The sequence below is a fragment of the Novosphingobium sp. HR1a genome, from assembly GCF_015594425.1.
GTDB lineage: Bacteria > Pseudomonadota > Alphaproteobacteria > Sphingomonadales > Sphingomonadaceae > Novosphingobium > Novosphingobium resinovorum_A.
This window is the reverse complement of sequence record NZ_JABXWS010000045.1, coordinates 1-57,080: the sequence shown is the minus strand read 5'-3', so window position 1 is coordinate 57,080 and position 57,080 is coordinate 1. Positions and strand designations below refer to the sequence as shown.

General features: G+C 66.3%; 49 protein-coding genes. 30 read left to right on the top strand and 19 right to left on the bottom strand.

Annotated features, from left to right (window positions below):
* The first annotated feature begins 120 nt into the window (after positions 1-120).
* Positions 121-792: an outer membrane protein gene (locus tag HWN72_RS10855; RefSeq protein ID WP_037520291.1), complete on the top strand. Its 672-nt coding sequence runs from the start codon at positions 121-123 to the stop codon at positions 790-792.
* A gap of 53 nt (positions 793-845) precedes the next feature.
* Here HWN72_RS10855 and HWN72_RS10850 read toward each other — a convergent pair whose 3' ends face one another.
* Genes HWN72_RS10850 through HWN72_RS10830 form a run of 5 tightly spaced genes read right to left on the bottom strand, consistent with a single transcriptional unit; the run spans position 846 to position 4,931 of the window.
* Complete coding sequence (locus tag HWN72_RS10850; RefSeq protein WP_008831271.1) at positions 846-1,340, bottom strand: hypothetical protein; 495 nt, start codon at positions 1,338-1,340, stop codon at positions 846-848.
* Complete coding sequence (locus tag HWN72_RS10845; RefSeq protein WP_248005939.1) at positions 1,341-2,117, bottom strand: TSUP family transporter; 777 nt, start codon at positions 2,115-2,117, stop codon at positions 1,341-1,343.
* Positions 2,114-2,593 carry a transcription elongation factor GreB gene (gene greB, locus HWN72_RS10840; RefSeq protein ID WP_036523799.1) on the bottom strand — a complete coding sequence of 160 codons (480 nt, stop codon included), beginning with the start codon at positions 2,591-2,593 and terminating at the stop codon, positions 2,114-2,116. Before greB ends, HWN72_RS10845 begins: the two co-directional genes overlap by 4 nt.
* Positions 2,594-2,623: 30 nt before the next feature.
* Complete coding sequence (locus HWN72_RS10835) at positions 2,624-2,920, bottom strand: hypothetical protein (protein WP_008831274.1); 297 nt, start codon at positions 2,918-2,920, stop codon at positions 2,624-2,626.
* 19 nt (positions 2,921-2,939) lie between these two features.
* Entirely contained in the window at positions 2,940-4,931 is a 1,992-nt protein-coding gene (locus HWN72_RS10830) for a lytic transglycosylase domain-containing protein (RefSeq protein ID WP_008831275.1), read from the bottom strand.
* Between the two features lie 100 nt (positions 4,932-5,031).
* Here HWN72_RS10830 and dapA point away from each other — a divergent pair, with 100 nt between their 5' ends.
* Positions 5,032-5,913 carry a 4-hydroxy-tetrahydrodipicolinate synthase gene (dapA, locus tag HWN72_RS10825; protein WP_008831276.1) on the top strand — a complete coding sequence of 294 codons (882 nt, stop codon included), beginning with the start codon at positions 5,032-5,034 and terminating at the stop codon, positions 5,911-5,913.
* Positions 5,914-5,962: 49 nt separating this feature from the next.
* Here the strand turns inward: dapA and HWN72_RS10820 are convergent, their stop codons facing one another.
* Positions 5,963-7,915 (bottom strand): S9 family peptidase, encoded by a 1,953-nt coding sequence (locus tag HWN72_RS10820; RefSeq protein ID WP_211150286.1) that lies wholly within the window; start codon positions 7,913-7,915, stop codon positions 5,963-5,965.
* A 225-nt stretch (positions 7,916-8,140) separates the two neighbouring features.
* Here HWN72_RS10820 and smpB point away from each other — a divergent pair, with 225 nt between their 5' ends.
* The 7 genes from smpB (at position 8,141) to HWN72_RS10785 (ending at position 17,720) form a co-directional block, all read left to right on the top strand.
* The gene (gene smpB / locus HWN72_RS10815; protein WP_008831278.1) at positions 8,141-8,623 is read left to right on the top strand and encodes an SsrA-binding protein SmpB; all 483 of its coding nucleotides are present in this window, start codon (positions 8,141-8,143) and stop codon (positions 8,621-8,623) included.
* Positions 8,624-8,629: 6 nt separating this feature from the next.
* The gene (locus HWN72_RS10810; RefSeq protein ID WP_008831279.1) at positions 8,630-9,217 is read left to right on the top strand and encodes a DUF2062 domain-containing protein; all 588 of its coding nucleotides are present in this window, start codon (positions 8,630-8,632) and stop codon (positions 9,215-9,217) included.
* 13 nt (positions 9,218-9,230) lie between these two features.
* A complete protein-coding gene (locus tag HWN72_RS10805; protein WP_008831280.1) occupies positions 9,231-11,666 on the top strand; it encodes an ATP-binding protein in 2,436 nt (811 codons plus the stop codon).
* A gap of 122 nt (positions 11,667-11,788) precedes the next feature.
* Entirely contained in the window at positions 11,789-12,859 is a 1,071-nt protein-coding gene (recA, locus tag HWN72_RS10800; protein WP_008831281.1) for a recombinase RecA, read from the top strand.
* A gap of 682 nt (positions 12,860-13,541) precedes the next feature.
* Positions 13,542-16,190, top strand: coding sequence for an alanine--tRNA ligase (alaS, locus tag HWN72_RS10795; RefSeq protein WP_211150285.1), 2,649 nt, complete (start codon positions 13,542-13,544; stop codon positions 16,188-16,190).
* The gene (locus tag HWN72_RS10790) at positions 16,187-16,681 is read left to right on the top strand and encodes a hypothetical protein (RefSeq protein ID WP_008831284.1); all 495 of its coding nucleotides are present in this window, start codon (positions 16,187-16,189) and stop codon (positions 16,679-16,681) included. The genes alaS and HWN72_RS10790 overlap by 4 nt, the downstream gene beginning before the upstream one ends.
* Before the next feature lie 106 nt (positions 16,682-16,787).
* Complete coding sequence (locus HWN72_RS10785) at positions 16,788-17,720, top strand: glutaminase (protein WP_008831285.1); 933 nt, start codon at positions 16,788-16,790, stop codon at positions 17,718-17,720.
* A gap of 33 nt (positions 17,721-17,753) precedes the next feature.
* Here the strand turns inward: HWN72_RS10785 and HWN72_RS10780 are convergent, their stop codons facing one another.
* Entirely contained in the window at positions 17,754-18,692 is a 939-nt protein-coding gene (locus HWN72_RS10780) for a DMT family transporter (RefSeq protein WP_008831286.1), read from the bottom strand.
* A 113-nt stretch (positions 18,693-18,805) separates the two neighbouring features.
* On the opposite strand from HWN72_RS10780, the gene HWN72_RS10775 reads away from it, so the two are divergent.
* Positions 18,806-19,282 (top strand): Lrp/AsnC family transcriptional regulator, encoded by a 477-nt coding sequence (locus HWN72_RS10775; protein ID WP_008831287.1) that lies wholly within the window; start codon positions 18,806-18,808, stop codon positions 19,280-19,282.
* On the opposite strand, the gene HWN72_RS10770 is transcribed toward HWN72_RS10775, so the two are convergent.
* Positions 19,279-21,057 carry a cation:proton antiporter gene (locus HWN72_RS10770; RefSeq protein ID WP_211150284.1) on the bottom strand — a complete coding sequence of 593 codons (1,779 nt, stop codon included), beginning with the start codon at positions 21,055-21,057 and terminating at the stop codon, positions 19,279-19,281. The genes HWN72_RS10775 and HWN72_RS10770 overlap by 4 nt on opposite strands.
* A gap of 100 nt (positions 21,058-21,157) precedes the next feature.
* Between HWN72_RS10770 and HWN72_RS10765 the strand changes: the two genes are divergently transcribed.
* The 4 genes from HWN72_RS10765 (at position 21,158) to ligA (ending at position 29,266) form a co-directional block, all read left to right on the top strand.
* Complete coding sequence (locus tag HWN72_RS10765) at positions 21,158-21,952, top strand: outer membrane protein assembly factor BamD (RefSeq protein ID WP_008831289.1); 795 nt, start codon at positions 21,158-21,160, stop codon at positions 21,950-21,952.
* Between the two features lie 444 nt (positions 21,953-22,396).
* Positions 22,397-24,934 (top strand): TonB-dependent receptor, encoded by a 2,538-nt coding sequence (locus HWN72_RS10760; protein WP_008831290.1) that lies wholly within the window; start codon positions 22,397-22,399, stop codon positions 24,932-24,934.
* A gap of 486 nt (positions 24,935-25,420) precedes the next feature.
* The gene (recN, locus tag HWN72_RS10755) at positions 25,421-27,085 is read left to right on the top strand and encodes a DNA repair protein RecN (protein ID WP_211150283.1); all 1,665 of its coding nucleotides are present in this window, start codon (positions 25,421-25,423) and stop codon (positions 27,083-27,085) included.
* A gap of 45 nt (positions 27,086-27,130) precedes the next feature.
* A complete protein-coding gene (ligA, locus tag HWN72_RS10750; protein WP_211150282.1) occupies positions 27,131-29,266 on the top strand; it encodes an NAD-dependent DNA ligase LigA in 2,136 nt (711 codons plus the stop codon).
* A gap of 114 nt (positions 29,267-29,380) precedes the next feature.
* Here the strand turns inward: ligA and HWN72_RS10745 are convergent, their stop codons facing one another.
* Entirely contained in the window at positions 29,381-29,683 is a 303-nt protein-coding gene (locus HWN72_RS10745) for a DUF1153 domain-containing protein (protein ID WP_008831293.1), read from the bottom strand.
* A gap of 231 nt (positions 29,684-29,914) precedes the next feature.
* On the opposite strand from HWN72_RS10745, the gene HWN72_RS10740 reads away from it, so the two are divergent.
* A complete protein-coding gene (locus HWN72_RS10740; RefSeq protein WP_008831294.1) occupies positions 29,915-30,190 on the top strand; it encodes a hypothetical protein in 276 nt (91 codons plus the stop codon).
* Between the two features lie 19 nt (positions 30,191-30,209).
* On the opposite strand, the gene HWN72_RS10735 is transcribed toward HWN72_RS10740, so the two are convergent.
* Positions 30,210-31,112 carry a 50S ribosomal protein L11 methyltransferase gene (locus tag HWN72_RS10735; RefSeq protein WP_211150281.1) on the bottom strand — a complete coding sequence of 301 codons (903 nt, stop codon included), beginning with the start codon at positions 31,110-31,112 and terminating at the stop codon, positions 30,210-30,212.
* Positions 31,109-32,005: a subclass B3 metallo-beta-lactamase gene (gene bla / locus HWN72_RS10730; protein ID WP_211150280.1), complete on the bottom strand. Its 897-nt coding sequence runs from the start codon at positions 32,003-32,005 to the stop codon at positions 31,109-31,111. Before bla ends, HWN72_RS10735 begins: the two co-directional genes overlap by 4 nt.
* Positions 32,006-32,155: 150 nt before the next feature.
* Here bla and sdhC point away from each other — a divergent pair, with 150 nt between their 5' ends.
* The 6 genes from sdhC to HWN72_RS10700 all read left to right on the top strand — a co-directional run bounded on the left by sdhC (position 32,156) and on the right by HWN72_RS10700 (position 37,838).
* Complete coding sequence (gene sdhC, locus HWN72_RS10725) at positions 32,156-32,551, top strand: succinate dehydrogenase, cytochrome b556 subunit (RefSeq protein ID WP_008831297.1); 396 nt, start codon at positions 32,156-32,158, stop codon at positions 32,549-32,551.
* Between the two features lie 12 nt (positions 32,552-32,563).
* Positions 32,564-32,950: a succinate dehydrogenase, hydrophobic membrane anchor protein gene (sdhD, locus tag HWN72_RS10720; protein WP_008831298.1), complete on the top strand. Its 387-nt coding sequence runs from the start codon at positions 32,564-32,566 to the stop codon at positions 32,948-32,950.
* Positions 32,950-34,758 (top strand): succinate dehydrogenase flavoprotein subunit, encoded by a 1,809-nt coding sequence (gene sdhA / locus HWN72_RS10715; RefSeq protein WP_036523815.1) that lies wholly within the window; start codon positions 32,950-32,952, stop codon positions 34,756-34,758. Before sdhD ends, sdhA begins: the two co-directional genes overlap by 1 nt.
* A gap of 235 nt (positions 34,759-34,993) precedes the next feature.
* Positions 34,994-35,581 carry an HdeD family acid-resistance protein gene (locus HWN72_RS10710; protein ID WP_008831300.1) on the top strand — a complete coding sequence of 196 codons (588 nt, stop codon included), beginning with the start codon at positions 34,994-34,996 and terminating at the stop codon, positions 35,579-35,581.
* Between the two features lie 56 nt (positions 35,582-35,637).
* Entirely contained in the window at positions 35,638-36,036 is a 399-nt protein-coding gene (locus HWN72_RS10705) for a BlaI/MecI/CopY family transcriptional regulator (protein ID WP_008831301.1), read from the top strand.
* On the top strand, positions 36,033-37,838 hold the full coding sequence (locus HWN72_RS10700) for a M56 family metallopeptidase (RefSeq protein ID WP_211150279.1): 1,806 nt from the start codon (positions 36,033-36,035) through the stop codon (positions 37,836-37,838). Before HWN72_RS10705 ends, HWN72_RS10700 begins: the two co-directional genes overlap by 4 nt.
* 49 nt (positions 37,839-37,887) lie before the next feature.
* Here HWN72_RS10700 and HWN72_RS10695 read toward each other — a convergent pair whose 3' ends face one another.
* The 3 genes from HWN72_RS10695 to HWN72_RS10685 are packed head-to-tail and all read right to left on the bottom strand — an operon-like array spanning position 37,888 to position 40,250.
* Positions 37,888-38,625 (bottom strand): hypothetical protein, encoded by a 738-nt coding sequence (locus HWN72_RS10695; RefSeq protein ID WP_211150278.1) that lies wholly within the window; start codon positions 38,623-38,625, stop codon positions 37,888-37,890.
* Between the two features lie 10 nt (positions 38,626-38,635).
* Positions 38,636-39,364, bottom strand: coding sequence for a hypothetical protein (locus HWN72_RS10690; protein WP_309141564.1), 729 nt, complete (start codon positions 39,362-39,364; stop codon positions 38,636-38,638).
* Between the two features lie 10 nt (positions 39,365-39,374).
* On the bottom strand, positions 39,375-40,250 hold the full coding sequence (locus tag HWN72_RS10685) for a neutral zinc metallopeptidase (protein ID WP_211150277.1): 876 nt from the start codon (positions 40,248-40,250) through the stop codon (positions 39,375-39,377).
* Between the two features lie 203 nt (positions 40,251-40,453).
* On the opposite strand from HWN72_RS10685, the gene HWN72_RS10680 reads away from it, so the two are divergent.
* The 4 genes from HWN72_RS10680 to HWN72_RS10665 all read left to right on the top strand — a co-directional run bounded on the left by HWN72_RS10680 (position 40,454) and on the right by HWN72_RS10665 (position 45,440).
* Entirely contained in the window at positions 40,454-42,004 is a 1,551-nt protein-coding gene (locus HWN72_RS10680; RefSeq protein ID WP_211150276.1) for a M28 family peptidase, read from the top strand.
* Between the two features lie 115 nt (positions 42,005-42,119).
* A complete protein-coding gene (gene guaB, locus HWN72_RS10675) occupies positions 42,120-43,577 on the top strand; it encodes an IMP dehydrogenase (protein ID WP_008831307.1) in 1,458 nt (485 codons plus the stop codon).
* 141 nt (positions 43,578-43,718) lie between these two features.
* Positions 43,719-44,885 (top strand): RsmB/NOP family class I SAM-dependent RNA methyltransferase, encoded by a 1,167-nt coding sequence (locus tag HWN72_RS10670; protein ID WP_211150275.1) that lies wholly within the window; start codon positions 43,719-43,721, stop codon positions 44,883-44,885.
* Positions 44,886-44,897: 12 nt separating this feature from the next.
* On the top strand, positions 44,898-45,440 hold the full coding sequence (locus tag HWN72_RS10665; protein ID WP_008831309.1) for a tetratricopeptide repeat protein: 543 nt from the start codon (positions 44,898-44,900) through the stop codon (positions 45,438-45,440).
* Between the two features lie 180 nt (positions 45,441-45,620).
* Here the strand turns inward: HWN72_RS10665 and HWN72_RS10660 are convergent, their stop codons facing one another.
* Positions 45,621-46,103 carry an RNA pyrophosphohydrolase gene (locus HWN72_RS10660; RefSeq protein WP_008831310.1) on the bottom strand — a complete coding sequence of 161 codons (483 nt, stop codon included), beginning with the start codon at positions 46,101-46,103 and terminating at the stop codon, positions 45,621-45,623.
* A gap of 252 nt (positions 46,104-46,355) precedes the next feature.
* On the opposite strand from HWN72_RS10660, the gene HWN72_RS10655 reads away from it, so the two are divergent.
* From HWN72_RS10655 to HWN72_RS10645, 3 genes are read left to right on the top strand one after another with little or no spacing between them, the layout of a single operon-like run.
* A complete protein-coding gene (locus HWN72_RS10655) occupies positions 46,356-48,314 on the top strand; it encodes a 2-oxoacid:acceptor oxidoreductase subunit alpha (RefSeq protein WP_211150274.1) in 1,959 nt (652 codons plus the stop codon).
* 35 nt (positions 48,315-48,349) lie between these two features.
* Positions 48,350-49,363, top strand: a complete 1,014-nt coding sequence (locus HWN72_RS10650) for a 2-oxoacid:ferredoxin oxidoreductase subunit beta (protein ID WP_211150273.1) — start codon at positions 48,350-48,352, stop codon at positions 49,361-49,363.
* A 58-nt stretch (positions 49,364-49,421) separates the two neighbouring features.
* A complete protein-coding gene (locus HWN72_RS10645) occupies positions 49,422-50,372 on the top strand; it encodes a metal-dependent hydrolase (RefSeq protein WP_211150272.1) in 951 nt (316 codons plus the stop codon).
* Here HWN72_RS10645 and HWN72_RS10640 read toward each other — a convergent pair.
* Positions 50,329-51,018 (bottom strand): phosphatase PAP2 family protein, encoded by a 690-nt coding sequence (locus tag HWN72_RS10640; RefSeq protein ID WP_248005938.1) that lies wholly within the window; start codon positions 51,016-51,018, stop codon positions 50,329-50,331. The genes HWN72_RS10645 and HWN72_RS10640 overlap by 44 nt on opposite strands.
* 66 nt (positions 51,019-51,084) lie before the next feature.
* On the opposite strand from HWN72_RS10640, the gene HWN72_RS10635 reads away from it, so the two are divergent.
* Together HWN72_RS10635 and HWN72_RS10630 are read left to right on the top strand one after the other, a co-directional pair.
* The gene (locus HWN72_RS10635; RefSeq protein WP_211150271.1) at positions 51,085-52,452 is read left to right on the top strand and encodes a deoxyribodipyrimidine photo-lyase; all 1,368 of its coding nucleotides are present in this window, start codon (positions 51,085-51,087) and stop codon (positions 52,450-52,452) included.
* A gap of 254 nt (positions 52,453-52,706) precedes the next feature.
* Positions 52,707-54,014 (top strand): cyclopropane-fatty-acyl-phospholipid synthase family protein, encoded by a 1,308-nt coding sequence (locus tag HWN72_RS10630; RefSeq protein ID WP_211150270.1) that lies wholly within the window; start codon positions 52,707-52,709, stop codon positions 54,012-54,014.
* A 158-nt stretch (positions 54,015-54,172) separates the two neighbouring features.
* Here the strand turns inward: HWN72_RS10630 and HWN72_RS10625 are convergent, their stop codons facing one another.
* The 3 genes from HWN72_RS10625 to purF all read right to left on the bottom strand — a co-directional run bounded on the left by HWN72_RS10625 (position 54,173) and on the right by purF (position 56,741).
* A complete protein-coding gene (locus HWN72_RS10625; RefSeq protein ID WP_008829728.1) occupies positions 54,173-54,511 on the bottom strand; it encodes a PilZ domain-containing protein in 339 nt (112 codons plus the stop codon).
* A 77-nt stretch (positions 54,512-54,588) separates the two neighbouring features.
* Complete coding sequence (locus HWN72_RS10620; protein ID WP_211150269.1) at positions 54,589-55,299, bottom strand: SDR family oxidoreductase; 711 nt, start codon at positions 55,297-55,299, stop codon at positions 54,589-54,591.
* Entirely contained in the window at positions 55,296-56,741 is a 1,446-nt protein-coding gene (gene purF / locus HWN72_RS10615; RefSeq protein WP_008829730.1) for an amidophosphoribosyltransferase, read from the bottom strand. Before purF ends, HWN72_RS10620 begins: the two co-directional genes overlap by 4 nt.
* Positions 56,742-57,080 lie beyond the last annotated feature (339 nt).

Genomic DNA, 57,080 nt, shown 5'->3' with positions numbered 1-57,080 from the left:
GGAAACTCCGGGCGGTCCATCCGCTTTTGACCAGTCCAAGGCGGGGCGACCCGCTTGCTGGAAGCCCGATGGGCAAGCGGGAACAGCCCGCCTCACGGGATCGTTTTTGGAGTACCGTTTATGAAGAAGATCCTTGTTTGTCTCGCCGCAGGAACCGCCATGGCCTCGGCCGCTCCGGCTTTCGCGCAGAACGTCGCACCGGTCGATCCGTTTTCGCAGTTCCACGTCGAGGCGCTGGGCGGCTACGACGCCACCAAGGCGGGGAGCAGCGTTGACGACGACGTCAACGAGGACAACAACAAGACGGTCGACGGGTTCACCTACGGCGTCGGCGCGGGCTACGACTTCCGCGCGGGCAACCTTGTGGTCGGCCCCGAGGCGGAAGTGACTTGGTCCACCGCCAAAACCCGCTTCAACGACGGCGAGTTCGAGGGCTTCGGCCTCGGCAACGTCAAGGCGAACCGTGATCTCTACGTCGGCGCGCGCGTCGGTTACGTGATCAGCCCGAAGACGATGCTCTATGCCAAGGGTGGCTACACGAACGCCAAGTTCGACGTTCGCAGCACCTTCGGCACGGTCGACACCAATCGCGACATCGATGCCGACGGCTGGCGCATCGGTGCGGGCGTCGAGCAGGCGGTGACGAACAACGTCTTCGCCAAGATCGAGTACCGCTACTCGAACTACAGCAAGGGCGAGATCGACTACACGAACGAGATCCCCGACAGCCAGCGCTTCAACCTCGACCTCGACCGTCACCAGGTCATGGCGGGCGTGGGCGTGCGCTTCTAAGGTTTCACGACCTCATGGCGAGGGAAGGGCGGGGCCGTGGCTCCGCCCTTCTTCTATCTGAGCCGGGCGCAGCCGATCAGCGCGGCGTCCATGGCTGAAGCCGCGCCGGGCAGGACATACGTATCGCCGAAAGGCAGCCCCCGGTCGTCGCGCGAACCGATGGTCATCGAGCGGGCCGAGCGCATGGCGGCGGTGATCGCGGCGTTGTCGGCATCGCTGCGCGGCCATGCGTCGCCGCCGCCGCCGGTCAGTTGCAGGCGCCTGTCACCGACGCGAAGGGTGATCACCGCATTCTGCGCGAGCTTGCGCGACAGCCGGAAATGCACCTGCCCCCGCGCTCCGCGACTCGGCCATGTGCCGATCGCCGCGTAGGGCTGGTAGTCACGCCGCTTTGCGCTCGGCTCGGCCTTGGCGATGGCGTAGCAGCGCGGGACGAGCGGATCGCGAAAGGCGCCCCATGTGCCGTAGAGGCCGAGGCTCTCGCGGGCGTGTGCCGAGGGGGCGAGCGCAAGGCATGACAGGGACAGGAGAGCCGCGAAGCGAAGCATTCAGAACAAGCTCCACAGCGGGTTCTTCGGGTCGGAGAGCAGCTTCACCGTTAGCGCGAAGGACATGACGACGAGCAGCGGCCGCACGCCCTTGCCGCCGTAGCGGATCGCGAGGCGCGCACCGACCTGGTTGCCCGCGACGTTCGCCGCCGCCATGCCCGCGCCCAGTAGCCACAGCACCTTGCCGCCCGCGATCATCGCCAGCAGCCCGGCGACGTTGGTGGACAGGTTCAGGAACTTGGTATTGGCGATCGCGCGCACGAGGCCAAGTCCGCCCAGCGCCACCAGCGCCGTCGTCAGGAACGAGCCGGTGCCGGGGCCGAAGAAGCCGTCGTAGAAACCGATGCCGGTGGTGATCAGCGTCAGCCCTAAGCGGCCGACGCGGGCGTGGCGATCGACCTCGCTCATCGGCGGGGCGAGCAGGAAGTAGAGGCCCATCGCGATCAGCAGCACCGGCACGAAGGCGGCGAGGAACTTGGGATCGACGAACTGCACCGCGGTTCCGCCCGCCACCGAGCCGACGAAGGCGCCGAGCGCCGGAAAGGCGAAGGCCTTGAGGTCGACATGCCCGGCGCGGTGGAAGGTCAGGAAGGCGGAGGACGTGCCGATGGTGCTCTGCAGCTTGTTGGTCGCCAGCGCAGAGACGGGCGGTATGCCCGCTGCCATCAGCGCTGGGATCGTCAGCAGCCCGCCGCCGCCCGCCAGCGCGTCGACCCCGCCCGCAAGAAAGGCGATGGCGATGAGGAAGCCGATCGCTTCGACGCTCAACTCCATCATGGGTAGCTCACCGCCATGATCTCCCACTCCTTCTCGCCGGACGGCAGGCGCACGATGCGCAAGTCGCCCACGCCTGCGCCGCGCAGGGCGCGGGCGATCGGGGCGCTCCAGCCGATGCGGCCGGTGGAGGCGTCCTGTTCGTCGTCGCCGACGATGGTGATGGTCAGGCGCTCGTCGTCCTCGTCGGCGAGTTCGACGGTGGCGCCGAAGAAGACCTTGCCGCGCTCGGTCTGGTCGGCGGGATCGACGACCCGCAGCGCCTTCATGCGGCGGGCGAGGAAGGCCAGTTCGCGGTCGATCTCGCGCATGCGCTTGCGGCCGTAGAGATAGTCGCCGTTCTCGGAGCGGTCGCCGTTGCCCGCCGCCCACGAGACGATCTCCACGATCTCGGGGCGCTCCTTGCCGAGCAGGTGGTCGTAGCGGGCGCGCAAGGCGGCCATGCCAGTGGGAGAGATGGGAGGACCGGCGGGTTTCATGTCGCCGCTGATAGGGCGAGTGCGGCTCGATTAGAAGCGGCGTTTGCGCGTCATCAACCATGCCAGCGCGCAGGTGCCGACGAGCGGGCCGATCCAGTCGATCCACTGGTCCAGCTTGGGCCAGACGCGTAAATCGAACGGTCCCCACCACGGCATGTTCGCGCGCAGGCCGTGGCCGAACTGCTCGATCCAGCGATACTCCGCCTGCGCTGCCTCGCGCCCGATGAAATAGGCGCTTGCGAGCGCCGCGCCGGTCCACCAGTTGCCGGTCAGGCGGGCGACGAGGACCTGCACCGCCAGCGCCAGCAGCAGATGTTCGAGGTACATCACCGGGCGGGCGTGGCGATCAGCCCGGCGCGCGCTTGCCCGGCATCAGCCGCGAGAGCTTGTTGGCGCCGTTGTAGTCCGACTTCTCCGGATACATCGTCTCGTAGACCACGGCGTTTTCCAGCACGCGCTGGACGTAGTTCTTGGTCTCGTAGATCGGGATCTGCTCCAGCCAGTCGAGCCACTCGACGGAGCCGGTGCGCGGATCGCCGTTGGCGCGCAGCCACTTGTTCACGTTGCCGGGACCGGCGTTGTAGGCGGCAATGGCCAGCGGCAGGGCACCGCCGAAGTAGTCCTTCACGCGGCGGAAGTAGGCGTCGCCCAGCAGGATGTTGTAGCTGGGATCGCTGATCAGCGCGCCTTCGTCATAGGCGAGGCCCATCTTGCCCGCCTGCTCGCGCGCGGTGCCGGGCATCAGCTGCATCAACCCGCGCGCGCCCGCGTGGCTGAGCGCGTTCTGGGCGAACTGGCTCTCCTGCCGGGCGAGGGCGTGCACCATCGTCCAGTCGGTGCCCTGCGGGGTCGGGACCAGCGGGAACGAGATCTTGCCGAACTGGTCGAACCCGCCCGCATGCGCGCTCTGGCCCATGATGACGGCGAGGTCGCGGCGGCCGATCTCACGCGCCAGATCGGCGACGAGCACGTAGTCCTCGGCGGTCTGCGCCTGGTTGGAGATCTCGCGGTAGAACTGCACGCCGGTGCGCCAGTCGGCGTCGCGGGCGACGTCGCGCACCGCCCGCGTGATCGGCAGCGAGGCGAACGAGGTGCGCTGGGCCATGCTCGGCACCGCGCTCGGCCGGGTGTCGAGGTTGGGGATCGGGCGGCTCAGCCGTTCGAGCGAAAGCTGGCCGTAGAAGTACTGCGGATACTGCGCCGCCATCTCGAAGTAGCGGTTGGCGCCCGCCGTGTCGCCGCCCATCGCGGCGGCGCGGCCAGCCCAGTAGAAGCCCTTGGAGCGCGTGCCCGGCGTCTGCGCGGCGGCGCCGTAGCGGTAGAACAGCGGTGCGGCCTGACGCGGGCTGGAGAGGCTCCACAATGCCTTGGTCCCGCCCAGCCACATCAACGTGGTGTAGTCGTCGCGCACCCGGAAGGACTGGCGGCTGACGTCGGTGCCGGGGGCGAAGGCGTCGTCGATCGAGGTGGCGATGCGCACCGCGCTCGATGCGTCGGCGGCTTTCGCGGCGGTGAGCAGTTCGCGCACCCACTGCTCGGGCTGGGCTACCGGGCGCGACAGCGGCGGGCGATTGGCGAGCAGGCTCACCGCACCCGCACTGTTGCCCGAACGGCGCGCCTGCACCGCGCGGTTGTAGATATAGCCGGGGTCGGACGCGATGCCGGAGGGCAGGCTCATCCCCAGCGTGCCCGGGGCGGAGCCTTGCAGCAGCGTCAGGCGCTCCATGAACTCGGCGCGGCGGGCGGCCGAGACGAAGGAAATCTGCCGCTCGGCCTGCGCGGTTTCGCCCTGCCACAGCAGCGCATCCATGCGCGCGTCGTGATCGGCGGCGGTGAACTGGCCTCGATAAAGGCCGAGGAGGGCGGCCTCGTCCGAATCGATCAGCGCCCCCATGCGCCAGGCGGCGACGGCATTGGTCGCGGCATCCGCGCGGCGCATCGTCGAGAGCGCCACGGCATAGCGGCCCGCCGCGCGGCTGCCGATCGGGGCGAAGCGGTCGAAATAGCCGATCACCGCCTGGGCCGAGGGCGATTCGGTCAGCAGCGCCTTTTCGGCATAGCCCCTGATCTTGTCCTGCTGCGGATAGCCCGGATACGTCAGCAGGAACGAGGTATAGGCGGCGAAGCCCATGCGGTCGTTGGCGCTCAGCAGCTTCCACTGGTCGATCGACTGGTGGACGTTCATGTCGTGCGTCTGCATCGACTGCGCCCTTGCCGCATCCCATTCGCGGCCGTCCGGCGTCCCGTAGGGCGACGTTGACTGGGCGAGTGCGGGAACGGCAAAAACGGTGAAAGAAATGCTCAGCAGCAGGTGGGGGGCGCGCAACATGCTGGACATTTTCTCAAGAGGCTCCTTATCAGGCGCTGAACGTGACGTTCGGCAAGCGGGGTTGTTCCCCGGCTGAGCGATCATTGAGCATCGCTAAGAGGTAAAGTCCATGTTCTCCGGCTCGATTCCCGCGCTTGTCACACCGTTTCGCGACGGGGCGTTCGACGAACAGGCTTTCCGCCGCCTCGTCGACTGGCAGATCGAATCGGGCTCCTCGGCGCTCGTCCCCTGCGGCACCACGGGTGAGAACTCGACGCTGTCCAACGCCGAACACCACCGCGTCATCGAAGTCTGCATCGAGCAGGCGGCGGGCCGCGTGCCGATCATCGCCGGATGCGGCAGCAACGACACGATGAACGCGCTGCTGCACATGAACTTCTCGAAGAAGTGCGGCGCGGCCGCCGCGCTGCTGGTCGCGCCTTACTACAACCGCCCGAGCCAGGCGGGCCTGCTGGCGCACTTCAGCTACCTTGCCGAGAACAACGACTTGCCGATCGTGCTCTACAACGTGCCCGGCCGCACCGTCACCGACCTGCTGCCCGAGACGGTCTGCGAACTCGCCCGCCGCTTCCCGGGGCGCTTCATCGCGATCAAGGACGCGAGCGGCGACCTCAGCCGCGTGACCGACCACCGCATGGGCATCGGCAAGGACTTCGTGCAGCTTTGCGGCGATGACGAACTGGCCCTGCCGTTCAATGCGGCGGGCGGCGTCGGCTGCATTTCGGTGACCGCCAACGTCGCGCCCGCGCTCTGCGCCGAGTTCCAGGCCGCCTGCGCCGCCAATGATCTGGAGAAGGCGCGCGAGTTGAACGACCGCCTCTACCCGCTGCACTACGCCATGTTCGAGGACAGCTCGCCGGGGCCGTGCAAGTACGCGCTGGCGCAAGTCCACGACTGGATCGAAAACGAACTGCGCCTGCCGCTCGTCACGTGCGGCGAAGCGGCGATGAAGTCCGTGGACGAGGCCTTGGTCCACGCCGGGCTGGTGTAAGGCTTCCGCGGGGCCCCGGCACAAGTCTGGGGCGCCGCGCCTTTTCGCCTCACTCCGCTGGATTGTGCTGCTGAACGAAGCGCATCGCCGCTGCCAGCATCTGCTTGCGGGTCTCCTCGCGCGAGAGCCAGTGGTCCTCGCCTGCCAGCGTGACCAGTTCGTAGGGCTTACCGGCATCCTTCAGCGCATCGGCCATGACCAGGCTCTGGCGGTAGGGGACGACCGTATCGTCCTTGCCGTGGATCAGCAGCACAGGCGCATCGGCCCGTGCGGCGAAGCGGCGCGGCGATGCGGCGTCGAAGCCCTTGCGGTCGCCGAGTTGCTCGACCAGTGAACGGCCCAGCATCTTGGACCCCCCGCTTTCGCGAAGATCGGTGTCGTACATCAGCTTGATGTCGGCGACGCCCGCCACCGAGACCGCGCACTTGTAGAGCCCATGCTGGATCGTCACCCCGGCCAGTGCGGCATAGCCGCCGTAGCTCGCGCCGACGATACAGGCCCGCTTCGGATCGACGATGCCGCGCCCGGCCAGTTCGGCGAGGCCGTCTGAAATATCGGTCTGCATCTTGCGGCCCCACTCGCCGTCACCGGCATGGCGAAAGGCGTCTCCGCGTCCGGTCGAGCCCCGGAAGTTGGGCTGGAACACGGCATACCCGCGCGAGGCGAAAGCCTGCGCCCACCAGTCGAACGCAGGCTTGTCGTAGGCGGCCGGGCCGCCGTGGGGCAGCACGACGAGCGGCAGTCCCTTGGCCTCGCGTCCCGGTGGCAGCGTGAGGATGCCGTCCATCTCCAGCCCGTCCTGCGCCTTGTAGTCGATGGCCGAGATCGGTCCGACCTGCTCGGGAGCGATGCTTGGCCTTTCGTCGCCGACCGGATCGGCCCGGCGCTGCGCGACGTCGACGAGATACCAGGTGCCGCTGTCCTGGTTGCCGCTGGTGCGCAGCAGGACCTTGGAGAAGCCCGGCGTCCAGTCGATCAGGTCAACCTGCCTGCCCGCGAAGGCTTTGAAGATGCGGGTGATGGCGTGCTGCTGCACAGGATCGTCCATGACCGTGCGCGGCACTTCCTCCATCGTGCGGTAGCCGATGAGGATGCCGGTGGTGCGGTCTACGAAAAGGCGATCGATGGCGATGCCGGGCAGATACTCCTGAGGCGTTCCCCCGGCGAGGGGCACTTCGAACCAATGCTGGACGCCGTCCTTGTCCTCGATCTGGTAGATCACGCTCGCCCCGCCGCGCCCGAAGGCGACGAGGCTGACGTCGCCGGTCGGGTCGACGCCGCGCACCAGTTCCTTTCCGCGCAGCGTGTCGATCGTCCACAGGCCGCTTTCCTCCGCGATGTCGAGCGTGACCGAGACCGTGCCCGAGGCATCGACGAGCCAGTCGCGATAATGGTTTTCCGCGGCAGGAGGAGCGACCACGCGCGGTTTGTTGGTGGCGATGTCGACGGCGTAGAGCGTCGTGCGCCCGTGCTTCCAACTCGGCTCGCCACGGGTGGTGGTGTCGAGTGCGATGCCGCCGAAGAAACCTACCGTGCGCCCGCCGATGGTGCGCAGGCCATAGCGGCCGCGCGTGGCATTCACGATCGCGCGGTTCTTGCCGAAGACCAGCCCGGTCTCGTTGCCCGCCTTGAGCGGGATCAGCACGGTGCCGTTCATCTCCACCTTGTCGGCGGTGAAGCCGAACAGCGGCACGGTGGCGCTGTTGGTGAGGAGCACGGTGTCGGCATCGGCCCAGTCGATCCGCCGTATCTTGTTGGTGCCGCTGGCGGCGTTGAAGCGAACCTTGCCGTCCCGGGTGACCACCAGGATCCGGCGTTCGCCCTGGGACTGGGCGACGCTGGCGATGGAACCGCCGTCAGGCGAGAGGGCGGCATCCTCCACGCGGGGCAGTTCTCCATAGGCATTGAGCGGTGGCGGTTCGACCGTCGCCGCCGAAGCTGCCGGCAGCACTTGCAGGAGGAGAAGGGCGGTCGGAACGGCCGCCCGCAGGACTGTGCGCATATGAGAAATTCCCCCGAATTTGTACGCGATATTCCCGCAATTCCGGGCGTTTGCAACGCAAGGTTGATCCGGAAGGCGATGACAATCCGTTAACCGCGCCGTTCATTCGCGGGCGCGGCTGTCCATCCGGTTCGGCCGCTTCGTGGCGCGTGGAGGATTTCTCGCGCTGAACCGGATCAAAGGGGCGTTTTCTTTTCGCCGTCTTGTCCCTACATGCGGCTGATCATGGCACGCCCTCAAAACTCCGTATTCGACAAGTTCAAGACCGTTGCGGAAAACCGCAAGGCACGGTTCGACTATTATATCGAGGACAAGTTCGAGGCCGGCATCGCACTCACCGGCACCGAAGTGAAGTCGCTCCGTTTCGGCGAGGGTTCGATCGCTGAATCCTTCGCCGAGATTCGCGGCGGCGAATGCTGGCTGGTCAACGCCAACGTGCCTGAATTCAGCCACGGCAACCGTTTCAACCACACGCCCAAGCGCCCCCGCAAGCTGCTGCTGCACGAACGGGAAATCTCCCGTCTGCAGGGCGCGGTGGAGCGCAAGGGCATGACGCTCGTGCCGCTGTCGATCTACTTCAACAGCCGGGGCCGCGCGAAGGTCGAACTGGCGCTCGCCAAGGGCAAGAACGCCGCTGACAAGCGCCAGACGATCAAGGACCGCGACTGGAAGCGCGACCAGGCCCGCATCATGCGCGACCACGGCTGAGCCGGGATGAGCGCAATCCTCCACCGCATGTCCGTGTGGCTGCACCGGCAGATGCCCACTCACGCCCAGCTTGAGGGGAATCGCTTCACCGCGCCTTTCGCAAGGCGGCAGGAACTGTTCCGCTTCACCCGCCGCTCGGTCCCGCGCGGCATGGCGGTGGGCATGTTCATCGGCATCTTCGCGCTGATTCCGGGCGTACAGATCGTCGGCGCGGCGCTGATGTGCGTGCCGTTTCGCGGCAACATCCCGCTCGCGGCGGCGGTGACCTTCATCTCCAATCCGTTCACGACGCTGCTGATCATCCTCCCGCTCGCGGTCTCGATCGGCAACAGCTTCGGCTATCACGCCGACATCGCCACGGTGAACGCGATGGTGCGCGAAGGCGCGGGTTTCCAGCAGTGGTGGCACTGGCTGCTTTCCGATACCGCGCCCGCCGTGGTGATCGGCCTGTTCATCCAGTCGGTCATCGCCGCTTTCGTCAGCTATTTCCTGACCTTGTGGTTCTGGCGCTGGTGGATCGGCCACAAGCACCGCGCTCGTCGCCTGCGGCCGAAACGGGATCGCATCGAAACCCCCACGGAAACCCCCGCATGAATGAAGTCTCTGCATGAACTCTGGCATACAGCGCCCCGGACTGCGCACTGACGTCCTCGTCGTCGTCGGAGCCCTGCTTCTGAGCGCCGTGCTGATCTGGGTCGTCTCGGGCGACGTGCTGCTGATGGCGACGTTCCTCGCCGCAATCCTCGTGTTCGGTGCAGGCGCATGGGCGCTCGCCCGCCGCCGCGCGCCCGCCGCCGAGGTCGAGTTCGCCCAGCCCGACTGGTCGGTCACCGTCGCCGGGATCGAGCGCGCCGACATGGCGATCGCCGTCACCGACCGTGCCGGGCGCCTGACTTGCGCCAATTCCTGTTTCGAGAACTGGTTCGGCCCCGCTGCCGCGCCGCCCAGCCTGCCGGTTCTGCCGATCTCGCTCGAACGCCTCGCCGAAGCCACTCGTCGCGCCTGGCGCGACGGTCACGGCACGGCCGAGATCGCCAACGAGGACGGCGTCCACTGGCGCGCAGACGTGCGCCGCACCGGCAGGGGCGACGACTTCCTCGTCTGGCGCATCGGCGCCATCGGCTCCAGCGACCCGGTCGGCGAACTCGTCGCGCAGCTTGATGGCAAGCTGGGACGCGGCCTTTCCAAGGCGGGCATCGCCGCCGCGCTGGTCGATCCCGACGGCACTATCCGCGCCGCGAGCGCCGGTTTCGCCCTGCGCGCCACCGGTGATGCCCATGCCGACATGACCGGCGCCGACTTCGTCGCGCTGCTCGGCCAGGAGGAGGGCGAGCGGATCGGCTGGGCGCGCGATGGCGGACGCGGCGGCGCGCTGGTGCTCTATCACGTCCCCGTCACCGACCCTGACCGTACCGACGAGGCCGACCCCAACACGACCCCGTCGCTGATGCTCGTGGTCGAGGCCTCGCAGGGCATCGGCACCGGAGGCGGCGGCACCGGCTCCGCGCCGCATCTGGAGGCACTTCTCAGCCAGCTCCCGCTTGGCCTCGCCATGGCCGACCGCGACGGACGCCTCCTCTTCGCCAACCCGGCCTTCATGCGCGCGGCCGGCCACGAAGGGCAGGAACCGCCGACCTACCCGACCGACCTCGTCGTCAAGGATGACAAGCGCGCGCTGTCCGAAGCGATCCGTCGCTTCGCGCAAGGCCCGGCTGCGGCGGGAGACCTCGCGATCCGCCTGACCAGTCAGCCGGATGATCCCGTCTCGCTCAGCCTCGCGGGCGTGCGCGGCCTTGGCGATGCCGCCGTGTTGCTCGGGCTTACCGATACCTCTGAGGAAATGCGCCTCAAGCGTCAGGTAGCACAGGCCACCAAGATGCAGGCGGTGGGCCAGCTTGCGGGCGGCGTCGCGCACGATTTCAACAACGTGCTCACCGCCATTCTCGGCACCTGCGACCTCATGCTGATGCGCCATACGCCGGGCGATTCGGACTATGACGACATCCAGCAGATCCGCGCCAACTCCAACCGCGCCGCCTCGCTGACCCGCCAGTTGCTCGCCTTCTCGCGCCAGCAGACGCTCCGGCCCGAGGTAATCCAGGTGCCCGACGTCGTCGCCGACGTCTCGCAGATGCTGCGCCGCCTGATCGGCGAGAAAATCCAGCTTGCCGTCACCCACGACCGCGATCTCGGCCCCGTCCGCGCCGACCCGACGCAGCTCGAGCAGGTCATCGTCAACTTGTGCGTCAACGCCCGCGACGCCATGCAATCGCGCGGCGACGGTGCGGGCAAGCTGACGCTCGCGACCCGCCGCATCACCACCACCGACGTGCGCGCGATGCGGTCCGAGATCATCCCGGCGGGCGAGTACACCGCGCTCATCGTCGAGGATACCGGCGGCGGCATCCCGCCCGAAATCCTCGGCAAGATCTTCGAGCCGTTCTTCACCACCAAGGAGCAGGGCAAGGGCACCGGCCTCGGCCTCTCGACCGTCTACGGCATCGTCAAGCAGTCGGGCGGCTTCATCTTCGCCGAGACCGACGTGGGCCAAAATGGCAAAGGCGGCGGCACGCGCTTCACCGTCTATCTCCCGGTCCACCATGCGACCCCCGGCAGTCTCCCTGAAAAGGCGATCGTCGCCCCCACCCCGCCGCCGACGCAGTGGGCGGGCGGCGGTTCGATTCTGCTGGTCGAGGATGAGGACCCGGTGCGCATCGTCGCCGAACGCGCGCTCACCCGGCAGGGCTACCAGGTCACCTGCGCGCGCGACGGCGAAGAAGGCCTCGAACTGGTGGAGGAGGGCGGCCAGTTCGACCTCGTCGTCTCCGACGTCGTCATGCCCACGCTCGACGGTCCAGCCATGGCGCGCGAGATTCGCCGCTTCGCGCCCGACCTGCCGGTGCTGTTCATGTCGGGCTATGCGGAGGAGCAGCTGCGCAAGCAGATCGGCATCCCCAACGCCTGGTTCATGCCCAAGCCGTTCTCGGTCCAGCAGCTCTCCGAAAAAGTCGGGGAAGTTCTGGCGCAGACCGCCAAGGGCTGATTCCCGCGTTAAAAAACGGAAATCTGCCGAAGTTCCTATCTTGTTCTGGTGGAACGAAGCGAGTACAGGTCGCTTCGTGACGTTGACCTTTCCGGTCAGCTAGGTAGCAGGAGGTAAGTAATATGGCCGCTCAGCTCAAGCTGATCCAGGAAGGCAAGGAAAAGGACTCCATGGACCGTCAGAAGGCGCTCGAAGCCGCGCTCGCACAGATCGACAAGGCGTTCGGCAAGGGCTCCGCGATGAAGCTGGGCTCGAAGGAGACCATGCAGGTCGAAGCGATCTCCACCGGCTCGCTCGGTCTGGATATCGCACTCGGCGTCGGCGGCCTGCCGCGCGGCCGCGTGATCGAAATCTACGGCCCGGAAAGCTCGGGCAAGACCACGCTCGCGCTGCACTGCATCGCCGAAGCGCAGAAGACCGGCGGCACCGCCGCCTTCATCGACGCCGAACACGCGCTCGACCCGGTCTATGCCAAGAAGCTGGGCGTCAACATCGACGAACTGATCGTCTCGCAGCCCGACACCGGTGAGCAGGCGCTGGAAATCGTCGATACGCTGGTGCGTTCGAACGCGATCGACGTGCTGGTGGTCGACTCGGTCGCCGCCCTCGTCCCTCGCGCCGAAATCGAAGGTGAGATGGGCGACAGCCACGTCGGCCTCCAGGCCCGCCTGATGAGCCAGTCGCTGCGCAAGCTGACCGGTTCGATCAGCCGCTCGCGCTGCATGGTGATCTTCATCAACCAGCTGCGCATGAAGATCGGCGTCATGTACGGCAACCCGGAGACGACCACGGGCGGTAACGCGCTCAAGTTCTACGCCTCGGTCCGCCTCGACATCCGCCGCACCGGCGCGATCAAGGACCGCGACGAAGTCGTCGGCAACGCCACCCGCGTCAAGATCGTCAAGAACAAGGTCGCCCCGCCGTTCAAGCAGGTCGAATTCGACATCATGTACGGCGAAGGCGTCTCCAAGATCGGCGAAATCCTCGACCTCGGCGTCAAGGCCGGCCTCGTCGAGAAGTCGGGCGCATGGTTCAGCTACGATTCGATCCGCATCGGGCAGGGGCGTGAGAACGCCAAGACCTACCTCAAGACCAACCCCGAAGTCTGCGATCGTCTCGAGAAGGCGATCCGCACCAAGACCGACGGTCTGGCGGAGGAAATGATGGTCGGACCTTCCGAGGACGACGCCTGATCCGACAAAAAGACCCGGCAGGAATGTCGGGGTTTTTTGTTTCGGTAGGAAGTTGAAGGAGAAATGCGAGGGTTAACACCCTCGCGCTCCCGGGACTGTCGGCCTTGTGCCTTGCAGCGGCGTTGGGCTGTCGGGCAAAGTCCTCGTCATTGCGAGCGCAGCGAAGCAATCCATGGCGGTTTACGCGGCCTTGGATTGCTTCGCTGCGCTCGCAATGACGAATGATGGAAGAAATTAGAGGTGGGCCAAGGCCAGGATGGTACCGGCTACTGTCACGGCGGCGCCGATGCTCAGTTGGATGGGATTGGTCAGGCGCCGCAAGGGCAGGGCGAGGGATTGTTCGATCTTGGACATCTTCTGAATATACGACTGAAGCGCTTGCAGTGCTCACGCAGAGAATCGTTCACAGTCATGCGCTTTCCGCGGCGAAACCGCCTTCCATGTCGAAATGGCCCGCGGCACCATGATCCACGAAGGCAATGCGTACCCAAGACTGCTGCACGCGCGGCGACGACAGGTAACGGGGGTGCAGGGGGGCTATGCTCCCCTGCGTCTTCTTCCCTTCTTCCGTAACCCGCCCGCCACTATGGTGCAAAAACCGGCGTATCATCGCAATTCCCGACCAGTCTGACCGCAGACTCCCGCTTGCCGCCGCGCGCGGTGTCCATTATCGGCGCAAATCATGCAGACTACGAACGACATCCGCCGGTCCTTCCTCGACTACTTCGCCAGCAATGGTCATGAGGCCGTGCAGTCCGCACCGCTCGTTCCTTACAACGATCCGACGCTGATGTTCGTCAATGCGGGCATGGTGCCGTTCAAGAACGTGTTCACCGGCCTGGAAACACGCGCCACGCCGCGCGCGACGTCCTCGCAGAAATGCGTTCGCGCGGGCGGCAAGCACAACGATCTCGACAACGTCGGCTACACCGCGCGCCATCACACGTTCTTCGAGATGCTCGGCAATTTCTCGTTCGGCGATTACTTCAAGGAGCAGGCGATCACCCATGCATGGACGCTGCTGACGAAGGAGTGGGGCCTGCCGGTCGAGAAGCTGCTGGTCACCGTCTATCATACCGACGACGAAGCCTTCGACTTGTGGAAGAAGATCGCCGGTCTGCCTGAGCAGAAGATCATCCGCATCCCCACGAAGGACAACTTCTGGGCGATGGGTGACGAAGGTCCGTGCGGTCCGTGCTCGGAAATCTTCTTCGACCATGGCGACCACATCTGGGGCGGCCCTCCGGGATCGCCGGAAGAGGATGGCGACCGCTTCATCGAGATCTGGAACCTCGTGTTCATGCAGTTCGAGCAGTCTGCGGGCGAGATCGTCGGCAACCTGCCCAAGCCCTCGATCGACACCGGCATGGGTCTGGAGCGCATCTCCGCCGTCATGCAGGGCGTCCACGACAACTACGACATCGACACCTTCAAGGCGCTGATCGCCGCGTCGGAAAGCCTGACCGGCGTTCCCGCCGAGGGTGACACTCGCGCCAGCCACCGCGTGATCGCCGACCACTTGCGCTCGACCAGCTTCCTGCTGGCCGATGGCGTGCTGCCTTCGAACGAGGGCCGCGGCTATGTCCTGCGCCGCATCATGCGCCGCGCCATGCGCCATGCGCACCTGCTGGGCGCGCGCGATCCGCTGATGCACCGCCTGGTGCCCGCGCTGGTCGCCGAGATGGGCCAGGCCTATCCCGAACTCGGCCGCGCGCAGCCGCTGATCGAAGAGACGCTGGAGCGCGAGGAAGTACAGTTCCGCCGCACCCTGTCGAACGGCATCAAGCTGCTCGACGAGGCGACTGCCGGCATGGGCGAGGGCGGCGAACTTCCGGGCGAAACCGCGTTCAAGCTCTACGACACTTTCGGCTTCCCCTATGACCTGACCGAAGACGCCCTGCGTTCGCGCGGCATCGCCGTCGACAAGGCGGGCTTCGATGCCGCCATGGCGCAGCAGAAGGCCGCCGCGCGCGCTGCGTGGAAGGGCTCGGGCCAGGCCGCCGACAGCGAAGTGTGGTTCGACATCGCCGAGCGCGAAGGCGCCAGCGAGTTCACCGGCTACACCTCGACCACCGGCGAAGGCCAGGTCGTGGCGCTGGTGAAGGACGGCAAGGAAGTCCAGTCGGCGAGCGCGGGCGACGCGGTCGTCGTGCTCACCAACCAGACCCCGTTCTACGGCGAATCGGGTGGTCAGGAAGGCGATCGCGGCTCGATCTCCGGCGCGAACGGCCTCAAGATCACCGTGATCGACACCGCCAAGCCGCTCGGCCGCCTGCACGCGATGAGCGGCACGGTCGAGGCGGGCACGATCAAGGTCGGTGATGCCGTCGCCATGACGGTCAACGTCGAGCGCCGCGATGCGGTGCGCGCGAACCACTCGGCGACGCACCTGCTGCATGCGGCGCTGCGCGGCCGTCTGGGCGACCATGTCACGCAGAAGGGCTCGCTGGTCGCGGCCGATCGCCTGCGCTTCGACTTCTCGCACCCCAAGGCGCTGACCGAAGAGGACATCGCCGCGATCGAGGCCGAGGTTAACGCCGAAGTTCGCGCCAACGAACAGGTGCTCACCCGCCTGATGACGCCGGACGATGCCATCGAGGCGGGCGCCATGGCGCTGTTCGGCGAGAAGTACGGCGACGAAGTCCGCGTACTCTCGATGGGCCGCCATTCCGGCGATCGCACCTATTCGGTCGAGCTTTGCGGCGGCACCCACGTGCGCGCCACCGGCGACATCGGCGTGTTCCGCATCGTATCGGAAAGCGCGGTGTCCTCGGGTGTGCGCCGTATCGAGGCGATGACCGGCGAGGGCGCGCGCCAGTGGCTGGTTGGCCGCGAAGACGCGCTCAAGAACGCCGCCAGCTTGCTGCGCACGACGCCGGAGGACGTGGAAGCCCGCGTCGCCGCGCTGCTCGACGAACGCCGCAAGCTGGAGCGCGAACTGGCCGAGGCGAAGAAGGCGCTGGCTCTTGGCGGCGGCGGCGCGAAGGCCGAGGCGGCTGACGAGGACGTGAACGGCGTCAAGTTCTCCGGCCAGGTGCTCGAAGGGCTCGACCCGAAGGAACTGCGCGGGCTGCTCGATCAAGCCAAGCAGCGCCTCGGTTCGGGCGTGGCGGCGATCGTCGCGGTGAACGAGGGCAAGGCGAGCATCGCCGCTGCCGTCACTGAAGACCTCACCGGCACCGTCAGCGCCGTGGAACTCGTGCGCAAGGGCGTCGAGGCGCTCGGCGGCAAGGGCGGCGGCGGCCGCGCCGACATGGCGCAGGGCGGCGGGCCCGACGGTGACAAGGCGGCGGACGCCATCGCGGCGGTGAAGGCGGCGCTGGCGGGGTGATTCTGAAGGAGGGCGTCCGCAAGACTCTGGCCTTTGCAGGCTGCGGGTTGTGGCTGGCGTCCTCGTTCATGCCTTTCTTCGGTGGCTTGGCGAAGCATCAGGTTCAGTGTCGCGGGCGGAGCTTTACCGGCGATTTCGACGACTGCTTCAACGATTACATCCCGCTTCTGGAGCTTTCGGCGCCGTTGTTCGCACTGGCGGGGCTTTATATCTTCATGCGTCTGGCGTTCGCGATCTGGTCGCCGGAGCCGGGCAATCGCCGAATGCGGTGGCGCCTCGCCCCGAAAGACGGCATTGCGGTCTACCACCCCGGATATGCGGGGCTGGCCGTCATGGGCGGCCTTTGGGCATTCTGGAGGGCGACGCTCTATCCGCTTGATGGCGTGACCGCGCCGTTCATAGGGTTCTGGCTGAGTTTCGCCGTCTGGTTCCTCACCGGAGCATGCTGCGCGTGGCGGGCAGGCGCAGATGAGACGTCGCCCCGGACTTGATCCGGGACCGGTGGCGGTCTTTAGGTGAGACCGGGCTGCGCGCGCGGCAAGGTGGGTCGTTCACGGCCAGCGGTTCCGGGTCAAGCCCGGGACGACGGGAGATTACATGGAGCCGATTGCCCGGGTCGTCGCCGATATCGCCGAGGAAATGCGCGGCATTGCCGAGCGCGGCACCGTCGCCTCCTATATTCCGCCGCTCGCGTCGGTTCCGGCCGACAAGTTCGGCATCGCCGTGGTCACGGCCGACGGCACGGTTCACGCCGCAGGCGATGCGGACGAGGCGTTTTCGATCCAGTCGATCTCCAAGGTCTTCGCGCTGACGCTGGCATTGGGCGCGGTGGGGGACCAGTTGTGGAACCGGGTGGGCCGCGAGCCTTCGGGGTCGGCGTTCAACTCCATCGTGCAACTGGAAACCGAGCACGGCATTCCGCGCAATCCCTTCATCAACGCCGGGGCTATCGTGGTATGCGATGTGCTGCTTGGCCGGTTGCAGCCGCGCGAGGCGATCGGGCAGATGCTGCGTTTCGTGCGCGAACTGGCGGGCGACGACGATACGATCCGCATCGACGAGACCGTCGCCCGCGCCGAGCAGGAGACCGGCTTTCGCAACATGGCGCTCGCCAACTACATGCGCGCCTTCGGGAACATCCATGGCGACGTGGAACTGGTGCTGGGCACCTATTTCCACTTCTGCGCGCTGGCGATGAGCTGTCGGCAGCTGGCAATGGCGGGGCGCTTCCTGATGGGGGACGGGCGTGTGGAGGGGCACCGGGTGGTCACTGCACGGCGGGCGCGGCGCATCAATGCGCTGATGATGTCCTGCGGGCACTACGACAATTCGGGCGACTTCGCCTATCGCATCGGCCTGCCGGGCAAGTCGGGGGTCGGGGGCGGCATCCTTTCGGTGGCTCCGGGGATCGCCAGCATTGCGGTGTGGTCGCCGGGGCTGAACGAGGCGGGCAACTCGCACCTCGGGCAACTGGCGCTGGAACAGCTTGTCCACCGCACGGGATGGTCGGTGTTCGAGCCGAGGGGATAGGTCCTTGAGGTGGGGCTTTCCACCAATGACGAATCAGGGGCGGCGATGCGCCGAAAGGCAGGTGACCACGCTCGCTACGACTAGCGTGAAGGCCGCCAGTTCCATCGGCGTCGGCAGGCGACCTTCCCATGCGAAGCCGTAGATCAGCGCGAACAGCGTTTCGAACAGGATCATCTGGCCGACGAGGGTGAGTGGCAGCAGGCGGCTCATCCGGTTCCACAGCGCATTGCCGAGAATCGAGGCCAGGAGCGCGACGGCGACGCAGACGGCCGCGAAAGTCAGCCATTCGGGGGCCGGGCGGCGCCAGTCCTCCAGCACGAGCGAGACGGGGAGGAGGAGCAGGGCCTGCGCTCCGGTGACGAGGCCGGTCAGCAGGTTCCACTCATAGACCGAGACTTTGGTGCGCACGAGGCAGCGGGCATTGCCGATCGCGAACGTGGTCCACGAGGCGAGGGCACCGACGGCGCAGGCGAGGCCGGTCAGTTGCGCGGTCGTCGATCCGGAGGCGGGCGAGGCCAGCGCCTGCCAACCGATGCAGACCGCTCCTCCGGCGCAGAGCAGCAGCGAGGGTGCAAGGCGGCGCAGCGGCACGGCACCATGGTCGCGGCTGCCCACGATGGTCACCGCTACGGGCAGGAAGCCGATCACCAGCGAGGTCATGGCGACCCCGCCTGACTGCACGGCGCTGGCGAGGAACACGAAGTAGGCGGTGTTGCCGAGCACGGCGAGCCAGGCGAGGCTCCACCACTCGCGCCGGGTCAGTGCTGAGAAGACCTGGCGGCGGCGCGGGGCGATCAGCACGGCTGATGCGGCTCCGTAACACAAGTAGCGGCCGATGCTCAGCTGGAGGGGGGAGAAGCTGCTCGCCAGTTCGGGGGCGAGGAACACGAGGCCCCACAAGGCACCCGCGCCGATGCCGCAGAGCACGCCGGTCAGGCGGTTGTCAGTGGGGATTGCCGTGCCTGTGGTCATCGTGTGGTAGCTTTATGTGCCGCTGAGTGCCGTTATGTGCCGTGAGCGAATATCACCTGGGCAGCGGGTTGTGCGCTCTTGATTTAGCGGTGAAACGCAACAAAAACTCGCATATGCCCAAGAAGACCGCCCCGCTCGACGCCTTCGACCGTGAAATCCTGCGAATCCTGCAGCGTGACAACAAGACGCCGCAGCGCGCGATCGGAGAGGCGGTGAACCTCTCGGCGGCGGCGGTGCAGCGGCGAATCGCGGCGATGGAGCAGTCGGGTACGATCGCCGCCAACGTCGCGCTGGTCGATCCGGCGGCGCTCTCGCTGACGGTCACCGCGATCGTCGAGGTGTTCCTGCGCGACGAGCGAACCGCCAGCATAGACCGCGCCAAAGCGCTGTTCCGCGAGACGCCCGAAGTGCAGCAATGCTACTATACGACCGGTGGCACCAGCTTCGTTCTGGTGGTCGTCACTACGGACATGAGCGCCTACGAAGTGCTGACGCGGCGGCTGTTTTCCGACCACGAATGGGTGGCTAGCTTCCGCACGCTGGTCGCCCTCGACCGGGTCAAGAGCGGCGCGGAAGTGGTTGTTCCCTAAGCTCTTTCCGCCTCACGCAGCTGGCCGGATTTCAGCGAGGGCTTCTCCGAAAGGCCGCCGCGTTCCATGATCATCTCGCGGAATTCGTCGCGCTTTTCGTGGATCGAGGCGATGATCGGTCCCATCGCGACGCCGGTTTCGACGAGCGCGGCCTCGGAAAGCTGCAGCGAACTTTCCAGCGTTTCGGGCACGGCATAGCTGGCTCCGGCACGGTAGAGTTGGGCGGCGTGGTCGGCGTCGCGGGCGCGGGCGAGAATCGGAAGGTCCGGGAACTGCTGGCGCAGCTTGCGCACGATGCGCTGGGCGGTGACGGGCTCGTCCATGGTGAGGATCACCGCCGCCGCGTCCGCCGCGCCGAGCCGCACCAGGGCGTCGCCGCGACCCGCGTTACCGAAGGCGACGGTGTAGCCGAGGCGCCGGCCGTGGGCGACGAGGTCGGCGTCGCTGTCGATCGCGAGATAGGGCCGCCCGTGCCGGGTCAGCATGTCGGCAACGAGGTGGCCGACGCGGCCGAAACCGACGATCAGCGTGCGCGGGCGGGTGGCGTCGTCGGCGGGACGGTGCGGCGTTTCGGCGCCGTCCACGCGCTTCCCCATGACCTTGCCGGCCATCGCCAGGAGCGGGGTCACCGTCAGGCCGAGCGCGGTCACGATCTGCCAGAACTGCGCGGTTCCGGGCTGGATCAACTGGGCGGTGCTGGCCGCGGTCAGCACGATCAGCGTGGTCTCCGAAGGGCTCGACATGAGGATGCCCGCTTCGGTCGCAGTGCCGCGCCGGGCGCCCATCACCCGCAGCATCACGCCGGTCACCACCGATTTGAGCACGATGACCACTACTGTTGCGATCAGGATCGAGGCGAGGTTTTCCCAGACGACATAGAGGTCGATGCTCATGCCGATGGTGATCAGGAAGACGCCGAGGGCGAGGCCCTTGAACGGTTCGGTGATCTGCTCGACCTCGGAATGGTACTCGGTCTCGGCGATCAACAGCCCGGCGACGAGGGCGCCGACTATGGGGGAAAGCCCGGCGGCGGCGGTCGCCAGCGAGGCGACGATCACCACCAGCAAACTCGCGGCGAGGAACAGTTCGGGGCTCTTGGTGCGAGCGGCCTGCGCGAACAGTGGCGGCAGCAGGTAGCGGCCGAAGATCAGCAGGCCGCCGACCACCACGGTGCCCCATAACAGGGTGTTGAGCAGGTCGCTGACACCGTCCCCGGTGTGCGGGCCGAGCGCGCCGAGCAGGAAGATGATGGGGACGAGGGCGATATCCTCGAACAGCAGCATCGCCAGTGCGGCCTTGCCGACCGGCGTGGTCGTCTCGGTGATCTTGAGCACCAGTGCGGTGGACGACAGCGCGAGCGCGAGACCCAGCGCCATGGCGCCCGAGAAGCTCTGGCCGATCGCCGCGAGGATGAAGGTCAGCGAGGCGGCGATGACGATCAGTTCGAGCGAGCCCAGCCCGAAGACCATGCGCCGCATCTCCCACAGGCGGGCGAAGGACAGCTCCAGACCGATCGAGAACAGCAGCAGGATGATGCCGAATTCGGCGAAGATATCCAGCCCGTCCGGGTCGGTGATGGTGATGTAATGCAGCCAGCGATGGTCGAACACATGGCGGCCGAGCCCGAACGGACCGACCAGCAGGCCGACGAGAATAAAGCCGATGACGGGCGTGATGCGGAACCGGTTGAACACCGGGATGACGATGCCTGCCGCGCCCAGGATCACCAGGGCGTCGGACATCATCGGGGAATAGAGATCGCTGCTGCCTGCCATGCGGGAAGCCTAGAGGTTGTAGCGGCTTGCGACAATTGCGCTGTCCACTCTTGCGCAACTTCACTTGGCGTTCAGCGAAGCGCTGGTTATAGACCCGTCCATGTTCGCACGCTCGTCGCTCAAGACCGCCATCCTCGCCGCCGCTACCGGGGCGATCGTTCTCACTGCCGGTTGCGGGGGACGGGCGAAGAATCGCGATACCGCCTACGTCGCGCGCGACGTCGATACGCTCTACGCTGCGGCTCAGCAGCGCCTGGAAACCGGGCGCACCAAGCAGGCCGCCGCGCTGTTCGACGAAGTCGAGCGCCAGCACCCTTATTCGCCCTGGGCACGCCGCGCCCAGTTGATGAGCGCGTTCAGCTATTACGCCGCGCGTGACTACAACAAGGCGATCCAGTCGGCGCAGCGCTTCCTGTCGATCCACCCGGGCAACAAGGACGCGCCTTACGCCTACTACCTGATCTCGATCTGCTATTATGAGCAGATCAGCGACGTCACCCGTGACCAGAAGACCACGCAGCAGGCCAAGCAGGCATTGACCGACGTGATGCGCCGTTACCCCGGCACAACGTATGCGCGCGACGCCAAGCTCAAGATCGACCTCGTCGACGATCACCTCGCGGGCAAGGAAATGACCATCGGTCGCTCGTACGAGCGCAGCGGCAAGTGGCTGGCGGCGACGCTGCGCTTCCGCAATGTGGTCGATAACTTCCAGACCACCAGCCACACGCCCGAGGCGCTCTATCGCCTCGTCGAGGGCTACCTCTCGATGGGCGTTCCCGAAGAGGCGCAGAAAGCGGCTGCGGTGCTGGAGCACAACTACCCGAACAGCGACTGGTACGGCCGCGCCTACAAGCTGATGGAAAAGCACGCGCCGCAGAACGTCGCGGCCTGATCTTCGCCCCTCTTTCCGGGCTTGCTCGGGGGAGGGGGGCTCAATTCATCCATTTATCTTTCTCAAGCGGCCCGCCTCCCCGGCGCGGCCGCTTTTTCGCGTGTGTTTGTCGTGGGGGGACACGCCGCCGCGATGCCTCGCCTCGTCGCTGCGCAGTTTCGCTTTAGCGCCTGATAGCTGAAGTCTATTGTCCACCAATTAAGTTGAGATTAGAAAAGCTCAACAAGAGGCGAAACGGCCTGGAGGGCAAATCACATGAGGGCGACGCGGTGCGGCCGCAGGCATTCCATGATCCCTTCCGGCCGGACCTGCAAGCGGCGCATTCGACCACGAAGCGCCGCGTGCAAGCCTCGAGCCATACCTGCCGGCCCTGAAGGGGGCAGGCCGACCAGGTGCACACCGGATCGCCGGATGCATTCAATTCCCTGACAGAGGATTTGAATAATGACTTCGTTCGTCCGCCGGACTCTTCTGGCAACCACCGTACTCGCCTCGGCGACGATCGGCTTCTCTGCGGCGCATGCCGAGGATACCGCTCCCGCCGCCGCAACCACGACCGCTGCCGCAGATGAGCAGGACAACCCCACTTCGGTCGGCACCGGTGCGCGCGATCGCGGCGCCGATATCGTCGTCACCGCGCGGCGTCGCCAGGAATCTAGTCAGGAAGTGCCGCTCGCAATCTCGGTCGTCGGCGGTGAGCACATCGATTCGACCGGCTCGTTCAACGTCGGCCGCCTGCAGCAGCTGACGCCGACGCTTCAGTATTACTCATCGAACCCGCGCAACACCGCCGTCAACATTCGTGGCCTCGGCGTTCCGTTCGGGCTGACCAACGACGGCATCGAGCAGGGCGTCGGCATCTACGTCGACGACGTCTACAACTCGCGCGTGGCCTCGGCGACGTTCGACTTCCTCGACGTGGCGCAGGTCGAAGTGCTGCGCGGCCCGCAGGGCACGCTCTACGGCAAGAACACCACGGCAGGCGCGATCAACATCACGACCAACCAGCCGACCTTCGACTTCGAGGGCAAGGCCGAGGTCTCGATCGGCAATTACAACTTCAAGCAGGCCAAGGCGGCGATTTCCGGCCCGCTGACCGAGAACCTTGCAGCGCGCATCGCGGTGTCCTCCACCAGCCGTCGCGGCACGATCTACAACGTCACGACGAACGAGCACATCCAGAGCCAGGACAACCTCGGCCTGCGCGGCCAGCTGCTGTGGAAGCCGACCGATACCATCGACGTGACCCTCGCGGGCGACTTCAGCAACCAGGACGCCAACTGCTGCGGTTCGGTCTACGTGCGCACGGGCCTGACCCAGCGCGCCATCAACCGGCAGTTCGAGGCGCTTGCGGCCGCTCAGGGCTACCAGCCGGTCAGCCGCAACCCGTTCGACCGTCTCACCGACCTCGACACGCCGCTCAAGGCGAAGAACAAGATCGGCGGCGCTTCGCTGCGCGTGAAGTGGGAACTGGGCGAGGGCACGCTGACCTCGATCACCGCCTGGCGCTTCTGGGACTGGGATCCCTCGAACGACCGCGATTTCACCGGCTTGCCGATCGTCGCGCTGTCGCAGAATCCGTCGCAGCAGGACCAGTACACGCAGGAACTGCGCTACAACTACAGTAGCGACAAGATCGACTTCGTCGTCGGGGCTTTCGGCTTCTATCAGCGCATCGACACGCAAGGCACCGAATCGCAGGGCTCGGCCGCGAGCCGCTGGAGCATCAATCCGGGCACCGTCGCCGCCGTTCCGCCGGGTTCCTCGGGCTGCGGTCCGACCGCGTCGAACCAGCTTGCCTGCGATCCCACGGTGCTTGACGGCCTCGTCGCCTACAACACGCAGTACCTCAAGAACACCAGCGCCGCGCTCTACGGCCAGCTGAGCTGGCACATCACGCCCGAGCTGACCCTGCAGCCCGGCGTTCGCCTCAACTACGACAAGAAAGAAGGTTACTACCAGCGCCGCGTGTTCGACGGGCAGGGCAACGAACTGCTGCTGAACGACGGCATCAGCAATATCCGCAAGACCGCACAGCTGGCGATCTATACGCCGCAGGAAATCTCGCCGACGTTCAGCGACTGGAACTTCAGCTACGACTTCACCGCCAGCTACAAGGTAGCGCCGGACGTACTGCTCTATGCGACCTATGCGAAGTCGTTCAAGTCGGGCGGCATCAACCAGAACGGCGTGCCGGTGGACGGCAGCAACAACCCGATCCTGGCGACCGCGACGGTCAAGCCCGAGTCGGTCCACCATTACGAAGCGGGCATCAAGACCCAGTTCTGGGACCGCAAGGCGACGCTCAACGTCTCGATCTTCCGCACCGATATCGCCAACTACCAGGCTAACGTGAACAACGGCCAGTACGGCGTGCTGCGCGGCTATCTCGCCAATGCGGGCGCGGTTCGTTCGCAGGGTGTCGAGGCGGACTTCTCGGTCCGTCCGAGCGAGCGGTTCAACGCCTACGTCAACGGCGCCTATACCGACGCGACCTATCGCAAGTTCACCGACGCGCCGTGCCCGCCGGAGCTTTCGGGCGGCACCACTGTCACGTCGACCACGACCGTCAGTCCTGCGGGCACGCCGGGCGGCATCAGCCCCGAGAACTGCGATATCTCGGGTCAGCGCCTGCCGGGCGTCTCGAAGTTCTCGTTCTCGTTCGGTGCCGAGGTCAACGCCCCAGCCAAGCTGCTCGGCAAGGAGGGTGAGGTCTACTTCGGCTACGACGGTTCCGTACGGTCGAACTTCTCGTCCAACCCTTCGCCCTCGGCCTACACCTGGATCGATGGCTACAGCCTGCACAACTTCCGCGCAGGTTTCCGCACCGAGAGCGGATTCGACGTCTACGGCTGGGTCCGCAATGCCTTCGACCAGAACTATTTCGAGCAGCTGATGGTTGGGCCGGGCAACACCGGCCTGATCGCCGGTCTGCCGGGCGATCCGCGCACCTGGGGGTTCACGATCAAGTCCGCCTTCTGAGAATCACCCGTCGACCCCTTGCCCCCGCGCCGCTCGAGCAGCGCGGGGGCATATTTATTTCGTCCAGCCGGGAACTTTTTGCGACGGGCTGATCTGAAAAACCGCTTAAATCGATTGCACTGTGAACCTTAAGTAATTTCTCAAATCCGATGATTATCCTTATGGTGGTTTTTACCAACTAAGGTGAGCCTACGTAGAGGGAACCCGGAGAAAGCCGGATGAACCGACAGGCTGGGGATGGGTCGCATAATCAATGGATATGAAGCACGATTTTCCGTTTGAGCCCGACATCCGCGTGGAGGCTCTCCAGCCGAGATCGTGGCGGCCTGAACTCGTCGCTATCGTTGCCATCTTCATTACCGTGTGGGCCGCGCTCCTCGTGCATTACCTGAGCGACAGTACCGGCTGGTAAGCCGGACTTGTGCTCAACCTGAGTGCGAAGCGGGGTGACGGGCGTTCGCGCATCCGCTAGAACGCTTCGCGAACATGCTTAGCCAGCTTTCCATTCGCAACATCGTGCTGATCGAGGCGCTCGACCTCGATTTCGCTCGTGGCCTCGGCGTCCTCACCGGTGAAACCGGTGCGGGCAAGTCCATCCTGCTCGATGCGCTGGGTCTCGTGCTCGGCAATCGAGCGGATAGTGGACTTGTGCGCGGGGGAGAGGACCGGGCCAGCGTTACCGCCAGCTTCGATGCTTCGGCGTTGCCCGCTTCGGTGCTGGCGATGATCGACGACGCCGGGTTCGAGCTTGAACCGGGCGAGCCGCTCATCCTCAAGCGCCAGCTCAAGGCGGACGGCGGTTCGAAGGCGTTCCTCAACGACCAGAGCGTCGGCGTCGCCCTGCTGCGCGAGATCGCGCCCGCGCTGGTGGAAATCCACGGCCAGCACGACGATCGCGGTCTCGTCAACGCACGCGGCCACCGCGCGCTGCTCGATCGTTTCGCAGGCGGCGAGGTCGCCGGCGTCGAGGCGGCGTGGAAGGACTGGCGCGGCGCGCAGGATGCATTGGACCTTGCACGCGAACGCGTCGCCCGCGCCGCCGAGGATCAGGACCTGTTACTCGCGCATCTCGCCGAACTGACCACGCTCGCCCCCGTCGAGGGCGAGGAGGACGAACTCGCCGGTGCCCGCGCGCAGATGCAGAAGGGCGAAAAGCTGGCCGACGATCTCGCGGCCCTGCAGCACTTGTGGACCGGCTCCGATTCGGCGCTGGCGCAATTGCGCACCGCCTCGCGCCGCCTCGATCGCATCGCCGGAGAGCACGAACTGCTGGAAGAAGCGCTGGCCGCGCTCGACCGCGCCGTGATCGAGGCGAGCGAGGCCGAGGACAAGCTCGACAAGGCGGCCGAAGCGCTGGCCTTCGACCCGGCCGAACTCGACCGCATCGAGACGCGCCTGTTCGACTTGCGCGCGGTTGCCCGCAAGCAGGGCTGCCAGGTCGATGACCTGCCCGCGAAGATGAACGAGATGCGCGCCGCGCTCGACGACATCGAAGGCGGTAACGAGCATATCGTCGAACTGGAAAAAGCGGCGCAGAAGGCCGCGCTGGCCTATCGCGAGAAGGCGGGCGCGCTCCACGATTTGCGGCGTGCGGCGGCGAAAAAGCTCGACGCAGCCGTGGCGACGGAACTGGCGCCGCTCAAGCTGGATGCCGCGAGGTTCCAGACTTCAGTGGTGCGTCTTCCCGAGGAGCGCTGGGGCGCTTCGGGCATGGATGCGGTGGAATTCCTCATCAGCACCAACCCCGGCTCGGACTTCGCGCCGCTCGGCAAGATCGCCAGCGGCGGCGAATTGTCGCGCTTCATCCTCGCGCTCAAGGTCGCGCTGGCCGAGGAGGGCGGCGCGGCGACGGTGATCTTCGACGAGATCGACCGCGGCGTCGGCGGTGCAGTGGCCGACGCCATTGGCGAACGCCTCTCGCGCCTTGCGTCCAGCGGGCAGCTGCTGGCGGTGACGCACTCGCCCCAGGTCGCGGCGCGGGGGGACAAGCATTACATGATTGCCAAGTCCAGCCAGGGCACCGTTACGCGCACCTCGGTGACGCCGCTTTCGGATGCTGAACGCAAGGAGGAGATCGCCCGCATGCTATCCGGCGCGCAAGTGACCGACGAGGCGCGCGCGCAGGCGGACAGGCTGCTGGTGCGGGTGTAAGCAGCAGACTGGTCCCGGCTCGCGCAACGTTGCATAGCGCAAATCATGACTGCCGATTCCCCGAACGAAGCCGAAGCCGCCAACGAACTCATGCGGCTTGCGCGCCAGATCAACCGCGCCAACCGCCTCTACCACGCCGAGGATGCGCCGGAGATCAGCGACGCCGATTACGACGCGCTGGTGCGGCGTAATGCGGAGCTGGAAGCAGCGTTCCCGCATCTTACGAGACCCGATTCGCCCAGTAACAAGGTCGGTCACGAAGTCGCTGCCTCACCGCTCGGCAAAGTGACGCACGAGGTTCGCATGATGAGCCTCGACAATGCCTTCACCGACGAGGAAGTCGGGGAGTTCCTGACGCGCGTGCGGCGGTTCCTGTCACTTGCCGCCGAGGAACCACTGGTGATGACGGCGGAGGACAAGATCGACGGCCTCTCCTGCTCGCTGCGCTATGAGCACGGCAAATTGGTGCGCGCCGCTACGCGCGGGGACGGGCAGGTGGGCGAGGACGTTACCGCCAACGTCGCGCATATCGCCGACGTCGTGCAGGAACTCGAAGGCGAAGATATTCCCGAGGTCTTCGAGGTGCGCGGCGAAGTCTACATGGAAAAGGGGGCGTTCCTCGCCCTTAACACCCAGTTGATGGACGAGGCGCGCGCGCTGGCCGACAGCAAGGGCGAGGCGTTCGACGACAGCAAGGTCCGCCAGTTCGCCAACCCGCGTAATGCGGCTGCCGGCTCGCTGCGCCAGAAGGATGCCAGCGTCACCGCGAGGCGCCCTTTGCGCTTCTGGGCGCACGGTTGGGGCGCCGCCAGCCATGTGCCCGGCGCGAGCCAGCATGAAGTCATCCGTCGCATCGAAAGCTGGGGCCTGCCGGTCTCGCCGCAATTCCGCCAGTGTCACTCGCTCGACGAGATGCTGGCCGCCTACCGCGCCATTCGTGATGGCCGCGCCGCGCTGCCGTTCGAGATCGACGGGGTGGTCTACAAGGTGGACCGGCTCGACTGGCAGCAGCGGCTGGGCTTCGTCGCCAAGGCGCCGCGCTGGGGCATGGCGCACAAGTTCCCCGCGGAGCGAGCGGAGACCACGCTCGAATCGATCGATATCCAGGTCGGGCGCACCGGCAAGCTGACGCCGGTGGGACGCCTCAAGCCGGTGCTGGTGGGCGGCGTGACGGTCACCAACGTGACGCTCCACAACCGCGACGAAATTGCCCGCCTCGGCGTGCGTCCCGGTGACCGGGTGGTGCTCCAGCGCGCGGGCGACGTCATCCCGCAAGTGGTCGACAACCTCTCCCGCGACGAAGAGCGTGAGCCTTACGTGTTCCCGGATCATTGTCCCGAATGCCAGTCCGAGGCTGTAGCAGCCGAGGGCGAGGTGGACGTGCGCTGCACCGGCGGCCTGATCTGCCCCGCGCAGCGGACCGAGCGTCTGAAGCACTTCGTCAGCCGCGCCGCACTCGACATCGAGGGGTTGGGCGAAAAGACCATCGACGAATTCTTCAAGGCTGGCTGGCTCGAAAGTCCGGCCGACATCTTCCGCCTGCGCAAGCGCCGCGAGGAGATCCTGGCCCTCGAAGGGTGGAAGGACAAGTCTGTGGACAACCTGTTGGCGGCTGTGGAAAGCAAGCGCAGCCCCGACGCCGCCCGGCTCCTGTTCGGCCTCGGCATCCGCCACGTCGGGGCCGTGACCGCGCGCGATCTCCTCAAGCGCTTCACGACGCTTCCCGAATTGCGTGCTCTCGCCGAGCAGGCGCAGGTCAAGCAGGGCGAGGACGAAGTGAAGGCAGCAAGCGACGCCTATGCCGAATTGATCTCCATCGACGGCGTCGGCCCGGTGGTGGTCGAGGCGCTGGGAGACTTCTTCCACGAGGAGCACAACCGTGCTGTCTGGGACGACCTGTTGAGCGAGGTGTCGCCGCCGCCTTACGTCGTCGAGACTAAGGAAAGCGAAGTCTCGGGCAAGACCGTGGTGTTTACCGGCAAGCTGGAGACGATGAGCCGCGACGAAGCCAAGGCACAGGCCGAGCGGCTGGGCGCCAAGGCTGCGGGATCGGTATCGCCAAAGACGGACATTCTGGTCGCGGGACCGGGGGCGGGCTCGAAATTGAAGAAGGCGGCCGAGCTGGGGATTCGGGTGCTCAGCGAAGAAGAATGGGCCGAGATCGTTCGCGCGGCGGGATAAGGTAAAGCAAAGCCCTCCCGCGAGCGGGAGGGCCGGAAGGCTGGCCCCGAAGGGCTGGCCGGAATGCTTCTCAGCTACGCGCGACGTGCAGGGGGATACCGCAGCGCGATAGGCTCAACTGTAACGGCCGCGGCGCTCGTGCACCTGACGGTAATGCTGGACGCGCGTGGCGCGCAGACCAGCCATTCCTTCGCGTTCGATCGAGCGCTGCCAGGAGGCAAGCTCTTCGAGCGTAAGATCGTAGCGCTCGCACGCTTCCGCGATGGTCAGCAGTCCACCGCTGACTGCGGCGACCACTTCCGCCTTTCTACGAACCACCCAGCGTGAAGTGTTGGGCGGCGGCAAGCTGTCTATGCTCATCGGTTCGCCGAGCGGACCGGTGATGACCGTCGGACGGTCGTTCTTAACGTCTTCCATGGTTGGCCTCGTGAAATCTGGCTGCCAACCCCCTGTCGATGTCTATTCTGCGTATTAAACCTTAACTTGAGGCAATCGCGGTTGGTTAATTGATATTTACGATGTTTTACATATTCTCGGGGAAAAATTCATAAAAATGCAATCGATACAGCCGCCAAATCTTTACCGACCGTTTACCAGTGTTAATTACCTTTACCTCCAGACCAGATCCATTGCTCAAGAGAGGTAAACGTGCAGAGCCGCCGCAAGCTGTCGACGCATGCTTCCGCCGTGGCGCGGCACGTGACTTCGGACGGCTGCCAGTTCGTGATCGAGCGGGCAGGCGTGGCTGCGGGACAGTGCTTCAGCTTCGTGGTGGACGATTATCCGCCGGTGCGCGGCACCGTGCGCTGGGTGGTCAAGGACCGCATCGGCTTCGCCTTCGACCGGCCGATCTCACGCGACGCACAGGCCGCGATGCTGCGGCGCAGTCGCGTGGTTCAGGGGCTGGAACTGCTTCTGGTGTGAGATTTGGGTCAGGGGCGCGTTAACGCCCCCGCTTGCGCATCCACAGGATCGACCAGTCGCCGTTGACCATGCGCGCGGCGAGGCGCAGGCCCGCCTTGCGGCAGGCGGCGCGCACGGCGGCTTCCTGCGTTTCCAGCAGGCCCGCCAGCAGCAGGTGCCCGCCCGGAGCCAGCGCCTTGCCGAAATCGGGGGCGAGGTGGACCAGCGGCCCGGCGAGGATGTTGGCGAGGATCAGGTCATAAGGCCCACGCGCCTCCAGCACCGGATGGGCCATGCCGTCCGCTACCGTCATCACCAGTTCGCCGCGCCGGGCGCCCATGGTCACGCCGTTGGCCCGGGCATTGTCTTCGACCACATTAACGCAAACGGCGTCGATGTCGCTCGCCGTCGCCAGCGCGCGGGGCCAGAGCGAGAGCGCAGCGAAGGCGAGAAGGCCGGTGCCGGTGCCGATGTCGGCGCAATTGCGCACGACGAGCCCTTGCGCCTTCATATGGGTCAGCATCGCCAGGCATCCGGCGGTCGTGGCGTGATGGCCGGTGCCGAAGGCCTGGCTGGCGGGGATCGCGAAGTCGAAGACGCCGGGCTCGTCCACTGCCGGGTGATCGGGCGTATGAACGTGGAAGCGGCCCGCGCGGATCGGTTCCAGCCCTTCCTGGCTGGTGACGAGCCAGTCGGTTTCAGGCAGTTCCTCGGCGATCAGCTTGGGTTTCGTGTCTGCAAACAGCGCCGTGATCGCGACGTTGTCGGCCTTGCTGGGCTTGCGATCGAGCCAGGCTTCGAGAACCCAGTCCTCGGGTTGGTCCTCGGCGACTTCGCGGCCGGAGAGAACGATCTCGTGATCCCAGTCCCAGGCGTCTTCATGCGCGACGAGAGCTGCCTCGATGACGGGGCGGGCGGCGAAGACGGTGACTTTCCAGCTCACTTGGCATTTTCCTTGGCAAGACGCTGGGCAAGGCGCCCCTCCGCGAATTTCGCATAAGCGGGGCAGGCGTTCTTGTCCGCGAGCGGCTTCGTTCCAGCGAAGCGCTCCATCATGTCGCTCTGGCCGGGATGCGGGGTGAGCAAGACGTCGCAGGGCAGGGCGGCCATCACCGGCAGGCCCTTGCGGATCGCCGCGACGCGCGCCGGGTGGTCGGTGAAACGGTAGCCGTCGGACGAGATCGTCGAGGAACTGTCGGCATAGGCAATCTTGCGGCACCCGGCCTTGGGCGCGCAGGAGGTCCAGGTCCAGCTTGTCGAGCCGGGCGCGTGAACCGGCGTCGCATGGGCGGTCAGGACAAGATTGCCGACAGTGACGGTGTCTCCGTTCTTCAGCACGCGATCGACGCGAACCGGGGCCATAGGGTCGAGACCGTTGAATTGCGGGTCGTCGGCGCTCGGCTTGCCGCTGGCGAGAGCCGCTTTCTGCGCGGGCAGGGCTGCAACTTTTGCACCCGTTGCCTGCTGCAGTGCGGCAAGGGCGCCGACATGGTCAAAGTGCTCGTGACTGGCGACGATCCAGCGCACGTCTCTGGGGTTGAACCCGGCGCGCCGGATGTTCGCCAGCACCAGCGGGGCAGCCTTGGTCACGCCCGCGTCCACCAGCACATGTCCCTTGTCGCCCGTCACCAGGATCGCGGAAATGCCGCAGGTTCCCACGTACCAGGTATTCGCGAAGATGCGCGCAGGGGGAGCGGGGTCCGCCCATTCCTCCTTGCCCTCGCATGCCTTGGCGAGCGTCGCAGGCGTTACCGCTCCTTGCTCTGCGGCGCGGGCCACGAAGGGAGAAATGGCCGTCAGGGCAGCCAGCGCGATAGCCAGGGAGGTGCGACTCATGCGCGATGCTTTACGGCGCGCCTGTAAGATAGGCCAGTCCACCACGCAGATGTTGCGCCGCAGAACTTGCACCGTCCCTCGATTTGTCTAAGGGGGCTTGCAATAGGGCAGTTCATGACACTGCCGCAGGCAAGGGGATTCGTAAGCGCCATGGCAAACGCCGGGACCAAGAACCGTCCGCTCTCGCCGCACCTCCAGATCTGGAAGTGGGGCCCGCACATGTTCGTGTCGATCCTCCACCGCGTCACCGGCGATGGCATGGCATTCGCCGGCCTCGCTGTGCTGCTGTGGTGGCTGGGCGCGCTCGCCGGAGGCCCGGCCTCCTACGCGACGTTTGCGTGGGCGATGACGACGCCGATCGGCTATCTGGTGCTCGTGGGCATCTCGTGGGCCTTCTTCAGCCACATGGCGAGCGGCATCCGCCACTTCTTCCTCGACGTCGGCGCCGGCTTCGAACTGCAGGCGAACCGCCTGTGGTCGATCCTGTGCCCGGTCCTGGGTGTCGTTCTCACCGCCGCCTTCTGGGCGCTCCTGCTGCTTCGCTGAGGGTAACGAACAATGGGTAACGGAACCTCCATCGGCCGCGTGCGCGGCCTCGGCTCGGCAAAGGGCGGCGTCCACCACTGGCTGCTGCAGCGCTTCACCGCGATCGGCAACCTGATCTCGGTGCTGTTCCTGATCGTCTCGCTGGTGCTGCTGCCGGACTATTCTTACGGCACCATCGTCGAATGGATCGCACGTCCGGTCCCGGCCGTGATGATGATCCTGCTGGTCGTCACGACCTTCTGGCACGCACGCCTCGGCCTGCAAGTGCTGGTCGAGGACTACCTGCACGACCACGCCAACAAGTTCGCCGCCATCGCCGCGCTGAACCTTGCCGCTTGCGGCGGGATCGCGTTCGGCGTGTTCTGCATCGTCCGTATCGCGCTGGGAGCACACGCCTGATGTCCGCGCCTGCCTACAAGATCATCGACCACACCTACGACACCGTCGTCGTCGGCGCCGGCGGCTCGGGCCTGCGCGCCACGATGGGCTCGGCCGAAGCCGGCCTGAAGACCGCGTGCATCACCAAGGTGTTCCCGACCCGCTCGCACACCGTTGCGGCGCAGGGCGGCATTGCCGCCAGCCTCAAGAACAACACGCCGGACCACTGGACCTGGCACATGTACGACACCGTCAAGGGGTCGGACTGGCTGGGCGACCAGGACGCCATCGAATACATGGTGCGCGAAGCTCCCGCAGCCGTGTACGAGCTGGAGCACGCAGGCGTGCCCTTCAGCCGCAACGCCGACGGCACGATCTACCAGCGTCCGTTCGGCGGCCACATGCAGAACATGGGCGAAGGCCCGCCGGTGCAGCGCACTTGCGCCGCCGCCGACCGTACCGGCCACGCCATGCTCCACGCGCTGTACCAGCAGTCGCTGAAGTACGACGCGGACTTCTTCATCGAATACTTCGCGATCGACCTCATCATGGATGGCGGCAAGTGCGTCGGCGTGATCGCGCTGTGCATGGATGACGGCACGATCCACCGCTTCCGCTCGCAGGCCGTCGTGCTCGCGACCGGCGGCTACGGTCGTTCGTACTTCACCGCGACGTCTGCCCACACCTGCACCGGCGACGGTGGCGGCATGGTGCTGCGCGCCGGCCTGCCCCTGCAGGACATGGAATTCGTCCAGTTCCACCCGACCGGCATCTACGGCGCCGGCGTTCTCATCACCGAGGGCGCACGCGGCGAGGGCGGCTACCTGACCAACTCCGAAGGCGAGCGCTTCATGGAGCGTTACGCGCCTTCGGCGAAGGACCTTGCCAGCCGTGACGTCGTCTCGCGCTCGATGGCGATGGAAATCCGCGAAGGCCGAGGCGTCGGTCCGCACAAGGACCACATCTACCTGCACCTCGATCACATCGATCCCAAGGTGCTGGGCGAGCGTCTGCCGGGCATCACCGAGAGCGGCAAGATCTTCGCGGGCGTGGACCTTACCCGCCAGCCGCTGCCGGTCGTTCCGACCGTGCACTACAACATGGGCGGCATCCCGTGCGACTATAACGGCCGCGTGATGACCATCGGCCCCGACGGCGATCCCGAAACCGTGGTTCCGGGCCTGTTCGCGGTGGGCGAGGCGGCTTGCGTCTCGGTTCACGGCGCCAACCGCCTGGGCTCGAACTCGCTGATCGACCTCGTGGTGTTCGGCCGCGCGACCGGCCTGTACCTCAAGGAAAACCTGACGCCGAACGGCACGCAGGCGGAACTGCCCAAGGATTCGGCCGATCTGGCACTCACCCGCCTCGACCACTTCCGCAATGCCAACGGCTCGTCCTCGACGGCGGAAATCCGCACTGAGATGCAGCGCACCATGTCGCTTCACGCGGCGGTGTTCCGCACCGACGAACTGATGGTCGAGGGCAAGGAAAAGCTCGCCGCGACCTATCAGAAGATGAACGACATCAAGGTCACCGATCGCGGCCTGATCTGGAATTCGGACCTGGTGGAGACGCTGGAGCTGGACAACCTGATCTCGCAGGCCACCGTGACCCTGCACGGCGCACAGAACCGCAAGGAAAGCCGCGGCGCGCATGCGCACGAGGACTTCCCGAACCGCGACGATGTGAACTGGATGAAGCACACCGCGACCTGGTTCGACGGCTGGGGCGGCAAGGGCGGCGACGTTCGCATCGACTATCGCCCGGTGCACGAATTCACGCTGACCGACGACGTCGAGTACATCAAGCCCAAGGCCCGCGTGTACTGATATCGGCGAAAGCTGAATAACGAGAGGAGGGCGGCGCAGCGGCAAGGCTGCGCCGCCCTTTTTCGTTTCACCCCCAGCCCCTCCCGCAAGCGGGAGGGGAGAAAGTGCGAGAATGCCCCTCCCGCAAGCGGGAGGGGAGCGAGACTTGGGCCGCAGGCCCTAGTCGCAGCGGGGTGGCGTACCGGCGCGCAACCCTTCGCCCTGCCGTGCATTGCAGCGGGTGAAAGGAACCCCCATGCAACGCACCGACGTCGATCCCCTGCTCGAGCCCAACGTGCACCGCGACCCGCTCGTGCGCGAGATGGAGCGCGCGCCCGGCAGCACCTGGGGCTGGGTCATGGCCTATGGCGTGCTGCTGATCCTTGCCGCGTTGATCGTGCTGCTCAATCCGCTGGTGGCGGGCGTGGCGACCGGGCTGATCCTCGGCGTAATCCTCATCGTCGCAGGCGTGGCAGCCGTTGCGGCGGGCTGGACCTCGCTGTCGAGTCGCGCGCGGTGGACGGAGATCCTGCTCGGCGTTCTCGCGCTGCTGGCGGGCATCTTCGCCGTGGCAGACCCGGTTGCGGGCGCGCTGTCGCTGGTCATCGCCATCGGGCTATGGCTGGTCGTCTCCGGCGTGTTCCAGATCGCCTTCGCGCTCAAGGCCCGCCACGACAAGGGCTGGCGCCTGCTACTCGGCGTGCTCGACGTGGTGCTGGGGATGGTGCTGCTGTTTTCGAGTGCGGCGACGGGCCTCGCTTTCCTCGCTATCATCGTCGCGATCAGCCTGACGGTGCGTGCGGTTTTCCTGATCCAGCTGGCCCTGCTCCTCAAGCGCAGCTGAGTTGACATTCACCCACCGTTCATGTTTACAGACGTAGTCGATTACGTGTGTAGACGATGGAGAAATGGGTGTCCGAGTCCCCTGAACAGCCCGACCGCATTTCCGAAGCCGAGCATGCGGTGATGGAGGCGCTGTGGCAGCGCTCCCCGCTTACCGCCCAGGAAGTGTGCGAGGAAGTCTGCGGTCCGCGCGGCTGGAGCCTCGCCACGGTCAAGACGCTGCTGTCGCGCCTCGTCGCCAAGCAGGCGGTCGAGACCGAGCCTGACGGCAAGCGCTTCCTTTACTCCCCTCGCATCGCGCGTACAGTCTATATCGGTGCGGAAAGCCGCCGCTTGGTAGATCGCCTGTTCGGCGGCCGCGCGGCGCCGCTTTTCGCGCATTTGGCTGAGAGCGAACAACTCAGCGACGACGACATTGCCGAGATTGAAGCCCTGCTGAAGGAGCTGAAGTCATGACCGAGTGGCTTACCGATACGCTTCTGGCGACCGGCGTGCTGATGGCGCTGGTGCTGCTCGTCCGCCGCCCCGTCGCGCGCTGGTTCGGTCCGGGCGCGGCTTATGCGCTCTGGGCGCTGCCGATGATACGGTTGGTGCTGCCTCCACTGGCGCTGCCCCGCTTCATGGAGCATGGCTTACTGTCCAATCTTCGCTTCGGTGTAGAGCCGATCACGGCGTCTGCCGCAGGGTTTCAGGCTGCGACGCCGGTCGAGACGGTGCTGCTGCCAGCAGCCGGCCCGGTTGCGGAAGGCGCTGCCGCGCTGCCCGCCGCTAAGGTGCTGACGGCCGCTCCGATCGAGCCGGGGCTGCTGGCACAAGTGCCGTGGGCGACAGTTGCCCTGGCCGTGTGGCTCGGCGGTGCGGCGCTGTTCCTCGTTTGGCGGACGGTGACTTACCGCTGGATGCGCCGCGATCTGCTTGATGGCGCGCGCGTGGTTGCTCGATCCGACACCGTGCGGATCGTCGAAACGCCCGCGATCACCGCGCCGCTCGCCTTCGGGGTATTCGACAAGGTCGTCGCTCTGCCGCAGGGATTTCTGGCGGAGGCTGACTCCGAAACCTCCGACTTCGCCATCGCGCACGAGATGGAGCATCACGCGGGCAGCGACCTGCTGGCGCTGATCGCGATGCAGCCTCTCTTCGCGCTGCACTGGTTCAATCCGATCGGCTGGGCCGGTTGGCGCGCGGTGAGGGCTGATCAGGAGGCCTTCTGCGACGCCCGGGTCATGGCTGGCCGGCCCCGTGCCGAGCGCGCCCGCTACGGCCGCCTGATCGCTTCGATGGCTGGGGGGACGCGGCTCGGCCTTGCCGCGCCGATGGCCGGCCCGCTCTCGGGAGAGAAGCCGATAATCCAGCGTCTGAAGGCACTGGCGGCGGCCGACGTCAGCCCGACGCGGCGCGTGCTCGCCCGCAGCCTGTTCGCGCTGGCCGTCGTCGCGGTGCCTGCTACGGCGACGGTCAGCTATGCCGCGATGGACGAGGCGGAAGCCGATCCCGTCTCCGCGCCGGAAGCAGTCCCGCAGGCGCAACATTCGCGGGTGCCGCACGCTCCGCAGCCGCCGGTGCCGCCTGAGGCTCCTGAAGCACTGGCTGAGGCCGAACTGCCGGAGCCCCCAGAAGCGCCGGAGCCGCCCGAAATGCCGGAAGTCGACGTGGCTGAAGGTATCGCGCCGCCGGTGCCGCCGGTTCCTCCCGTACCTCCGGCTCCTCCCGCCGCCCCCTCCGCTCTCGCCGCACCGGCGCCTCGTCCGATGCCGAACGCCCGGGTCACGATGCGCAAGACGATGACGGCCGACGATGTTCGCCAGATGCACGACCGCTTGCGCAGCGCGGCGGATGCCCAGCGCAGCGTGGCCGATGCACAGCGCCGTTCGACGGAAGCACAGCGCATGGCCGCAGAAGCCTTGGCGCGCGCGCCCAAGGTGGAGGAATCGGTCTCGGCCGATGGCAAGCGGCATACCATTCGCATCGTGCAAAAGGACGGCTCGCGCGTTTCGACTCGGACCATGGTGCTCGACGAGAATTGCCCCGCCGACAGCCGCCGCCGCGAGGCGAGCCGCGAAAGCAACGGGTCTAGTGCATCGGTGGTCATCTGCACCGGCGAGCCCAAGGCCGCGAAATTCGCGGCAGTGAATGCCCTGCGCAGCGCCCGGGCCTCGATCGCGGCAGACCGTGCGCTGGATGCGAAGGTCCGCTCGGAAATCCTCGCCGACCTCGACGGAGAGATCGCCGACGCCCATCGCGAGGCGAACGCTAACTGACGCTCATAATGCGTGAGGCCGGCAGCCGGGGGCTGCCGGCTTTCTTACGTCAAGCCGGTCGCAGCTTCGCCGAGGTGATGTGCCAGCCTTGCGAAATACCCATGCCGCGATTGATCTGGCGCAGATCATAACTGCCGGTGAATCGCTGACGTCGGCCGTCGTCGAGTTCTGCATCGACCGTTACCGGGACGGTGACGTAGATCGACCCGGCGCCGCCCTCGACGTCTGACACCTTGCCGATATCCACGTGAACGCGGCGGGAATGGGCGTAGCCGTCGCTGAAAGCCTGCAGGGTCTGGCCGCCGGGCCCGCCGTCCGGTCCCCACAGGGTCCATGCCGAGGCATAATCGCGCGCGTTGATTGCGGCGTAGTAGCGCTTCACCATGTCGGCGGCGGCTTCCTTGCCGATGGGATCTATTCCGCCGCATTCAGGAGTTTTTGCCGCATCCTCACCGAGAATGGCGCATCCGCGGGCCACTTCGTTGCGGATCATCGCGCAGGAGTTTGCGGCGTTGCACGGCGGGGCCGTCGCGGGAGAGACGGCAATGCACTGCGCGACCAGCTTGCGCGCTGCCGCCTCCCCGATTTCGGACGAGCAGGCGATCGGTCCGGCATCGGCGGCAGGGGAGGAGGGTGCGCTTTGTGGCAGCGCTTCGATAGGGGCCGCGCTCAACGTTTCAGGAGCGGGTGAGGAAGGCGCCTCGCCCGTCGCCGTGGCAGTCGGCTCGCCGCCGCATGCGGACAGCAGCAGCACGAGCGCGCTCGCCGCAGGAAGTGCCCGAAGCATCAAGCAGCCGTCAGTTCTTGGGAGAAGGCTGGCGGGCGTCGGGCTCGGTCTTGAAGGCGAGATCCCGGTCTGACTTCGCGTCGGCTTTGGCCTCGGACTTCGCCTTCTTCTTCGCGTCCTTTTCCTGCTCCATCGCCTTGAGTTCGTTCACGCGGGCCTGGACGACGCTCGCGGGGGCGGGGGATGCGGGATAGCGGCAGCCCTTGGCGGAGCCGACACCCTTGAGGAAGCCGCGACGGGTCAGGCCCGCCTGGATCGCCGCGTTGACCTTGCGGTCCTGCGCATTGGCGCCCGAGACTTCGCGGATCAGGCCGCGAAACGGGATGAACGAGGCGACCACCCACTTGCCCACGCGCCCGGCGCTGATGCGGTCGCGCTCTTCGGCGGGGAGGTCGATGTCGGGGCCGAGGACTTCGTCGAGCTGCTGGATCGCCCCGGCGATCTGGCGGCATTTTGACAGGCCGTGCAGCGTGTAGGGCTCCGTCGTGGCATTGACGAGGAGGGGGGGGATTTCCCCGTCGCGCCCCACATTGAGGTCGGTCATCGGCGTCTTCGCCACGTCCACCGCATCGGGATCACGCGAAGTGATCGGCTTTTCATCCTGCCTGGCCGCTGCCGGAGCAGCCAGTGTACCTGCACTCAAACTCGCAACGACGATCGCACCCAGCCACTTGCGGCTCATGTCCCTGTTCTCCTGTCCCCGGCGCGCGGTCGCCGATCCGCCACCGGGTCCGCTCACGCCTGTGATGTCATCCTGTTGAAGAGAACGTGTCACATGCGTCCTCGTTCCCGGTTTCGAGGCCGCGCTTGAGCCAGCGCATGCGCTCGGCGCTGGAGCCGTGGGTGAAACTCTCCGGCGTCACCGCCTGTCCGGCGTTCTTCATCAGCGTGTCATCGCCGATCGCGCTGGCGGCGGTCAGACCTTCCTCCATGTCGCCAGGCTCGATGCGGTCGCGGTTCCTGGCGGCCCAGACGCCTGCGTAACAGTCTGCCTGCAGTTCCATCTTCACCTGCAGGGCGTTCTCCTGCCGGGGGTTCTGCTGCTGCGCCTTGCGGACCTGCTGGTCGAGGCCGGTGAGGTGCTGGACATGGTGCCCGTACTCATGCGCCATCACATAATAGCGCGCGAAGTCGCCCCGGGCGCCGAGTTGCTTGTCCATCTGGTCGTAGAAGCTGACGTCGATATAGATGCCCTGATCGGCGGGGCAGTAGAACGGCCCCATCGCGCTGCTCGCCGCGCCGCAGCCGCTGCGGGTGCCGCCGGTGTAGAAGTGCAGCATCGGCTGCTCGAAGGGCACGTTGGCCTTCTGGAACAGCGGTCGCCAGGTCTTGTCGAGTGAGGACAGCGCATTGCACGATTCGCGCGAGTAGGCATTTTGCGTGCAGATCTCTGTCGCGCTGCGCGAGCCGCCCACCGGTTGCTGCGCGGTGGTCGGCGTCTGCTGCTGCACGTTCTCCAGCGTGCCGAGCATTTGTCCCGGGTCCACGCCGAAGACTAGGGCGCCGATCAGCACGATGATCAGGCCGCCGCAGCCCAGCTTGCCGCCGCCGAGGGAAAAGCCGCCGCCGCGGCTGCCGCCTTCGGTGACCTTGATGTTGTCGGGGTCGAAATCGTCCAGCCGCATGGGTGCCGTATCCTCTTTTCGCCGTTGCCGGGCAGCGTCTCGCGTGCAGATCAATTCGCAGAACTCGGGGGTGTTCCGCAAGTCTCCCGAGTGTTGCGCGGCTGCGTCATTATCGCCGGATGAAGCGGGAAATGTTGCAACTGCACGCGATTGGAGGAAATTTTACAACCGTGCTCGAAAATGTGTCGTATAGGTGCAGCGCAATGAAGTCGGGCATCCGGGCAGTGGGACGTGCAGCAGGGAAAAGTGCGTGGAGGACGGCAGCGTTCTTCGCGCTTTTCGCCGTAGGAGTTCCCATCGGCGTCGTTGCCGCCAGCGTCAGCCGCGCCGACCGCGAGATCGAGGACCGGCTGCGCGCGCATATCCAGATCCTCGCCAGCGACGATTTCGACGGCCGTGAACCCGGCACCGATGGCGAGGCGAAGACGCTGCGCTACCTTGCCAAGCAGTGGTTCGACATCGGCCTTGTCTCGGGCACAAATGATCCGGGCAATGAGTGGTTTGCGCCGGTTACTGTCGTCGCTCACGAACCGTCGAGCGGTTCCGCCCGCTTCCTGCGCAAGGGCTTCCGCGCCACCATTGCGCCTAGCGACGTACTGGTCTTCACCTCTGGCAAGCGTTCGCTGGTGCGCAATGCGCCGCTGCTCTTCGTCGGCCGCGCGCGCAGCCAGGACTTCACGCGCAACGAACTGGCCGGCCGCATCGCCGTAGTGCTCGACGGGAATACGCCCGACAGTGCGCGCCAGAACGAACTGCTCGCGCTGGGCGCCTCGGCCGTGCTGACCGTGCTCGACGGCGAGCGCACGCTGGACGAGGTAGCGGCCCGGCGTCGGCGTTCGGGCTACGCGCTCTCGGACGAGGCGCTGGGCGGCGACCTTGAGGCGTTCATCGGCCGCGCGACGATGGAAACCCTGCTCAAGGGCACCGCGCATACTTTCGATGATCTGGAGCAGGCGGCAAGCAAGGACGATTTCGCGCCCATCGTGCTGGACGTCACCGCCTCGCTGGAAGCCGCGACGGACGAGACGACGATCCGAACGCATAACCTGATCGGCAAGCTGCCGGGGCGCAGCAAGCAGGCGGGCGCGGTGCTGTTCGTGGCTCATTGGGACCATTTCGGAGAATGCGGCGAGCCTCCCGCCGAGGACGTCATCTGCAACGGTGCGGTGGACAACGCCAGTGGCGTCGCGGCGCTGACCGAAGTGGCGCGCCGTCTGTCGCGCAGCCCGCAGATGGACCGCGACGTCTATTTCCTCGCCACCACGGCGGAGGAACTCGGGCTGCTGGGCGCGCACGCCTTTGCCGAGAGCCCGCCGCTGCCGCTGGAACGGATCGTCGCGGCCTTCAACATCGATTCGATCGCCATCGCGCCGCGCAAGACGCCCTTCGCCATCGTCGGACGGGGCATGACCGGGCTCGACAAGGACATCGCCAAGGTCGCCAAGGCGGAAGGCTTCAAGCTGCGCGAGAACAACGACGCCAATGAATACGTGAAACGGCAGGATGGCTGGGCCTTGCTGCAGCACGACATTCCCGCCGTCATGGTGACGACGTCCTATGGCGACATCGAGCGGATGCGTGCCTTCTTCGACGGCGACTATCACCGGCCGAGCGACGATCTGTCCCACCCGATCGAGCTTGGCGGGGCCAGCGACGACGTGAAGATGCTGACTGCGCTGGGCCGCTGGTTCGCCGATACGCGCAAGGTGCCGGTCACGCCCATGGTGGCAAAGGCGCCGGTCTTGGCGAAATAGCCGGACCTGTCGCACCAGAAACCCGAAAAACATGGGATTCGCCCCCTAGCCCAAACCGCCCCCTTTGATTACATGAGCCGCCACGATTCTCCCCTCGAAGGCATTGGTGGCGCACATGGATATCCAGCTCGGACTCACTTTCGACGACGTACTCCTGCGTCCCGCCAAGTCCGACATCGTCCCCACCCAGGCCGATACCCGCTCCATGCTGACCCGCACCATCGGGCTGAACATTCCCGTGATCTCCTCCGCCATGGACACCGTGACCGAGGCGCAGATGGCGATCGTCATGGCGCAGATGGGCGGGATCGGCGTGCTGCACCGTAACCTGTCGATCGAGGAGCAGGTTGCCGCCGTCCGCCAGGTCAAGCGCTTCGAGAGCGGCATGGTCGTCAATCCCATCACCATCGGCCCCGATGCCACGCTGGGCGAGGCGCAGGCGCTGATGACCGCGAACCGCATCAGCGGCATCCCGGTGGTCGAGGCGTCGGGCAAGCTCGTCGGCATCCTCACCAACCGCGACGTGCGTTTTGCCGCCAACGCCGCGCAGCCGGTGCGCGAACTGATGACGCATGAGAACCTCGCAACCGTGAAGGTCGGCGTGGATCAGGACGCAGCGCGCCGCCTGCTGCACGCCCGCCGCATCGAGAAGCTGCTTGTCGTCGATGAGGGCTTCCACTGCGTCGGCCTCATCACCGTCAAGGACATCGAGAAGGCCGTCCTCTTCCCCGAGGCCACCAAGGACGAGGCGGGCCGCCTGCGCGTCGCCGCCGCCACCACCGTGGGCGACAAGGGCTTCGCCCGCACCGAGGCGCTGCTGGCGGCCGAGTGCGACGTTGTCGTCATCGACACCGCGCATGGCCACAACCGCGACGTTGCTCTGGCGGTCGAGCGGGTGAAGAAGCTGTCGAATTCGGCGCAGGTCATCGCCGGCAACATCGCCACCGCCGAAGCCGCCAAGGCGCTGATCGACGCGGGCGCGGACTGCGTGAAGGTGGGCATCGGTCCGGGCTCGATCTGCACCACGCGCATCGTCGCGGGTGTCGGCGTGCCGCAACTCACCGCCGTGATGGAAGCCGCCGAGGAAGCCGAGAAGGCGGGCGTGCCGGTCATCGCCGACGGCGGCCTGCGCACTTCGGGTGACGCCGCCAAGGCGCTGGCCGCCGGTGCCTCGACGATCATGGTCGGCTCGATGCTCGCAGGCACCGAGGAAGCGCCGGGCGAGACGTTCCTGTACCAGGGCCGCGCCTACAAGTCGTACCGCGGCATGGGCTCGGTCGGCGCGATGGGCCGCGGCTCGGCCGACCGCTACTTCCAGGGCGACATCAAGGACCAGATGAAGCTGGTGCCCGAGGGCATCGAAGGCCAGGTCGCGTTCAAGGGCGCCGCCAAGGACGTCATCCACCAGCTGGTGGGCGGCATCAAGGCAGCGATGGGCTACACCGGCTCGGCGACGATCGAGGACCTGCGCAAGAACTCCAAGTTCATCCGCATCACCAATGCGGGCCTGCGCGAGAGCCACGTCCACGACGTGACGATCACCCGCGAGGCACCGAACTATCCGACGCGCTGAGGCAGCTAACCCCCTCCCGCAAGCGGGAGGGGTAGCGAGACTTGGGCCGCAGGCCCTTAGTCGCAGCGGGGTGGGCACTGACGCCGACCTCGCGTTCTCATGCGCCCACCCTCGGCCTCTCCTGCAGGCGGGAGGGGTGAATTGACCCCCGCAGCCCGCATTCAGGCAGCCATTGAGGTGCTCGATCTCGTCATCGAGGCCGCGCGGTCCAACGGCGCGCCTGCCGATCGCCTGATTTCCGAGTGGTTCCGCGCCCGCCGCTGGGCAGGGAGCGGGGACCGCCGCGCGGTTCGTGAACTCGCCTACCGCGCCATCCGCGCCTGCGGGGAAATCCCCGCGACCGGCCGCACCGCCATGCTGCGTGTCGCGGATATCGACCCGCAAATTGCGGCTCTGTTCGACGGATCGCGCCACGCACCTGCACCGATCGATGCCGCCGAGCCCAAGGCCGAGGCCGGTGTCGCTCCGGCATGGCTGATGCAGCGTTTCGCCGACAGCGGCGTCGAACATCCTGAAGCCCTGCTGGACCGCGCGCCGCTCGACATCCGCGTCAACACGCTTAAGTCCGGCAGTCTCGACCTCCCCGAAGGCGGGGAGAAGAGCGTCGCCGCGCACGGCTGGCGCTACCCGCCCGAGACGAAGATCGAGCAGTCGCCCGCTTACCTCGAAGGCATGATTGAGGTGCAGGATGCGGGCTCGCAACTCACCTGCGAGGTCGTGGCCGCACGGCCGGGCGAGACGGTGATCGACTTGTGCGCCGGGGCAGGGGGCAAGACCCTCGCGCTCGCCGCAGCGATGGAGAACGTCGGGCGGCTGATCGCCTGCGACGCCGACCGCGCCCGCCTGCAACGCCTGCCGCCCCGCGCCGAGCGGGCCGGGGCGACCGGGATCGAGACTTTGCTCCTCGACGCCAACCGCGAGATGCAGGCGCTTGAGCCTTTCGTCGGCGCGGCCGATGCGGTGCTCGTCGATGCGCCGTGCTCGGGTACCGGCACCTGGCGCCGCAACCCGGAAGCGCGCTGGCGCCTGACCGACAAGCAGCTTGAACGCTACGTGGCGATCCAGTCACGCCTGCTCGACATCGCGGCGACGCTGGTGAAGCCGGGCGGGCGGCTGGTCTTCGTGACCTGCTCGCTGCTCGACGCGGAAGGCGCGGATCAGGCCGAAGGTTTCTTGACCCGCCATCCCGACTGGCGCGCCGAACTGCCTGTTTTGCCCGCCGGAACCCCGCGCGGCGCCGGCCTGCGTCTCTCTCCCTCGCGCGATGGAACCGACGGGTTTTTCGTCGCGCGCTTCGTCAGGCTGTGATAGCGTCACGTCATGATGAGGACGAAAACCTCGGCCAAGGACCTGCTGATGCGTTATACGCCCGTTGCCGTTGCCCTTTCCCTGCTAGCCGCCACGTCCTCCAGCGTCCTTCTGTCGCAACCGCCCGAGCAACTCGATCCGCGCGCCAGCATGCTGCTGAGCGAGGGCCGCGCTGCCGCTGCGGCGGGCAACATTGACGGGGCGATCGACGCCTATGAATCGGCGCTGACGGTCGAGCCCGGCAGCGTCACCGTGCTGCTCTCGCTTGCCGACGCCACGCGCCGTCAAGGCATGCAGGGCAAGGCGCTGCATTACTACCGTGTCGCGCTGACCAGCGATCCGCGCAACGTCACGGCGCTTGCCGGCGAGGGCATGGCGCTGGCCGAAAAGGGCGCGACTGAGAAGGCCAACCGCAATCTCGCGCGGCTCCAGACGCTGTGCGGCAAGGACTGTGCGGAAGCGCAGTCGCTGGCGGGCGCGATCGCCAAGGGGCCGACGCCGCGCATGGTCACTGCCGATGCGGTCACGCCAAAGACGGCGGTTTCGGAAAACTGAGGAGCGGCGCTATCTGCGCGGGGGCTTCGACAGGCTCAGCCTGAGCGGGTTTGCCTCCCCCGTCGTCCCGGACTTGATCCGGGACCGGTGGCAGTCTTTAGGTGTGAGCGTGTTGCTCGCGCAGCAAGATCGGTGGTTCACGGCCACCGGTCCCGGATCAAGTCCGGGACGACGTAAGCCTCAGATCAGCGTCTTGAACTCTTCCAGAACAGCACGATAGACACGCTTCTTGAAAGGCACGATGAGGTCCGGCAGCAATGCCGCCTCGACCCATTTCCAGTCGCAGAACTCGGCTGGCTTGTGCGCATTCAGGTCGATGTCGGCATCGCTTCCTTCGAACCGGGCGAGGAACCAATGCTGGCGCTGCCCCCGATATTTGCCCTTCCACAGCTTGCCGACAAGTTCAGGCGGCAGGTCGTAGAGCAGTTCCTCGCGGGTCTGCGACAGCAGCTTGACATGCTTCCTGGTGACGCCGGTTTCCTCGTGCAGTTCGCGAAAGGCGGCTTCCTTGAGGTCTTCGCCGTCGTCGACGCCGCCTTGCGGCATCTGCCACCAATCGCCTTCGCGCGTGTCGATCCGCTTGCCGACGAAGACCTTGCCGTCGGCGTTGACGAGCATGACCCCGACGCAGGGGCGATAGGGCAGGGACGAGAAATCGTTCATCGAGATAGGCGAATCCGAATTGAAGGGGAGGGGCTCTCTACGCGATTCGACAGGAATTGCACCCATGTCTGCCTCATGGCCACAGGATGGCGGAACCACCGGCGCTTGACTAGCCCGCATTGAGGTCCACACTCCTCCGATGCTGACAAACCGGAAGTTTGTTCGCTCAAGAGAAAACTAATTTGTCATTGGGAACCTGAGTCCGCAGCCTCGACGCAGAAACCGGCGCGGACCGGCAGCAGAGGATAGACCATGGCGACACTGGCCGGAGAGCACGATACCGACGCGTCCGCTGTCGAGACATCGCCCGTAGAAGCGGTCGTCGTTCGCTTCGCGGGCGACTCGGGTGACGGGATGCAGTTGACCGGCGGCCAGTTCACGCTGTCCACGGCGCTTGCCGGCAATGACCTCGCCACATTCCCGGACTTTCCCGCCGAGATTCGCGCGCCGCAGGGCACGCTGTTTGGAGTCTCCGCTTTCCAGATCAATTTCGGCTCGCAGGAGATTACCACGGCGGGCGATGCGCCGGACGTTCTGGTGGCGATGAACCCGGCGGCGCTGAAGGTGAACGTCGGCGCGCTCAAGCCTGGCGGCCTCGTGATCGCCGACACTGGTGAGTTCAACAAGCGCAATCTGGAGAAGGCGAAGTATGCCGAAAACCCGCTCGAGGATGGCAGCCTCGCGAAGTGGGACGTGCTGGCCTTCGACATCTCGGCGCTGACGCTGGAGGCGGTGAAGCCTTTCGGGCTCGGCAACAAGGAGGCGCTGCGCTGCAAGAACATGTGGACGCTGGGCCTGGCGCTGTGGATGTTCGACCGCGACCGCCGCCCGCTGGTCGACTGGCTCCATGCCAAGTTCGCGCATGCGCCGGTGCTGGCCGAGGCGAACATCGCCGCGCTCAATGCCGGGCATGCCTATGGCGAGACGGCGGAGTTGTCCGGCCCGCTGCGCAAGCTGCACATCGATCCAGTCCCGACCGAGCCGGGCCTTTACCGCACGGTGACCGGTGCGGAGGCGATTTCGCTCGGCCTCGTCGCGGGGGCGCAACTGGCTGGACTGCCGATGTTCTTCGGCGGCTATCCGATCACGCCCGCTTCGGCAGTGCTGCACCATCTGGTGAAGATGAAGGAGTTCGGCGTCACTACCTTCCAGGCCGAGGACGAGATCGCGGCGATCTGCGCGGCGATCGGGGCGTCCTATGCCGGGCAGCTCGGCGTCACGTCCTCATCGGGGCCGGGCATCGCGCTTAAGGGGGAGGCGATGGGGCTGGCGATCATGACCGAACTGCCGCTGGTCATCGTCAATTCGCAGCGGGGAGGGCCGTCCACCGGGCTGCCGACCAAGACCGAGCAATCGGATCTCTATCAGGCAGTCTACGGGCGCAACGGCGATGCCCCGCTGCCGGTGATCGCCGCGCGCTCGCCTGCCGATGCCTTCGAATGCGCGATCGAGGCCTGCCGCATCGCCACGCAGTTCATGACGCCGGTGATCCTGCTGACCGACGGCTACATCGCCAATGCCTCCGAGCCGTGGAAGGTGCCTGATCCCGGCGGCTTCACCCCGTTCCCGGTGGAATTCCTGACCGAGACCAACAACCCGGAAGGCAAGCCCCTGCCCTTCAGGCGCGACCGGCGCGGAGTGCGGCCGTGGATCAGGCCGGGGACGCCGGGGCTGATGCACCGCATCGGCGGCATCGAGAAGGCCGTGGATACCGGCAATATCGACTATGCTCCCGACGTCCATCAGGCCCAGACCGACGCGCGCAAGGCCAAGGTGGACGCCGTCGCGGACGCCGTGCCGCCGCAGGAGGTGGCGCTCGGGGCGGCGTCGGGAAAGCTGGCGGTGGTCGGCTGGGGCTCTACCTTCGGGCCGATCCATCAGGCGGTGCGGCGGGCGCGGCGCAAGGGGCTGGACGTCAGCCACATTCATGTCCGCCACATTTGGCCGCTACCCCGGAACCTTGGCGAACTGCTGGCCGGGTTCGAGCAGGTCGTGGTGCCGGAGATGAACACCGGGCAGTTCAAGACGGTCCTGCGCGACCACTTCCTGATCGATGCGGTGCCGCTCTCCAAGACCAGCGGCCAGCCCTTCGCCATCGCCGAGATCGAGGCCGCGATCGCGACCTTCTTCGATGCGGTCCCCGGCAACGAGGGCGGCGAAGTCTCGGTCAACGAGACGCAGCTTCCGGCACCGGAAATCGAAAAGCCCTGAGCGCTTAGGCCCAATTCGTCAGGATAGATCTCATCATGAACGGCATGACCCCGATCCAGACCACGCTGAAGGACTGGGAAACCGACCAGGAAGTACGCTGGTGCCCCGGCTGCGGCGACTATGCGATTCTCAAGGCGGTGCAGCGCACCCTGCCGATGGTCGGTGCGGACCCGAAGAACACCGTGTTCGTATCGGGCATCGGCTGCTCCAGCCGCTTCCCGTATTACGTCGAGAGCTATGGCTTCCACACCATCCACGGCCGCGCCCCGGCCGTCGCGACGGGGATCAAGCTGGCCAATCCCGAACTCGACGTGTGGATCGTCACCGGTGACGGGGACGGCATGTCGATCGGCGGCAATCACACGATGCACGTCCTGCGCCGCAACCTCGACTGCCAGATCCTGCTGTTCAACAACGAGATCTACGGGCTGACCAAGGGGCAGTACTCGCCGACGAGCCGGGTGGGAACGCCGTCGCCGACCTCGCCGATCGGCTCAGTGGATCGTCCGGCGAGCCCCTGCGCCTTCGCGCTGGGGGCTGGCGCAAGGTTCGTGGCGCGCGGCTACGACGTGTCCAAGGACCTGCCGGACGTTCTCAAGGCCGCCTATGCGCACAAGGGCGCGGCGTTCCTTGAAATCTTCCAGAACTGCATCGTCTATAACAAGGATCGCTTCGACGACTTCACGGCCAAGGCCGTCGCATCGGATATGCAGATCGTCTGCCAGGACGGCAAACCGCTTTTGTTCGCAAAGAAAACCAAAGGGTTGTCACTTGATCTTGAGACCCTTTCGCTAAAAGTCGTCGATGTGGGCGATGGCGACTGGCGGGCGGCGGGGGTCGCGGTGCACAATGTGCGCAACCGGGGCCTCGCGCATATGCTGGTGGAGATGCCTTTCGGTCCGTTCCCGATGGCGCTGGGGGTGATCTACGACGATCCCGCGCCGACGTTTGAAAGCGCCGTCGTCGCCGAGCGGGCGAGCCTTACGGCGGGCAAGAGCGCGGACCTCGGCAAGCTGCTGGGCAAGGGGCAGACCTGGACGGTGGAGTGAGGCTTGTAATGTCGCATCGCAAACCCGATAAGGTTCGCGATGCAAATACCTGCCATTCATGGATAATCTGACGCACAGCCTGGTCGGCTGGACGCTCGCCGAAACCGGGCTCAAGCACCGGACGCGCAAGGGGCTGGCGGCCTGCGTACTCGCGGCGAACATGCCGGATATCGACGTATTCTTCGGCAGGGCTTCCTGGGCACCGCTGGCGATGCACCGGGGTTTCACGCATGGACTGGTCGGCGGGGTGCTGCTGATGCCGCCGCTGCTGGCGGGACTGCTCTGGCTGTTCGACCGCTGGCAGGTATTGCGCGGCGCCACCTTCCGCAGCGGGTTGCCGATGCGGTTCGGATGGCTGCTGGCGCTGTGCTATCTCGGCGCGCTGACCCATCCGCTGCTCGACCTGCAGAACACTTATGCGGTGCAGCTGCTTTCCCCGGCCAGCGGGCGCTGGTTCCACACCGACGGGCTGTTCATCGTCTCGCCCTGGTTGCTGGCAATGATGGGCGCGGGGCTTTGGCTGGCGCGCCGTTGGAAGTCGCCGAAGCCCGCCGTCGGGGCGCTGGCGGGCGTGATCGGCTTCATTGCGCTCAACATCGGGATTTCCGCCGTGGCATGGTGTGCGCCGCGGCAGAAGGACTCGGCCTTCAATCCCGACCGGATATTCGCCTCGCCCGAGCCTGTGCTGTTCTGGCGGCGCGACATGATCTGGCGGCAGGAGGGGCGCATCTCCTACGGCCGTTACGATCCGCTCCGTGATCCGGTGGGGCTGGTGTCCGCCGAGCCGTCGATAGCCGACAACATGGCCGACCCGCTGGCGCGCAAGGCCGCCTTCGCTACGCCGGAGGTCGTCAAGTTCCTCGCGTGGTCCCAGCTGCCGATGGCGCGGATCGAGCGGCAGGGGTGCAGCGCCGTGGTGACTTTCGGCGACGCGCGGTTCACGGGGCCGCGTCTCAGCCGCAACTTCAATGTTTCTGCGAGGGTTCCGGTGGACTGTCCAAGTCGCTGATCGCTTCGGCAGCAAGCTGCGCGGGGCGCTGGAACAGGGCGCAGGCGAGGAAAGCCCAGCCGGCACCGCCCAGCCATCCGGCGATCGCGTCGCTCGGCCAGTGGACGCCGAGCCAGACGCGGCTCCAGGCGATTGCAAGGGTGCCGACGATCGCTGCGCCGATCAGCGTGCGGCGCACCGACGAACGGTTGCTCATCGCCGCAAAGGCCAGTGCCATAGCGATATAGACGACCGCCGCGTTGAAGCTGTGCCCGCTCGGGAAGCTGTTGCCGCCCGCTTCGGTGAGGTGGGGGACGATCTCGGGGCGCGCCCGCCCGACCAGCGCCTTGAGGCCGCTGTTGACCAGCCATCCGCTCATCACGGTCAGCGCGAACAGGGCAGCGTCGCGCCGCTGGCGCAGGAACAGCAGCGCTGCGACCGCGCCTATGGCAAATAGGTTGCGCAAGAACACGCCGCCGAGTGCCGTCACGTCGCGCACGGCTTCGAGCAGTCCCTTCGGGCCGAGCGGTTGCATCGTGTCGCCACGCCAGAATAGCAGGCCCGCCCGATCAAGGGCATCGGCATTGCCGCCGTGAACTGCGATCGCAATCGCGGCGACGCCCAGCCAGCACAAGGCGGCGGCAGGGATCAGGACTTGTCGGTTCATCGGGCGGTGCATCGAAAGCGTCATCGCGCTAGGGAACGCCGGTTATCGAAGGACGTTGCCCCGCTCATGAGTTCTCCTGTCATCGTCTGGCTGCGGCGCGACCTGCGCCTTTCCGATCAACCTGCCATCGCCGAGGCCGCGCGCAAGGGGCCGGTGATACCTGTCTACATCCTCGACGACGAGACGCCCAGGCATCGCGCCATGGGCGGCGCCTCGCGCTGGTGGCTGCACCATTCGCTCGAGAGTCTTGGCGCGGCCTTGCAGGAGAAGGGCTCGCGGTTGATCCTGCGGCGGGGCCGGAGCGACGAGGTGCTGGCAAAGCTCGCCGAGGAAACCGGCGCGCAGGAGGTCCACGCGCTGCATCACTACGAACCGTGGTGGCGCAATGCCGAAAAGGCGGTGGGCAAGGTGCTGACGCTTTGCCTGCACCACGGCAACTACCTCGCCCCGCCGGGCTCGGTGACGACCGGCTCGGGCGGGCTCTACAAGATCTACACACCGTTCTGGCGCGCACTGCGCGAGCGCATGCCGCCTCACGATCCGCAGCGGCGGCCGCAGACGATTGCTGTGCCGTCGAAGTGGCCGGAGTCGGATACGCTGCCCGACTGGAAACTACTCCCCACCACGCCCGACTGGGCGGGCGGCATGCGCGCGATGTGGGAACCGGGAGAGAAGGGCGCGCGCAAGCGGCTGCACGCCTTCGTCGAGGAAGCCTCGGCCTATGAAGGGCAGCGTAACCTGCCGGGGGTGGATGGCACTTCCATGCTTTCGCCGCACCTGCATTTCGGAGAGGTCTCGCCCGCGCAGGTCTGGCATGCGGTGGCGGACGCGGGCGGCTCGGTCGCGACGTTCCTCGGCGAGATCGGCTGGCGCGACTATGCGCAGAACGTGATCCTGCAATATCCCGACTACGGCGGCCGCTACGCGCGCGATCCCTTCGGCGCGTTCCCCTGGCGCACCAGCACGCGCGATCTGGAGGCGTGGCAGCAGGGGCGCACCGGCTATCCCATCGTCGATGCCGGGATGCGGCAGTTGTGGCACACCGGCTGGATGCACAACCGCGTGCGGATGATCGCGGCGAGTTTCCTCGTGAAGCATCTCCTCATCGACTGGCGCGCGGGCGAGCAGTGGTTCTGGGACACGCTGGTCGATGCGGACTACGGCAGCAATGCGGTGAACTGGCAGTGGACCGCCGGATCAGGGGTGGACGCCAACATGTTCGTGCGGATCATGGCCCCGCTCACCCAGTCGGAGAAGTTCGACGCGGCAGGCTATATCCGCGAATGGGTGCCGGAGCTGGCGGACCTGTCCGACGCGGATATCCATGATCCGCCCTCGGGCAAGCGGCCGAAAGGCTACCCCGACAAGCTGATCGAGCACCGCGACGCGCGTGAGCGGGCGCTGTCGGCGTGGCAGCAGGCGAAGGGTAGCTGAAGCGATGTCGTCCCGGACTCGATCCGGGACCGGTGGCTGTCTTTAGGCGCGCGCCTCGTCTCTGGGGCTTCGACAAGCTCAGCCTGAGCGGAATTTAAAAATCTGCTTGGAATACCGCTCAGGCTGAGCTTGTCGAAGCCCCCTAGGCGCAAACCGTCACCGGTTCCGAATCAAGTCCGGGACGACGTTCTTGGGCAATCGGCTTCGCATCTTGAGCAATTGCCCAGGCGCAAAATCGAGTCCATCATCGCGCCATGAACGCACAGGCGCCGGGCAGAGGTGGGGAACTTGTGGGGGGAGGACGCGCGATCGGCGTCGGTTCCCAGTTGCTGGCGCGGTTGTGGTCGGGCGGGGTTCACCGGATCCTCGACCGCATCGACCGCGGGCTGGAGCGTGGCTCGATCATGGCGACGCTTCCCGGCGGGCAGATCCGGCTGCTCGGTGGTCGCCAGCCCGGTTTCGATGCCGTGGTGGAGATCACCAACTGGCGCGCGCTGCTGCGGCTGGCGACGGCGGGCTCGGTCGGCTGGTATCAGGCCTGGGACCTCGGCGAGTGGGACAGCCCGGACCCGGTGCCGCTCTTCGCGCTGTTCATGGACAATGCCATGGCGCTGGGAGACACCGGCCGTGCGCATGGCCCGTGGCGGCTGCTGACCTGCGCGCTCCATGCGCTTCATCGCAACACGCGCAAGGGCTCGCTGAAGAACATCCACGCGCACTACGACCTCGGCAACGACTTCTATGGGCAGTGGCTGGGCGAAACGATGCTCTATTCCAGTGCGCTCTATTCCGAAGTCGTGTCGGGGCCGAACCCTTATGCCCAGTTCGTGACAGAGCTGGACGTCGCGCAGTCGGCCAAGGCGGGCGCCATCGTCGAGCGGCTGGAGCTGGAACCGGGCGACCGGGTGCTGGAAATCGGCTGTGGCTGGGGCACGCTTGCGGCCTTCGTCGCCAGCCATGCCGAGGTGCACGTCGATGCGATCAGCCTCTCTGACCAGCAGCTTGCCTATGCGCGCGAGCGCTGGACGTTCGAGCGAAGCGACGGGCGCGGCAGCGTCGATTTTCGCAAGCAGGACTATCGCGACGTTATCGGTCAGTACGACGCGATCATGTCGGTGGAGATGGTCGAGGCTGTCGGGCAGGCTTATTGGCCGGAGTTTCTCGACTGCATCGCGCGCAATCTGAAGCCGGGCGGGCTGGCGGCGCTGCAACTGATCTCGATGCCGGATGCGATCTTCGAGGGCTATGCCCGCAGCGCCGACTTCATCCAGACCTTCATCTTTCCCGGCGGCATGCTGATACGCGAGAGCGAGTTCCGCGCGTTGGCCGAGGAGAGGGGGCTGGTCTGGGAGGATCGCGTCGGTTTCCGGGCGGACTATGCGCGCACCTTACGCGAATGGCGGGCGAACTTCGATCTCGCGGTGGAGGAAGGGCGTTTGCCCTCGGGTTTCGACGAGCGATTCGTGCGGCTCTGGCGGTTTTATCTGATGTACTGCGAGGGAGGATTTCTCGGCGGAGGGATCGATGTGGCGCAAGTGACGCTGGTTAAGGCGATGGGTTGAGGGGCGACCGTCGAGATCAAAAGCCCGTCATCCCAGCGAAGGCTGGGACCGTTATGACCATGATGTGTGCCATCGGGACGGCGCTGCTGATTTCAGCAGAGCCTCGCCGAAATCTCCAAATATGCCGAGAGCGATCCCAGCCTTCGCTGGGATGACGGTTAGCGCCGGTCGCGGTTCCAGCGCGTCATGACCGCATCCAGTTCGTGCGGCTCCAGCAACTGCTCGAAAGCGCAGCCGACAAGCCCGTTGTCCCACCACACCACTTTCGCGGGCAGCGCCTCTTCCCTGCCGGGCAGCGTCAGCCAGCACATCGTACGCGGCGCGATGTGGCTCATCGCGGTCGCCGAAAAGCCGGAGAGCGACAAGTCGCGCACAGCCGTCTGGAAACTTTTGGACCCGGAGGGGCGCAGCGTGGCAGGGATCGAAATGCGGTTGCGATGCGCGCTGCGATCTTCCTGCGCGGCGGCGGCGTAGCGTTCCTGCTGGGTGTGATCCATGGGCGACCTCGCGCGAATTACGACGTGTCTACAACGCCAATTTGCCCGATGTGTCCCAGTTTGGGGTTACGATCCGGTTATTGCGGCTGGTTAACGGTTTCCCGGTGGCCTGTCGCGAAACTCTCTCCGAGCAGCGCCGTGAGGTGGTCCGCCACGACTTCGGGCGGCTTGACCGAGGCCGGTGCCTCGCCCGGATAGGCCCGCGCGCGCATGGCGGTGCGGGTGGCGCCGGGGTTGACGATGGCGACGCGAATGTTCGAGGTCTTGGCGGTTTCCTGCGCGTAGCAGTCCAGCAGCACTTCGAACGCGGCCTTGGTGGCGCCGTAGGCACCCCAGTAGGCGCGCGGTGCCTGCGCGACGGTGGTGGTCAGGCCGACCACGCGCGCGTTCGGGCTCTTCTTCAGCAGCGGATCGAAGTTCGCGATCAGCGCCTGCGTCGAGAGGACGTTGGTGGTCAGCGCCTTGTTGAAGGCGCGCTGGTCGATGTCGGCGACGCTGGTGAGTTCGGGCAGAATCGCCGCATTGATTACCAGCACGTCGAGCCGGCCCCAGCGGTCCTGCACGGCACTGGCAAGGCGGGCGATGCCGTCGGGCTCGACCAGATCGACCGGCGCGATCGTGGCCGATCCGCCCGCCTCGTAGATGCGCTCCTCGACGCGTTCGAGCGCCTTGGTATCGCGCCCGGTCAGGACGACATGCGCGCCCTCAGCGGCCAGCGCGACGGCAGTGGCTTCGCCGATACCCCGGCTGGCGCCGGTGACGAGTGCGACCTGATCCTTGAAGGTCACGCTGCATCGAGTTCCGGGAAGCGGTCCGAGAAGTCGGTCAGCTTGGTCGGGTATTCGCCCGAGAAGCAGGCGTCGCAGAACTGCGGGCAGCTCTTCTTGCGCTCCGATTCGCCGACGGCGCGGTAGAGGCCGTCGATCGAGACGAAGGCCAGGCTGTCGGCCTTGATGAAATCGGCCATCGCCTCGGTGTCCATCGTCGCGGCGAGCAGTTTAGAGCGCTCGGGCGTATCGACGCCGTAGAAGCACGAGTGCTCGGTCGGCGGGCTGGCGATGCGCATGTGCACTTCGGCAGCGCCGGCATCGCGCATCATCTCGACGATCTTCTTCGAGGTCGTGCCGCGCACGATCGAATCGTCGATGAGGATGATGCGCTTGCCTTCGACGACGGCGCGGTTGGCGTTGTGTTTGCGCTTCACGTCGGCATGGCGGGCGGCGTCACCGGGCTGGATGAAGGTGCGGCCCACGTAGTGCGAGCGGATGATGCCCAGCTCGAACGGGATGCCCGATTCCTGCGCATAGCCGATCGCGGCAGGGACGCCGCTGTCGGGCACCGGGATCACCACGTCGGCGTCGGCGAATGATTCCTTGGCCAGTTCGACGCCGATCTGCTTGCGGACCTGGTAGACCGAGAGGCCGTCCATGACCGAGTCGGGGCGCGAGAAATAGACGTGCTCGAAGATGCACGGGCGCGGCGAGGGATTGCCGAAGGGGCGGTGGCTGGAGATCGTACCCTTGTGATCGACCTGCACCATTTCGCCCGGCTCGATCGTGCGCACGAAGTCGGCGCCGACGATGTCGAGCGCGACGGTTTCGGAGGCGAAGACGATGGCGTCACCGATGCGGCCCATCACCAGCGGGCGGATGCCCAGCGGATCGCGGCAGGCGATCATGCCCTCGGTGGTCATGCAGATCAGCGAGTAGGCGCCTTCCACCATGCGCAGGGCATCGACGAAGCGATCGACGAGCGTGGGATAGCGGCTGGTGGCGACCAGGTGGATGATGACTTCGGTGTCCGAGGTCGACTGGAAGATCGAGCCCTTGGAAACCAGATCGCGCTTGAGCGTCATCGCGTTGGAGATATTGCCGTTGTGGGCGATCGAGAAGCCGCCGTCGGCAAGGTCGGCAAACAGCGGCTGGACGTTGCGAAGCCCCGAGCCGCCGGTGGTGGCGTAGCGCACGTGACCCGAGGCCATCGAGCCGGGGAGGGTGTCCACTTCCTTCTGGCGGAACACCTGCGCTACATGGCCGATGCCGCGGTGCGAGTGGAACTCCGCGCCGGAGAAGCTGGTGATGCCCACCGCCTCCTGCCCGCGATGCTGGAGCGAATGGAGTCCGGCTGCAGTGATGGCCGCAGCTTCCTTTGCCCCGATAACGCCGAAAATACCGCACTCTTCGCGCAGTTTGTCCCCGTCGACATCAAGGAAGGGGTGAGTCATGTTCATGGTATTTTTCCAGCCCGACTGGCGCGTCCAAACGCGACGCGCATTTGGCTGCGATCGCGTCGAAAAGCAAGGGGGAAGGGACGGGCCGTTGAGGGCGATGGTTCCTGCGCCCGTTTGGTGACGGGAAGATGACGGGTTTGGGTGGGAAGTTGCTGTTTCAGAAACGGACCGTCATCCCAGCGAAGGCTGGGACCGTTGTGACCATGATGAGCCCTATCGGCAGGGCAGTGCGAACTTTATCCCGGCCTCGCCGAGAAGCTGCATGATGACGAGAGCGGCCCCAGCCTTCGCTGGGATGACGATGATGTTTGGACGACGACTTTGAGGCGCTTCCAGACA

Bases quoted from the DNA above. Each gene is read 5' to 3' on its own strand.
- HWN72_RS10855 (WP_037520291.1), top strand. From the start codon at position 121: ATGAAGAAGATCCTTGTTTGTCTCGCCGCAGGAACCGCCATGGCCTCG.
- HWN72_RS10850 (WP_008831271.1), bottom strand. From the start codon at position 1,340: ATGCTTCGCTTCGCGGCTCTCCTGTCCCTGTCATGCCTTGCGCTCGCC.
- HWN72_RS10845 (WP_248005939.1), bottom strand. From the start codon at position 2,117: ATGATGGAGTTGAGCGTCGAAGCGATCGGCTTCCTCATCGCCATCGCC.
- greB (WP_036523799.1), bottom strand. From the start codon at position 2,593: ATGAAACCCGCCGGTCCTCCCATCTCTCCCACTGGCATGGCCGCCTTG.
- HWN72_RS10835 (WP_008831274.1), bottom strand. From the start codon at position 2,920: ATGTACCTCGAACATCTGCTGCTGGCGCTGGCGGTGCAGGTCCTCGTC.
- HWN72_RS10830 (WP_008831275.1), bottom strand. From the start codon at position 4,931: ATGTCCAGCATGTTGCGCGCCCCCCACCTGCTGCTGAGCATTTCTTTC.
- dapA (WP_008831276.1), top strand. From the start codon at position 5,032: ATGTTCTCCGGCTCGATTCCCGCGCTTGTCACACCGTTTCGCGACGGG.
- HWN72_RS10820 (WP_211150286.1), bottom strand. From the start codon at position 7,915: ATGCGCACAGTCCTGCGGGCGGCCGTTCCGACCGCCCTTCTCCTCCTG.
- smpB (WP_008831278.1), top strand. From the start codon at position 8,141: ATGGCACGCCCTCAAAACTCCGTATTCGACAAGTTCAAGACCGTTGCG.
- HWN72_RS10810 (WP_008831279.1), top strand. From the start codon at position 8,630: ATGAGCGCAATCCTCCACCGCATGTCCGTGTGGCTGCACCGGCAGATG.
- HWN72_RS10805 (WP_008831280.1), top strand. From the start codon at position 9,231: ATGAACTCTGGCATACAGCGCCCCGGACTGCGCACTGACGTCCTCGTC.
- recA (WP_008831281.1), top strand. From the start codon at position 11,789: ATGGCCGCTCAGCTCAAGCTGATCCAGGAAGGCAAGGAAAAGGACTCC.
- alaS (WP_211150285.1), top strand. From the start codon at position 13,542: ATGCAGACTACGAACGACATCCGCCGGTCCTTCCTCGACTACTTCGCC.
- HWN72_RS10785 (WP_008831285.1), top strand. From the start codon at position 16,788: ATGGAGCCGATTGCCCGGGTCGTCGCCGATATCGCCGAGGAAATGCGC.
- HWN72_RS10780 (WP_008831286.1), bottom strand. From the start codon at position 18,692: ATGACCACAGGCACGGCAATCCCCACTGACAACCGCCTGACCGGCGTG.
- HWN72_RS10775 (WP_008831287.1), top strand. From the start codon at position 18,806: ATGCCCAAGAAGACCGCCCCGCTCGACGCCTTCGACCGTGAAATCCTG.
- HWN72_RS10770 (WP_211150284.1), bottom strand. From the start codon at position 21,057: ATGGCAGGCAGCAGCGATCTCTATTCCCCGATGATGTCCGACGCCCTG.
- HWN72_RS10765 (WP_008831289.1), top strand. From the start codon at position 21,158: ATGTTCGCACGCTCGTCGCTCAAGACCGCCATCCTCGCCGCCGCTACC.
- HWN72_RS10760 (WP_008831290.1), top strand. From the start codon at position 22,397: ATGACTTCGTTCGTCCGCCGGACTCTTCTGGCAACCACCGTACTCGCC.
- recN (WP_211150283.1), top strand. From the start codon at position 25,421: ATGCTTAGCCAGCTTTCCATTCGCAACATCGTGCTGATCGAGGCGCTC.
- ligA (WP_211150282.1), top strand. From the start codon at position 27,131: ATGACTGCCGATTCCCCGAACGAAGCCGAAGCCGCCAACGAACTCATG.
- HWN72_RS10745 (WP_008831293.1), bottom strand. From the start codon at position 29,683: ATGGAAGACGTTAAGAACGACCGTCCGACGGTCATCACCGGTCCGCTC.
- bla (WP_211150280.1), bottom strand. From the start codon at position 32,005: ATGAGTCGCACCTCCCTGGCTATCGCGCTGGCTGCCCTGACGGCCATT.
- sdhC (WP_008831297.1), top strand. From the start codon at position 32,156: ATGGCAAACGCCGGGACCAAGAACCGTCCGCTCTCGCCGCACCTCCAG.
- sdhD (WP_008831298.1), top strand. From the start codon at position 32,564: ATGGGTAACGGAACCTCCATCGGCCGCGTGCGCGGCCTCGGCTCGGCA.
- sdhA (WP_036523815.1), top strand. From the start codon at position 32,950: ATGTCCGCGCCTGCCTACAAGATCATCGACCACACCTACGACACCGTC.
- HWN72_RS10710 (WP_008831300.1), top strand. From the start codon at position 34,994: ATGCAACGCACCGACGTCGATCCCCTGCTCGAGCCCAACGTGCACCGC.
- HWN72_RS10705 (WP_008831301.1), top strand. From the start codon at position 35,638: ATGGAGAAATGGGTGTCCGAGTCCCCTGAACAGCCCGACCGCATTTCC.
- HWN72_RS10700 (WP_211150279.1), top strand. From the start codon at position 36,033: ATGACCGAGTGGCTTACCGATACGCTTCTGGCGACCGGCGTGCTGATG.
- HWN72_RS10695 (WP_211150278.1), bottom strand. From the start codon at position 38,625: ATGCTTCGGGCACTTCCTGCGGCGAGCGCGCTCGTGCTGCTGCTGTCC.
- HWN72_RS10685 (WP_211150277.1), bottom strand. From the start codon at position 40,250: ATGCGGCTGGACGATTTCGACCCCGACAACATCAAGGTCACCGAAGGC.
- HWN72_RS10680 (WP_211150276.1), top strand. From the start codon at position 40,454: ATGAAGTCGGGCATCCGGGCAGTGGGACGTGCAGCAGGGAAAAGTGCG.
- guaB (WP_008831307.1), top strand. From the start codon at position 42,120: ATGGATATCCAGCTCGGACTCACTTTCGACGACGTACTCCTGCGTCCC.
- HWN72_RS10665 (WP_008831309.1), top strand. From the start codon at position 44,898: ATGATGAGGACGAAAACCTCGGCCAAGGACCTGCTGATGCGTTATACG.
- HWN72_RS10660 (WP_008831310.1), bottom strand. From the start codon at position 46,103: ATGAACGATTTCTCGTCCCTGCCCTATCGCCCCTGCGTCGGGGTCATG.
- HWN72_RS10655 (WP_211150274.1), top strand. From the start codon at position 46,356: ATGGCGACACTGGCCGGAGAGCACGATACCGACGCGTCCGCTGTCGAG.
- HWN72_RS10650 (WP_211150273.1), top strand. From the start codon at position 48,350: ATGAACGGCATGACCCCGATCCAGACCACGCTGAAGGACTGGGAAACC.
- HWN72_RS10645 (WP_211150272.1), top strand. From the start codon at position 49,422: ATGGATAATCTGACGCACAGCCTGGTCGGCTGGACGCTCGCCGAAACC.
- HWN72_RS10640 (WP_248005938.1), bottom strand. From the start codon at position 51,018: ATGAACCGACAAGTCCTGATCCCTGCCGCCGCCTTGTGCTGGCTGGGC.
- HWN72_RS10635 (WP_211150271.1), top strand. From the start codon at position 51,085: ATGAGTTCTCCTGTCATCGTCTGGCTGCGGCGCGACCTGCGCCTTTCC.
- HWN72_RS10630 (WP_211150270.1), top strand. From the start codon at position 52,707: ATGAACGCACAGGCGCCGGGCAGAGGTGGGGAACTTGTGGGGGGAGGA.
- HWN72_RS10625 (WP_008829728.1), bottom strand. From the start codon at position 54,511: ATGGATCACACCCAGCAGGAACGCTACGCCGCCGCCGCGCAGGAAGAT.
- purF (WP_008829730.1), bottom strand. From the start codon at position 56,741: ATGAACATGACTCACCCCTTCCTTGATGTCGACGGGGACAAACTGCGC.